At 46.7% G+C, this 57671-nt stretch carries 51 protein-coding genes (1 of these 51 running past the window's edge); 16 read left to right on the top strand and 35 right to left on the bottom strand.

What is annotated here, in order from left to right; all coding sequences use genetic code 11:
• From accC to ATB76_RS24740, 6 genes are all read right to left on the bottom strand, one after another.
• Nucleotides 1–926 carry the 5' portion of an acetyl-CoA carboxylase biotin carboxylase subunit gene (accC, locus tag ATB76_RS24765; protein WP_038870929.1) on the bottom strand. 418 nt of this gene lie to the left of the window's left edge, so the window shows 926 of its 1344 coding nt (coding positions 1–926); the start codon lies at nt 924–926; its stop codon lies off the left edge, out of view.
• A 14-nt stretch (nt 927–940) separates the two neighbouring features.
• Nucleotides 941–1405, bottom strand: coding sequence for an acetyl-CoA carboxylase biotin carboxyl carrier protein (accB, locus tag ATB76_RS24760; protein ID WP_038870932.1), 465 nt, complete (start codon nt 1403–1405; stop codon nt 941–943).
• A 60-nt stretch (nt 1406–1465) separates the two neighbouring features.
• On the bottom strand, nt 1466–1915 hold the full coding sequence (gene aroQ, locus ATB76_RS24755; RefSeq protein ID WP_038870935.1) for a type II 3-dehydroquinate dehydratase: 450 nt from the start codon (nt 1913–1915) through the stop codon (nt 1466–1468).
• 306 nt (nt 1916–2221) lie between these two features.
• Nucleotides 2222–4174 (bottom strand): acetate--CoA ligase, encoded by a 1953-nt coding sequence (gene acs / locus ATB76_RS24750; RefSeq protein WP_038882010.1) that lies wholly within the window; start codon nt 4172–4174, stop codon nt 2222–2224.
• 218 nt (nt 4175–4392) lie between these two features.
• A complete protein-coding gene (locus ATB76_RS24745) occupies nt 4393–5025 on the bottom strand; it encodes a 3'-5' exonuclease (RefSeq protein WP_005440406.1) in 633 nt (210 codons plus the stop codon).
• A 35-nt stretch (nt 5026–5060) separates the two neighbouring features.
• Entirely contained in the window at nt 5061–6887 is a 1827-nt protein-coding gene (locus tag ATB76_RS24740; protein ID WP_038882009.1) for a DUF294 nucleotidyltransferase-like domain-containing protein, read from the bottom strand.
• 241 nt (nt 6888–7128) lie between these two features.
• Between ATB76_RS24740 and ATB76_RS24735 the strand changes: the two genes are divergently transcribed.
• Together ATB76_RS24735 and ATB76_RS24730 are read left to right on the top strand one after the other, a co-directional pair.
• The gene (locus ATB76_RS24735; RefSeq protein ID WP_038870944.1) at nt 7129–8319 is read left to right on the top strand and encodes a 3-phenylpropionate MFS transporter; all 1191 of its coding nucleotides are present in this window, start codon (nt 7129–7131) and stop codon (nt 8317–8319) included.
• A 142-nt stretch (nt 8320–8461) separates the two neighbouring features.
• The gene (locus ATB76_RS24730) at nt 8462–11893 is read left to right on the top strand and encodes a PAS domain-containing hybrid sensor histidine kinase/response regulator (RefSeq protein ID WP_061036252.1); all 3432 of its coding nucleotides are present in this window, start codon (nt 8462–8464) and stop codon (nt 11891–11893) included.
• A 57-nt stretch (nt 11894–11950) separates the two neighbouring features.
• On the opposite strand, the gene ATB76_RS24725 is transcribed toward ATB76_RS24730, so the two are convergent.
• The 10 genes from ATB76_RS24725 to aspA all read right to left on the bottom strand — a co-directional run bounded on the left by ATB76_RS24725 (nt 11951) and on the right by aspA (nt 23579).
• Entirely contained in the window at nt 11951–13336 is a 1386-nt protein-coding gene (locus ATB76_RS24725; protein ID WP_061036251.1) for a class II fumarate hydratase, read from the bottom strand.
• Nucleotides 13337–13352: 16 nt separating this feature from the next.
• Nucleotides 13353–13733: a hypothetical protein gene (locus ATB76_RS24720; protein ID WP_061036250.1), complete on the bottom strand. Its 381-nt coding sequence runs from the start codon at nt 13731–13733 to the stop codon at nt 13353–13355.
• A 215-nt stretch (nt 13734–13948) separates the two neighbouring features.
• Nucleotides 13949–14434, bottom strand: a complete 486-nt coding sequence (locus ATB76_RS24715) for a hypothetical protein (protein ID WP_042602255.1) — start codon at nt 14432–14434, stop codon at nt 13949–13951.
• Between the two features lie 259 nt (nt 14435–14693).
• A complete protein-coding gene (locus ATB76_RS24710; protein WP_038882002.1) occupies nt 14694–16421 on the bottom strand; it encodes a sodium:solute symporter family protein in 1728 nt (575 codons plus the stop codon).
• A gap of 12 nt (nt 16422–16433) precedes the next feature.
• On the bottom strand, nt 16434–16697 hold the full coding sequence (locus tag ATB76_RS24705) for a DUF4212 domain-containing protein (protein WP_005448273.1): 264 nt from the start codon (nt 16695–16697) through the stop codon (nt 16434–16436).
• A 200-nt stretch (nt 16698–16897) separates the two neighbouring features.
• On the bottom strand, nt 16898–17524 hold the full coding sequence (locus ATB76_RS24700) for a MarC family protein (protein ID WP_005448274.1): 627 nt from the start codon (nt 17522–17524) through the stop codon (nt 16898–16900).
• Nucleotides 17525–17814: 290 nt separating this feature from the next.
• Nucleotides 17815–18450, bottom strand: a complete 636-nt coding sequence (locus ATB76_RS24695) for a response regulator transcription factor (protein WP_038870959.1) — start codon at nt 18448–18450, stop codon at nt 17815–17817.
• A gap of 195 nt (nt 18451–18645) precedes the next feature.
• Nucleotides 18646–20481: a protein-disulfide reductase DsbD gene (locus ATB76_RS24690; protein WP_061036249.1), complete on the bottom strand. Its 1836-nt coding sequence runs from the start codon at nt 20479–20481 to the stop codon at nt 18646–18648.
• 162 nt (nt 20482–20643) lie between these two features.
• On the bottom strand, nt 20644–21951 hold the full coding sequence (locus ATB76_RS24685; RefSeq protein ID WP_038870965.1) for an anaerobic C4-dicarboxylate transporter: 1308 nt from the start codon (nt 21949–21951) through the stop codon (nt 20644–20646).
• Between the two features lie 176 nt (nt 21952–22127).
• Entirely contained in the window at nt 22128–23579 is a 1452-nt protein-coding gene (gene aspA / locus ATB76_RS24680) for an aspartate ammonia-lyase (protein ID WP_038870968.1), read from the bottom strand.
• Nucleotides 23580–24003: 424 nt separating this feature from the next.
• On the opposite strand from aspA, the gene ATB76_RS24675 reads away from it, so the two are divergent.
• Nucleotides 24004–24522 (top strand): FxsA family protein, encoded by a 519-nt coding sequence (locus ATB76_RS24675; RefSeq protein ID WP_038870971.1) that lies wholly within the window; start codon nt 24004–24006, stop codon nt 24520–24522.
• A gap of 70 nt (nt 24523–24592) precedes the next feature.
• Here ATB76_RS24675 and trmL read toward each other — a convergent pair whose 3' ends face one another.
• From trmL to ATB76_RS24655, 4 genes are all read right to left on the bottom strand, one after another.
• Nucleotides 24593–25072 carry a tRNA (uridine(34)/cytosine(34)/5-carboxymethylaminomethyluridine(34)-2'-O)-methyltransferase TrmL gene (trmL, locus tag ATB76_RS24670; RefSeq protein ID WP_012126507.1) on the bottom strand — a complete coding sequence of 160 codons (480 nt, stop codon included), beginning with the start codon at nt 25070–25072 and terminating at the stop codon, nt 24593–24595.
• Between the two features lie 132 nt (nt 25073–25204).
• Nucleotides 25205–25813 carry a superoxide dismutase gene (locus tag ATB76_RS24665; protein WP_061036248.1) on the bottom strand — a complete coding sequence of 203 codons (609 nt, stop codon included), beginning with the start codon at nt 25811–25813 and terminating at the stop codon, nt 25205–25207.
• 72 nt (nt 25814–25885) lie between these two features.
• Nucleotides 25886–27292: an envelope stress sensor histidine kinase CpxA gene (gene cpxA, locus ATB76_RS24660; protein WP_061036247.1), complete on the bottom strand. Its 1407-nt coding sequence runs from the start codon at nt 27290–27292 to the stop codon at nt 25886–25888.
• Complete coding sequence (locus ATB76_RS24655; RefSeq protein ID WP_038870981.1) at nt 27292–27981, bottom strand: response regulator; 690 nt, start codon at nt 27979–27981, stop codon at nt 27292–27294. Before ATB76_RS24655 ends, cpxA begins: the two co-directional genes overlap by 1 nt.
• Before the next feature lie 191 nt (nt 27982–28172).
• Between ATB76_RS24655 and ATB76_RS24650 the strand changes: the two genes are divergently transcribed.
• From ATB76_RS24650 to pfkA, 3 genes are all read left to right on the top strand, one after another.
• Nucleotides 28173–28682 (top strand): CpxP family protein, encoded by a 510-nt coding sequence (locus ATB76_RS24650; RefSeq protein ID WP_038870983.1) that lies wholly within the window; start codon nt 28173–28175, stop codon nt 28680–28682.
• A 123-nt stretch (nt 28683–28805) separates the two neighbouring features.
• Nucleotides 28806–29714, top strand: a complete 909-nt coding sequence (fieF, locus tag ATB76_RS24645; protein ID WP_042602249.1) for a CDF family cation-efflux transporter FieF — start codon at nt 28806–28808, stop codon at nt 29712–29714.
• Between the two features lie 285 nt (nt 29715–29999).
• Nucleotides 30000–30962 carry a 6-phosphofructokinase gene (gene pfkA, locus ATB76_RS24640; protein ID WP_038870987.1) on the top strand — a complete coding sequence of 321 codons (963 nt, stop codon included), beginning with the start codon at nt 30000–30002 and terminating at the stop codon, nt 30960–30962.
• A gap of 63 nt (nt 30963–31025) precedes the next feature.
• Here pfkA and ATB76_RS24635 read toward each other — a convergent pair whose 3' ends face one another.
• Entirely contained in the window at nt 31026–32408 is a 1383-nt protein-coding gene (locus tag ATB76_RS24635) for an MATE family efflux transporter (protein WP_061036246.1), read from the bottom strand.
• A 228-nt stretch (nt 32409–32636) separates the two neighbouring features.
• On the opposite strand from ATB76_RS24635, the gene ATB76_RS24630 reads away from it, so the two are divergent.
• From ATB76_RS24630 to ATB76_RS24620, 3 genes are all read left to right on the top strand, one after another.
• Nucleotides 32637–32927, top strand: coding sequence for a co-chaperone GroES (locus tag ATB76_RS24630; RefSeq protein ID WP_005381516.1), 291 nt, complete (start codon nt 32637–32639; stop codon nt 32925–32927).
• Between the two features lie 74 nt (nt 32928–33001).
• Nucleotides 33002–34648, top strand: coding sequence for a chaperonin GroEL (gene groL / locus ATB76_RS24625; RefSeq protein ID WP_038870992.1), 1647 nt, complete (start codon nt 33002–33004; stop codon nt 34646–34648).
• A 477-nt stretch (nt 34649–35125) separates the two neighbouring features.
• On the top strand, nt 35126–35689 hold the full coding sequence (locus ATB76_RS24620; protein ID WP_038870994.1) for a hypothetical protein: 564 nt from the start codon (nt 35126–35128) through the stop codon (nt 35687–35689).
• A 112-nt stretch (nt 35690–35801) separates the two neighbouring features.
• On the opposite strand, the gene ATB76_RS24615 is transcribed toward ATB76_RS24620, so the two are convergent.
• Nucleotides 35802–36299, bottom strand: a complete 498-nt coding sequence (locus ATB76_RS24615) for an MgtC/SapB family protein (protein ID WP_038870997.1) — start codon at nt 36297–36299, stop codon at nt 35802–35804.
• Nucleotides 36300–36393: 94 nt separating this feature from the next.
• A complete protein-coding gene (gene epmB, locus ATB76_RS24610) occupies nt 36394–37416 on the bottom strand; it encodes an EF-P beta-lysylation protein EpmB (protein ID WP_061036245.1) in 1023 nt (340 codons plus the stop codon).
• Nucleotides 37417–37448: 32 nt separating this feature from the next.
• Here epmB and efp point away from each other — a divergent pair, with 32 nt between their 5' ends.
• A complete protein-coding gene (gene efp / locus ATB76_RS24605; protein WP_005425036.1) occupies nt 37449–38015 on the top strand; it encodes an elongation factor P in 567 nt (188 codons plus the stop codon).
• Between the two features lie 439 nt (nt 38016–38454).
• Nucleotides 38455–39138 (top strand): nitroreductase family protein, encoded by a 684-nt coding sequence (locus ATB76_RS24600; RefSeq protein WP_061036244.1) that lies wholly within the window; start codon nt 38455–38457, stop codon nt 39136–39138.
• Between the two features lie 92 nt (nt 39139–39230).
• Here ATB76_RS24600 and frdD read toward each other — a convergent pair whose 3' ends face one another.
• From frdD to frdA, 4 genes are read right to left on the bottom strand one after another with little or no spacing between them, the layout of a single operon-like run.
• Nucleotides 39231–39608, bottom strand: coding sequence for a fumarate reductase subunit FrdD (frdD, locus tag ATB76_RS24595; RefSeq protein WP_038871005.1), 378 nt, complete (start codon nt 39606–39608; stop codon nt 39231–39233).
• A 12-nt stretch (nt 39609–39620) separates the two neighbouring features.
• Nucleotides 39621–40004 (bottom strand): fumarate reductase subunit FrdC, encoded by a 384-nt coding sequence (gene frdC / locus ATB76_RS24590; protein WP_038871007.1) that lies wholly within the window; start codon nt 40002–40004, stop codon nt 39621–39623.
• 2 nt (nt 40005–40006) lie between these two features.
• Nucleotides 40007–40765 (bottom strand): succinate dehydrogenase/fumarate reductase iron-sulfur subunit, encoded by a 759-nt coding sequence (locus tag ATB76_RS24585; protein ID WP_038871009.1) that lies wholly within the window; start codon nt 40763–40765, stop codon nt 40007–40009.
• On the bottom strand, nt 40765–42585 hold the full coding sequence (frdA, locus tag ATB76_RS24580; RefSeq protein ID WP_038871011.1) for a fumarate reductase (quinol) flavoprotein subunit: 1821 nt from the start codon (nt 42583–42585) through the stop codon (nt 40765–40767). Before frdA ends, ATB76_RS24585 begins: the two co-directional genes overlap by 1 nt.
• A 450-nt stretch (nt 42586–43035) precedes the next feature.
• On the opposite strand from frdA, the gene epmA reads away from it, so the two are divergent.
• The 4 genes from epmA (at nt 43036) to ATB76_RS24560 (ending at nt 46190) form a co-directional block, all read left to right on the top strand.
• The gene (gene epmA / locus ATB76_RS24575; RefSeq protein ID WP_042602245.1) at nt 43036–44007 is read left to right on the top strand and encodes an elongation factor P--(R)-beta-lysine ligase; all 972 of its coding nucleotides are present in this window, start codon (nt 43036–43038) and stop codon (nt 44005–44007) included.
• 9 nt (nt 44008–44016) lie between these two features.
• Entirely contained in the window at nt 44017–44391 is a 375-nt protein-coding gene (locus tag ATB76_RS24570) for a VanZ family protein (RefSeq protein ID WP_038871015.1), read from the top strand.
• Nucleotides 44392–44412: 21 nt separating this feature from the next.
• Nucleotides 44413–45048 (top strand): TetR/AcrR family transcriptional regulator, encoded by a 636-nt coding sequence (locus tag ATB76_RS24565; protein WP_038871017.1) that lies wholly within the window; start codon nt 44413–44415, stop codon nt 45046–45048.
• A 185-nt stretch (nt 45049–45233) separates the two neighbouring features.
• Complete coding sequence (locus ATB76_RS24560) at nt 45234–46190, top strand: acetyltransferase (RefSeq protein ID WP_061036243.1); 957 nt, start codon at nt 45234–45236, stop codon at nt 46188–46190.
• A gap of 73 nt (nt 46191–46263) precedes the next feature.
• Here ATB76_RS24560 and ATB76_RS24555 read toward each other — a convergent pair whose 3' ends face one another.
• The 5 genes from ATB76_RS24555 to ATB76_RS24535 form a co-directional block, all read right to left on the bottom strand.
• A complete protein-coding gene (locus ATB76_RS24555) occupies nt 46264–47409 on the bottom strand; it encodes a murein hydrolase activator EnvC (protein WP_042602243.1) in 1146 nt (381 codons plus the stop codon).
• Nucleotides 47410–47435: 26 nt separating this feature from the next.
• On the bottom strand, nt 47436–48257 hold the full coding sequence (cysE, locus tag ATB76_RS24550) for a serine O-acetyltransferase (protein WP_038881492.1): 822 nt from the start codon (nt 48255–48257) through the stop codon (nt 47436–47438).
• A gap of 78 nt (nt 48258–48335) precedes the next feature.
• Nucleotides 48336–49373, bottom strand: coding sequence for an NAD(P)H-dependent glycerol-3-phosphate dehydrogenase (gpsA, locus tag ATB76_RS24545; RefSeq protein ID WP_038881493.1), 1038 nt, complete (start codon nt 49371–49373; stop codon nt 48336–48338).
• A 200-nt stretch (nt 49374–49573) separates the two neighbouring features.
• Nucleotides 49574–50038 (bottom strand): protein-export chaperone SecB, encoded by a 465-nt coding sequence (gene secB, locus ATB76_RS24540; protein WP_005530940.1) that lies wholly within the window; start codon nt 50036–50038, stop codon nt 49574–49576.
• Nucleotides 50039–50244: 206 nt separating this feature from the next.
• Nucleotides 50245–50679, bottom strand: coding sequence for a rhodanese-like domain-containing protein (locus ATB76_RS24535; protein WP_038871024.1), 435 nt, complete (start codon nt 50677–50679; stop codon nt 50245–50247).
• Nucleotides 50680–51165: 486 nt separating this feature from the next.
• On the opposite strand from ATB76_RS24535, the gene gpmM reads away from it, so the two are divergent.
• The gene (gpmM, locus tag ATB76_RS24530; protein WP_061036242.1) at nt 51166–52698 is read left to right on the top strand and encodes a 2,3-bisphosphoglycerate-independent phosphoglycerate mutase; all 1533 of its coding nucleotides are present in this window, start codon (nt 51166–51168) and stop codon (nt 52696–52698) included.
• Between the two features lie 118 nt (nt 52699–52816).
• Here the strand turns inward: gpmM and ATB76_RS24525 are convergent, their stop codons facing one another.
• The 3 genes from ATB76_RS24525 to ATB76_RS24515 all read right to left on the bottom strand — a co-directional run bounded on the left by ATB76_RS24525 (nt 52817) and on the right by ATB76_RS24515 (nt 57400).
• A complete protein-coding gene (locus ATB76_RS24525; protein WP_061036241.1) occupies nt 52817–53704 on the bottom strand; it encodes a DMT family transporter in 888 nt (295 codons plus the stop codon).
• A 120-nt stretch (nt 53705–53824) separates the two neighbouring features.
• Nucleotides 53825–55705: a methyl-accepting chemotaxis protein gene (locus tag ATB76_RS24520; protein ID WP_039974263.1), complete on the bottom strand. Its 1881-nt coding sequence runs from the start codon at nt 55703–55705 to the stop codon at nt 53825–53827.
• A 279-nt stretch (nt 55706–55984) separates the two neighbouring features.
• Nucleotides 55985–57400, bottom strand: coding sequence for an SLC13 family permease (locus ATB76_RS24515; RefSeq protein ID WP_061036240.1), 1416 nt, complete (start codon nt 57398–57400; stop codon nt 55985–55987).
• Nucleotides 57401–57671 lie beyond the last annotated feature (271 nt).

Genomic DNA, 57671 nt, shown 5'->3' with positions numbered 1-57671 from the left:
ATTAGGTCTACACCGGTAACCATTTCTGTTACTGGGTGCTCAACCTGAATACGAGTGTTCATTTCGATGAAGTAGAACTCACCGTTCTCGTATAGGAATTCGAACGTACCTGCGCCGCGGTAACCGATTTCTAGACATGCACGTGTACAACGTTCACCGATGTACTTACGCATCTCTTCAGTGATACCTGGTGCTGGAGCTTCTTCAACAACCTTCTGGTGACGACGCTGCATAGAACAGTCACGTTCACCTAGGTGGATCGCGCCACCTTGGCCATCAGCAATTACCTGAACTTCAACGTGACGAGGGTTCTCTAGGAATTTCTCCATGTAAACCATGTCGTTGTTGAACGCCGCTTTTGCTTCTGCACGGGTCATTGCGATAGCTTCAATAAGATCGCCTTCTGAGCGAACAACGCGCATACCACGGCCACCGCCACCACCAGAAGCTTTGATGATTACCGGGTAGCCGATACGCTTAGCGTGGGCTTTATTTTTGTCTTCGTCGTTATCTAGTGGACCGTCAGAACCTGGTACACAAGGAACGCCTGCTTTTTTCATTGCGTTGATTGCTGACACTTTGTCACCCATTATGCGGATGGTGTCTGCTTTAGGACCAACGAAGATGAAACCGCTGCGCTCTACTTGTTCAGCAAAGTCTGCGTTCTCAGATAGGAAACCGTAACCTGGGTGAATCGCAATCGCACCGGTCACTTCTGCTGCAGAAATGATGCGAGGGATGTTCAGGTAGCTGTCGATACCACGAGCTGGACCGATACATACTGTTTCGTCTGCGAGTAGTACGTGCTTAAGATCGCGGTCAGCAGTCGAGTGTACTGCCACAGTCTTAATGCCTAATTCTTTACAAGCGCGAAGGATACGAAGTGCAATTTCACCTCGGTTCGCGATGACTACTTTATCTAGCATAAGGCAAGCCCCGCTTATTCGATTACAACTAGTGGTTGGTCGAATTCAACTGGCTGGCCGTCTTCAACTAGGATTGCAGTTACAACACCTGATTTGTCCGCTTCAATTTGGTTCATCATTTTCATCGCTTCAACGATACATAGTGTATCGCCAGCATTTACGCTCTGACCAACTTCAACGAATGACTTTGAATCTGGACTTGGAGAACGGTAGAAAGTACCAACCATTGGAGAAAGAACTTGGTGACCTGCAGGAACTGTTGCTGGTGCCTCTGCTGCCATCGCTGGAGCGTCAGCTACCGGTGCTGCCACTGGAGCAGGTGCTGCTACTGGAGCTGCTGCGTAATGAATTGGTGCTGGAGCAGCGGGTGCGCCGTGACGACTGATTCGTACCGACTCTTCACCTTCAGAAATCTCTAGTTCAGCAATGCCTGACTCTTCAACTAACTCAATTAGCTTTTTGATTTTACGAATATCCATCTTTTCTTTCTCTTTTATCTTGTGATTAAGACAACCCTAACGGGCTGCAGAGTGTTTGGTCTACTTTGCCTGCAATTTCGCAATTGCTGCAGACAGAGCAAATTCATAACCTTGCGCACCTAAACCGCAAATTACCCCTTCCGCTTTATCAGAGAGGTAAGAATGGTGACGGAACGGCTCACGGGCATGAACGTTCGATAGGTGCACCTCGATAAATGGGATGGCTACGCCAAGTAGTGCATCTCGCAGCGCAACACTGGTATGAGTGAAGGCTGCTGGATTGATAATGATGAAGTCCACCTTGCCGTACGCGGCATGAATCGCTTCAATCAGCTCGTACTCACGATTAGATTGCAGGTGTTCAAGTTCCACCCCAGACTTGTGAGCCTGTTCCGCTAAAGCGTCAACAATCTGTGCTAGGGTGTTGTTACCATAGTGTGTCGGTTCACGCAGGCCTAATAGATTAAGATTTGGCCCATTTAGAACAAGAATCCGTGACTTTGCAGACATTGTGTTGCTATCTTCCTTTATCGTGAGCAGAACGTTTATATTCCCAAATATACGATAAATCAGCACGATTTTTTTGTTAAAACCGCGCAAATTTTAAAAAATCGACCAAGATTATAGCTAATTCACAGCAATTAGCAGCAATTTACTGGTCTAATCTCCCAATAGCCCCCGCCATTTCTGTAACCCAGTTAACAAAAACAACATAATTGCCACGTTTCTTTTGTGGTTTATTTTGCATCCACACACAAAAAAGCCGCCATATGCAATGGCGGCTTTTAGGGCTAGCGTTTAAAACAGGGCTGGGTGTTATGCCAGTTCTGCTTTTTCTGCGATCAGCTTGTCTACTACGCTTGGATCAGCCAGTGTAGAAGTGTCTCCTAAGTTACTGGTATCACCCGTTGCAATCTTACGCAAGATACGACGCATGATCTTACCGGAGCGAGTTTTCGGTAGCGAGTCTGTCCAGTGCAGCACGTCTGGTGTTGCGATTGGACCAATCTCTTTGCGTACCCAATTTTTTACTTCTTTATGTAATTCTGCTGATGGGAACTCACCATCATTAAGCGTGACATAAGCGTAAATTGCCTGACCTTTGATGTCATGAGGAATACCGACAATCGCCGCTTCTGCAATCTTATCGTGTGCAACCAGTGCTGATTCAATCTCTGCGGTACCCATGCGGTGACCCGACACATTCAATACGTCATCTACACGACCAGTGATCCAGTAGTAACCGTCTTCGTCACGACGAGCCCCATCACTGGTGAAGTACATGCCTTTGAAGGTAGAGAAGTAGGTTTGCTCAAAGCGCTCATGGTCGCCGTAAACGGTACGCATCTGACCTGGCCATGAATCAAGGATCACCAAGTTACCTTCTGCAGCGGTTTCTTCGATGATGTTACCTATGTTGTCCACTAACGCAGGTTGTACACCGAAGAATGGGCGAGTTGCAGAGCCTGGTTTCAGGTCTGTTGCCCCTGGTAGTGGCGCAATCAAGATACCGCCCGTCTCTGTTTGCCACCAAGTATCAACGATCGGTGAGTTTTCATTACCAATGGTCTTGTAGTACCACTCCCATGCTTCTGGGTTGATAGGTTCACCTACTGAGCCCATTACACGCAAGCTTGAACGAGATGTTCCGGCTACCGCTTCGTTACCTTTTGCCATTAGTGCACGAATCGCTGTTGGTGCAGTGTAGAGAATGTTTACTTGATGCTTATCAACCACTTCACTCATGCGAGCCGTGCTTGGGTAGTTTGGTACACCTTCGAAAAGAATGGTCTTCGCACCGTTCGCCAGTGGACCGTAAATTAAGTAAGTGTGACCTGTAATCCAACCCACATCCGCCGTACACCAGAACGTTTCACCTTCTTGGTAATCGAACACGTATTTGAAGGTCATGGTTGCGTATACTAGGTAACCACCTGTGGTGTGCAGCACGCCTTTTGGTTTACCTGTTGAGCCTGAAGTGTAAAGAATGAATAGAGGGTCTTCCGCTTTCATCTCTTCTGGTGGGCACACATCAGAAACGACAGCCGTTGCTTCGTGCCACCAAACGTCACGGTGCTCGTGCCAATCAATGTCGCCGCCCGTGCGTTTTAGAACGACAACTTTGTCGATGGTTTTTACTTCTGGGTTCGTCAGTGCTTCATCAACGTTTTTCTTCAGTGGTACTGCGCGACCACCACGAACGCCTTCGTCAGCAGTGATCACGATTTTCGCATCTGAGTCGATGATACGACCGGACAGGGCTTCTGGTGAGAAACCACCAAATACCACGGTATGAACTGCACCAATACGCGTACATGCCAGCATTGCGATAGCCGCTTCTGGCACCATTGGCATGTAAAGACAAACCACGTCGCCTTTGTGCACGCCTTGCTCTTTTAGTGCGTTAGAGAACTTACACACTTCTTTGTGTAGTTCATTGAATGTGAGGGTTTTGTCGTCAGCAGGATCATCGCCTTCCCAGATGATCGCGACTTCATCGCCACGCTCGGCAAGGTGGCGGTCAATACAGTTTGCAGATACGTTCAGCGTGCCGTCTTCGAACCAACGAATGTCGACGTGACCAGTATCGAAAGAGGTGTTTTTAACTTGAGTGAATGGCTTAATCCAATCGACAACTTTACCGTGTTCGCTCCAGAAGCCTTCAGGGTCGCTTACCGACTGCTGATACATGGCTAGGTAAGTGTCATTATCCGCATGCGTATGGTTTTTAATATTTTCTTTTACCGGATAAACGTGGGCTTCGCTCATGGCTTCTCTCCTTGTGCCTTTAATTCTCGACCTTCGTCTTTTGTAGGGCTGTTTCCGTTCTTTAGTCTGTGATTCATCAAGAACGTTGCTGTGCATATAACTGTCAGTCACAGCGCGTATTTCCACAATTAGACTTTAGGATGAGAGTGAGGAATGCGCCGCGATATTGCTGAAATAAAAGCGAATGTGGGAGGTGGATCGAAAGCTGAGTATTGAACCTATTGGGTATAAGGCACACTCAGGTTTGGTAAATCGCCTTTGGTTAGACGCACATACACCAAAGCCGCGGATTTTGCGTCTTGCAGGGCATCGTGTTTGTCTTGAATCGGTAGCTCGAGGTGCTTACAAATTGCATCAAGACTTAAGTCGAAGTAGGCGTTAGGCAAATGACGTTCGAGCTTGTCGTGATAAATCTGGCTCACTTCGATAAGCGGGTTAGGGAGTGGGAAGCCTAAATGCCTCAGACAAGCGAGGTCGAGGATCTTTTTGTCATAGCGAATGTGGTAGCCAACCAAAGGGCGATTACCGATAAAGTCGAGTAACTTGATGAGCGCTTCTTTTTCGCTGATACCATCCACCAAATCTTGGTGGCGGATATGGTGAATCTTTACCGAGCCTGAATCGAGTGATTGTGGGGCGCGCAGTCGAACTTCGAACGGTTTGCTGGTGATGATGCGATTGTCGATGATTTTTGTCGCAGCGATGGTGACCAGCTCGGCACGGTTGGGATCCAAGCTGGTGGTTTCGCAATCGAGAGAGACAAACTCGCCTTTTTGCGGCGAACAAAACAGTGGCTGATAAGGTGATCCTTTCAGCTTGTAATGCCAGTATTTCCTTTGTAGCCAATTCATCCCTGTTACCTCTCGTCTTATTTGCCTAAAAGACTCTAATCACGGATTTGATAATGGAAGCCTAAGAACTGCTTAAACTTTTTCACCACGTGTAAGCTGTGGCGTAGCAGGTCTCGTTCTGTCCTGTCTAACTGTTTGATGTCGATGTTGTTGAGTGCTTCCTGCTTACTCAATTGCTGGTTCAAACGGATCTTGAAGAACAGCTTCAGCGCCTCATTGAGGTTATCGGCGGTTTCTGGTTCTAAGATGCGTTTGTTTCTCAGTGCTTCGATACGCTCGAAGGTGTTCTTCTCTTCAATCGCGTATTCCAATGCCAAAGTGCGAATACCATGCACAATTGGGAAGATGCCGCCGCGCTTAATATCCAGCCCGTCCTTGGCACTTTTTACGTTGCCAAATAGAGTAAGAGGCACGGAAAACTGCAGAGCGGGGCGAGTGAAATCGGACAGAATCAACATGCGATCTTCCATGCTGTCTCTGAGGTGCTCGGCGATAGGTGTGAGCAACTCTCGATTGCCTGCGACCGCATGAGCGTCGCTGAAGATGGCTAAATCCATGATTTGTTCTGGCTGTGCTTTAGCAATCCAACCATCGAGCGTTTTAATCCAGTCTTGCTGCGTTCGGACCCACTTCGGATTGTTAACCATGACTTTGCCAGGGCAGAGTGGATAACCCAGTTGTTGCAAGGTATGGGTGAGGGTTTGCATCACTTCGGCGCAATGTTCCCATTCCAGCCCATCTTGGATGATCAATGCATTATCTTGATCCGTTTTAAGGATTTGCTCTCCACGACCTTCCGAGCCAAGCACAATCAGACAGCAGTGATCGTGCAGTGCTGGTGGCACCACAAGCTCAAACGCTTTTTCGATGATTTGTTCGTTTACGGCAGATATCAGCTCCATGATAAAGCGAGTACGGATGCCATTGGTTAGCAAGCTGTCCACCAACTGACGCTGTCGATTAGAAGCAAGGGCTAACTCTCCCACGCTGCTGGCTCGTGCAATACTGAGTGTCAGTACGTGTGAGTGAGTGGAAAACGCACTGAGGATTTGCGTCATGTCCAACATACCGACCGCTTGACTGCCTTCGCACACCATTAGACGCTTCATGCGATTGCGCGTCATGGTGATCATGGCGTTAAACAAGAAGTCACCATCATCCACGTGATAAACCGGGAAGGTGGCTATCTCACTTACTGGCGTATCGAGTGAGTGGTCGTCAAGCATTACGGCATGGAGCATATTGGTTCGCGTCACTATCGCGTAGGGATGCGCCGATGGATATTGCTCTAAGCGCGGGTCATCTTGGTTAAGCTGAACCAAAGCGGCATCAATGCCATTGTCTTTAAGTGTTTTGGTGACTTGATTAATTGGCATATCAGGTGCCAATAGCATCGGTGGATGATAGATGCTGCTATCGACTTTAGTCAGAATGAATTCCGCTAGGTTTTGCTGTTGTTGAGCGGCTTCAATGAGGGCTTGGCGTTTGGATAAGTTGTTATCGAAGTAGGCAGCGAACTGTCCGTTCTCGTTATACAGCTCAAGAAACACTTCTTTGGGCAGCAAGTACGAGAGGGTATCTTCCAGTGCCACATACTGATGGCGCACGCTTTCTTCAAACAAAGAGCGTACATCAAACATGTCGTCGTTAGCGTAGTGAGCAAACACTTCGTCTTGATCTTTTGAGCGCTCTTCTACAGCGCCTTTAATCAGCACGTGCAGGTGAGGGTTGTCTTGCCCACAAGCTAAGATGACATCTCGCGTTCGGTAGTACGCCACATCAAGAGACGAGCGCAGTCGATTTTGCTGTGCGTCAGTCAGGCGGTCGAACGGTGGAGATTGCATATTAAATTTGTCAGGCATTAGAGCACCTAAATTTGGTGGGAACACATTCTAAGTCTGACAAATTTCCCTGTCGAAGCCAGACGACTTTGGTCTAAATCGTCACAATCTAATTTTGCATTTCGAGACCCTGTGCCATTGAGGAAACGGTAAGTTGCCGATTCTTCCCTTTTTCTATTACGCATTGCGATCCATAATTCCGCGTCCCAAACGTTTACGTGGCGGAAGTCGTTAGTTTTTGTCGTTTTTTAGGATGTCAGTGATGTTGAAACCCTCTCCGTATGGCTGGATTTCCCAGTACTTTCTCGGATTCTTTTTTGCGTATGGCGTGTATCTGCCATTTTGGTCGTTGTGGTTTAAAGAGCAGGGCGTTTCTCCAACAGATATTGGTCTGTTAGTTGGTCTAGGTTTGGCGACGCGCTGTGTGGCGAACATGGTACTCACCCCACGTCTACATAAAGTCGAACACATCATGCCTGCCCTACGTTGGTTGAGCTTTGCTGCCCTCATTTTTGTTGGTTTTCACTTTTTCACTGGTGGCAACTTTTGGTTAATGGCACTCGCTACCATCTTGTTTAACTTGTGCTGTGGCCCGGTGGTACCTTTGTCGGATGCGATGGCGAACTACTACGCGCGTTTGAAAATGCTCGATTACGGTCGTACCCGTTTGTGGGGCTCGGTTGCCTTTATTGCAGGCTCGACTGTGGTGGGTTACTTGGTGGCAGAGTTTGGCTCTGACATGATTTTGTACACGGCGATGGTCGGCGTCTTTATCTCGCTCTTATTTGCAATGCGTAACACCAATCCAATGCCAGTGACACGCGAAGGTCAACATTCTGAGCGTCCAAAACTTTCTGCATTGCTTACGGATAAGCCGGTCGTGAAGTTCCTTGTGTTGATGGCGTTAATCCAAGGTAGCCACGCGGCGTACTACGGTTTTAGTGCGATTCACTGGAAAGCGGCTGGTCACTCAGAAGATGTGATTGGCTACTTATGGAGCTTGGGCGTGGCAGCTGAAGTTGCTGTGTTTGCTCTGAGTAAGCGTCTATTCGCTGGCTGGTCTTTACGCACTCTGTTTGTGGTTGCGGCTGGTGGTGTGATGCTACGTTGGGGCATGACTGCGTCTACGACCTCTATTTTGGCGTTGGTGGTAGTGCAAATGCTTCACGGCGTGACGTTTGCAATGGCGCACATTGCCGCGATTCAATACATCCAGAACTCAGCTGAGAACAAGATGGTGGCATTGCAGGCACTGTATAACGCAATCCCACTTGGTGCGTTTATCGCGTTGATGACGGTGATCAGTGGTTGGGGCTATGAGCACTGGGGGGCGAATATCTTCTGGTTGATGGCGGCGATGGGCTTTATTGCACTGTTTATCAAAGTTGAGCCTCAAAATGATGAAAGTAATGTGGTTGATCTCTCAGCTAATGCTCCCGAAGCACAGAATTAAGCTTCTGTGACAGAGATTAAAAACTAACCTTTGTCTCTGTTGTGAAAGCAGTGTTAAATGAAACCTCTCCCTTATGGAGAGGTTTTTTATTCCTTGCTTTAAAAACAGCAAGAAAGGCAAGAAAAGTAAGAAAGGATATCGGATGCAAGGATGGCTAGTGATTCCCGTTTCTTTGGCGTATTTGGGAATCCTGTTTTTAATCGCTTGGTACGGTGACAAACAAAAGAGATGGTTAGCGCGTTGGCGACCATGGATCTACAGTTTGTCGATTGCGGTGTACTGTACGTCGTGGACCTTCTATGGCACGGTCGGACAGGCGAGCAACAACCCTTGGTCCTTCCTACCCATCTATATTGCGCCGATCATCGTGTTTACCATCGGCTGGCGCGTCCTCGCTCGGCTGATCTTGATTGCTAAACGCGAGCACATCACCTCCATTGCCGATTTCATTGCCGCCCGCTATGGCAAATCACAAGGCTTGGCGGTGGTTGTCACCTTAATCGCGGTGGCAGGCATCCTTCCATATATCGCTTTGCAATTGCGTGGCATCACCATGGGGTTGGAGATCATCGCGCCAGATTTAGCATCTGATCTCAGTTATCAAAACTACAGCGTATCTTGGTTTGTGGTCGGGGCGATGGCGATCTTCACCATGCTGTTTGGTACGCGTCATATCGATAACACCGAGCATCACCGCGGCATGATGATGGCGATTGCGTTTGAATCAGTGCTTAAGTTGGTGGCGTTTTTAGTGGTGGGCGTATTTATTGTTTGGCTCGCGATGGATACCGAGAGCTTCCTCCTCGCTGATATCGCCGCTGAAACCTATGAGTCCCCTAACATTCCGACCTTGCTGATTCATACCATTCTGACCATGCTGGCGATTGTCTGTTTGCCACGTCAATTCCATACCATGGTGGTCGAGAATGAACGCGCGCAAGACTTGCACGTTGCGCGTTGGTTGTTCCCGTTGTATCTGATTCTGATGGGCATTTTCGTTCTGCCAATCGCATGGGTAGGGCAAAGTCTACTGAGTGGCAGCCCTGCCGATACGTACGTGATCAGCGTGCCGATGGCGGTGGGCGCGAATGACATCGCCTTACTGGCATTTTTGGGCGGTACTTCCGCGGCAAGTGGCATGGTCATCGTCTCGACCATTGCCTTAGCGATCATGGTATCTAACGATTTGGTGATGCCGCTGATTCTGCGCCGAATGAAGTTATCAAAGCGTAATCATCACCATTTTTCTACGCTGTTATTACGCATACGTCGTGGGCTGATTCTGCTTCTTTTGATTGGTGCATGGGGCTTTTATCAGGCTTTAGATAGTATCCACTCACTCTCTGCGATAGGTTTTCTCTCGTTTGCTGCGATTACCCAATTTGCTCCGTCTCTGCTTGGCGGTATGTACTGGCGTCAGGGCAACAAGAAAGGCGTGTATGTCGGTCTGCTGGTGGGGTTCACCATTTGGTTGATTACTTTAATGAGCCAAACCGACATGCTGGCGGGCGATGCAAGTAACAACTTGCTGATTTGGTTGATCACTCCGCCTGATTTATTGGCAGGTTTTGGTATTGCTGTTTCTGACTGGGGCATGATCCTCAGCGTGGTGGCGAATACCGCGTGTTTTGTCGCGGTATCACTAGCTACGCGCCCAAGCATAAGTGAACGCTTACAATCGGCGTCATTCGTTGGTACGCCGTTGCCTGAAAGTGAAAACATCAGCTTGTATCAGAGCCGTGTGACGGTCAGTGAACTGGAGATGTTAGCCTCTCGATTTGTGGGGCGCACGCGAGTGAAATCCGCCTTCCAAACCTATTGGAGTCAGCAACGCGAAGAGCTGCTTCCCAATCAACAAGCTCCTTCTACCTTGATTAGACACACCGAGCGCGTACTTGCCGGTGTGTTTGGTGCTTCTTCGGCTAAGTTAGTACTTACTTCTGCTTTGCAAGGCAGGAACATGCAGCTTGAGGAAGTCGCGACCATCGTTGATGAAGCCTCAGAGCTGTACGATTTCAGCCGTGGCTTGCTGCAAGGTGCGATTGAACACATTGGGCAAGGTATCGCCGTAGTCGACAAGCAATTAAGGCTGGTGGCGTGGAACCAACGTTATCTGGAGTTATTTGTCTTCCCGCCGGGGTTGATTCAGGTTGGGCGTCCGATTGCGGATGTGATTCGTCATAATGCTGAGCAAGGTTTATGTGGTCCGGGAGATCCTGAAGACCACGTTCGTCGTCGCGTTTATCACCTTGAGCAAGGCACGCGACATACCTCTTCCCGTGTGCGTCCTGATGGTCGCGTAATTGAAGTGCAAGGTAACCCAATGCCAGGTGGCGGCTTCGTGATGAGCTTTACCGATATCACTGTATTCCGCGATGCGGAGCAAGCTTTGAAAGATGCCAATGAGACACTAGAGGAACGCGTTCGTGCTCGTACTCGTGAGTTGGAACAACTGAACAAACAGCTGGTGGCAGCGACGCAACGTTCTGAGCATGAGTCGCAGTCCAAGTCGCGCTTCTTAGCGGCGGTAAGCCATGACTTGATGCAACCGCTGAATGCCGCTCGCCTGTTTGCTTCTTCGTTGTCGGAAGTTGCTAAAGACAGTGAAACCCAAAAGCTGTCGACTCACATCGAGAGTGCATTAGGCGCAGCGGAAGATTTGATTGGTGATTTGCTGGATATCTCACGTTTGGAATCGGGCAAGTTGGACGTTAATGTGCATGGTTTTGCGGTCAATGATGTATTAGCTAACTTGAATGCGGAATTCAGTGCACTGGCGAAACAACAAGGCATTGAGTTCACCATGATCCCATCATCTTTGATGGTGAAATCCGATCCGAAATTGCTGCGCCGCGTGGTACAGAACTTCCTTACCAATGCGTTCCGTTATAGCCCGAATGGCAAAGTGGCACTCGGTGTACGCCGCGTACAAGGGCGAGTGCGTATCGATGTGTGGGATAACGGAATGGGTATCGAAGAAGAGAAACAACAAGAGATCTTCGAAGAGTTTAATCGTGGTACTCAAGTCCGTTCCGACCAAGGTTTAGGGTTGGGTTTGGCTATTTCGAAAGGTATTGCTCAAGTGCTAGGGCATGAAATCTCGATGCGTTCTTGGTTTGGTCAAGGCAGCGTGTTCTCGATTACCTTAGATAAGGCAGAGAAGGTGCACATTCCGGCAGTCAAAGCAGTGAAGAGTGCACAATCTGACTTGAGCCATATTCGTGTGCTGTGTGTCGATAATGAGTCAGATATTCTGGTCGGAATGGAAAATTTACTCTCACGCTGGGGGTGTGATATTCGCATTGCGACCGACATCGTTGAGAGTCTGAAAGCGATCGAAGACGATTGGCTGCCGGATGTGATTTTCTCCGATTATCGTTTAGACAATGGTCGAACAGGATTAGAAGTGTTGCAGCAATGCCGCTTGCGTCTGGGTAATCGCTTTGAAGGGGTGATCATCAGTGCCGATCGAACCGATGACATGATGGAAGGCATTAAAGCCAATGGGTTCAGTTTTATCGCCAAACCGGTGAAACCTTTGAAATTACGTTCGGTACTCAATCGAGTCGCCTAGAAAAAAAAGACCTCCGATTGGAGGTCTTTTGCTTTAAGGGGGTGATCGGTCGGTGGCTTATTCTGCAACGCCGCCTTGAGTCAGTTTGGCTGGATTGAGCAATCTTTCTAATGTGGCACGATCTAAGTCCGTTTCTTCTTCCGCTACATCAATGATAGCGCGACCTTGTTTGTAGGCTTTCTTCGCCACTTCCGCTGCTTTTAGGTAGCCAATCACAGGGTTAAGTGCGGTGACCAGAATCGGGTTCTTCGCCAGTGCAACATCAAGGTTGTCTTGGCGCACTTCAAACGTCGCAATGGCTTTGTTTGCCAAAGCAGCGGCGCTGTTCGACAGCAGTTCAATGCTTTCTAATACATTGTGAGCTATCACTGGTAGCATCACGTTAAGTTGGAAGTTACCCGATTGACCTGCAACGGTAATGGTTGCGTCGTTACCAATCACTTGTGCTGAGGCCATGGCTGCTGCTTCTGGAATCACAGGGTTCACTTTGCCTGGCATGATAGAAGAGCCCGGTTGTAAGCCTTGCAGTTCGATTTCGCCTAAGCCAGCTAATGGGCCTGAGTTCATCCAGCGAAGATCGTTTGCGATCTTCATGATCGCAACTGCTGCTGTTTTGAGCTGTCCTGATAGGGCAACGATCGCATCCTGACTGCTGAGATTGAAGAAGAAGTTTTTGCTTGAAGCAAACTCGATGCGCGTTGATTGCGTTAGGTTATCGGCAAAAAGATCGGCGAAGCGTGGATCGGCGTTGATCCCTGTCCCTACCGCTGTTCCGCCTTGGGCTAACGCTTTCACTGCTGGTAGTGTTTGTTCGATGGCTTGTTTGGCGTGATCGATTTGGAACTGCCAACCACCAAGCTCTTGGGCGAAGGTAATTGGCATCGCATCCATGAGGTGCGTGCGACCTGTTTTCACCACGTCTTTTAGGGCTTGTTGCTTAGTCTCTAGTGTCTCACTTAGATGAGACAGTGCAGGCAGTAGCTGTTTTTCAATCGCAATTGCGGAGCTAACTTGAATCGCAGTAGGCACTACGTCGTTACTGCTTTGACCCATGTTGACGTGATCATTTGGATTGACCGTTCCGCCTAGGTGATCAGACGCCAATGTTGCAATCACTTCGTTGGCATTCATGTTTGAGCTGGTGCCTGAGCCGGTTTGGAATACATCGATAGGGAATTGGTCGAGGTGTTTACCATCAATGATGGCTTGCGCAGCATCGGCGATGGCATTGGCAATATCACCTTCTAGCAAGCCAAGTTGGGCATTGGTGAGCGCAGCGGTTTGTTTGATGTGGGCGAGTGCTTGGATAAAGCCAGTCGGCATGGTGTGTGTGCTGAAAGCGAAGTTATCGACAGCGCGTTGAGTTTGGGCTTGATACAAAGCGTTGGCTGGGACTTTGACTTCGCCCATGCTGTCCGCTTCGATACGGAATTCCGTGGTCATGGTAGGTTCCTTTTGTTTAATCGAGTGGCGTCTGTATCAGACGTAATTGTTGTTGTAATGAGAGAAATTTCACATCGCCATCCTCAAACTGGTAGTAGTAGCGTTTGAGACAAAGTAGCGGAGTGTGAATGGAATCGAGGCAGACTCGGCGGAAGATGCGGCTGCGCGCAGGGTCCTGAATAGCATCAAGTAGATGGAAGTAGACTTGGCGTAAATACAGCTCGCACAGCAACAGGTTTTCGTGCTCTGTATCGTGATCGTAGATGGATGACAGCACCATTCCCCAATGGACGTAATCATGAATCACATCGGGTTCGAAACCGCTTGGCGCATACACGTGTAGGAATCGGTCTTGCGCTTTAAAAAATGCATTGTAGATGGCTTGGCTGCTGTCCATAGTTACCTCGATATTTAAGATAATGATAATTATTATCAATTAATTGTCGATTAGCAACCACAGCTTTTTTGAGGAAATAACACAACAAAAAAAGCCGATACTCGGACTCAGTATCGGCTGAAGTGGGTGAGCTCAATTCCTACAATTAAGCTCGGTATTCTTTCGCGAGATAAGGTTGGCTAAAATGCGTCTTAAAGCCTTATGGAGCAGGTAAGTTATTTGTCCGTAAACAGGGTTTCGTATTTCACAAATGCCGTTTGCGTTTCACCGTAGTAGAGCGTGCCTTCAGATTGAATCGCAACACGTAACCAACTCTCTGCCGATGCAGGCTTAGGCAAAGTGATGGTCCAGTTTTGCCCGACTTGATCCGTAGGCGTCATATCGATTGGCTGTGCGTTTTGCTCTTGGCTATCCACCACTGAAAGCTTCACCCCTTCCAGTGGATAAGCAGCATGTAAAGACAACTCTAAGCTATCTGGCGTCAGCTTTTCTGAGCGAAACTTCACTTTAAAGTCGCCATTCTCCATATCACACAAGCCACTGGTGTAACGGCAATTCGACTTGCTGGCCAGCTTGTAGCTTTCCCCTTCTTTAGCTGCATGAGGTTTCTCACTCAGAGCCATGTCTGTACCGAAATAAGCGATTAAAGACAAAATTGGGGCGATCAACAGGGCGATAATAAAGTGCTTGTTTTTGAACATAAAATACTAATCCCATCAATTATCTGTTCATTTTTACTGGCTAAAATCGCTAATAACTTCGTTAAAGATTTTGAAGTTAGAGCAACTAGCTTGCTGCAATCTCTGCCTTGTTCTAAGCGATTTTTCCGCGTAACCCCTGAACATATAATCAATGGCATTGGTATGCTTCCTTGCTACGGTTCAGGGAATATCTAATTATTAGAATAAGTTAAGTGAATAAAAAAGCCCCAAGCGGGGCTTTTGTGGTTTGCGTTATATTTTAGTGGTCTACCGCACCGCCAGCGCCTGCTGGTACACGTACGTGCTCGACTAGGTCTTTTACTTCTTGTGGTGTTTCTGCTGTCACTCTTGATACAGCGAACGCCACAATAAAGTTAAATACCGCACCGATTGCACCAAATGCGTTTGGCTCAATACCTAGGAACCAGTTCTGCCCCCAACTTTGTAGGTACGTCCAGTCAGCAACAAATAGAATGCCTTTATGCTGGAATACGTAGAATAGCGTGATACTGATACCTGCAATCATACCTGCGATTGCGCCTTCTTTGTTGATGCTCTTACTGAAGATACCCATCATCAACGCAGGGAAGATGGAGGATGCCGCCAGACCGAAGGCGAGGGCTACCGTTCCGGCTGCAAATCCTGGCGGATTCAAGCCCAAGTAGCCGGCGACTGCGATGGCAACAGCCATAGAGATTCGACTCGCAAGCAGCTCTTTCTTCTCGGATATATTTGGATTGATCACGCCTTTGATTAAGTCATGTGATATCGCGGACGAGATAGCCAATAGTAGACCCGCTGCCGTCGATAGTGCCGCTGCGAGACCACCTGCTGCAACCAACGCGATGACCCAGTTTGGTAGCTTAGCAATCTCTGGGTTTGCTAGTACCATTATGTCACGGTCAACTTTTAGCTCGTTAGTCGCTGGGCTTGATGTGTACTCAATCAGGCCATCGCCATTCTTATCATCAAAGCCTAGAAGACCTGTTTTCTCCCAGTTCTTGAACCAGTCAGGGCGCTCGTCATAAGCAAGATGCTGACCAGGAGCTGGGTTAACAGTATCCATTAGGTTTAGACGTGCCATTGCAGATACTGCCGGCGCTGTTGTGTAAAGGATCGCAATGAAAAGTAATGCCCAACCTGCTGATGTACGCGCATCACGCACCTTAGGTACAGTAAAGAAACGAATGATGACGTGTGGCAGACCCGCAGTACCGATCATTAGTGACATGGTGTAAACGAACATGTTTAGCGTATCGCCACGAACTTGAGTGGTGTATTCACTAAAGCCGAGTTCGGTCACCACCTGGTCGAGCCGATCGAGCAGATAGACATCGGTGCCTTGGATGGTACTACCCAGACCGATCTGTGGTAGTGGGTGACCTGTTAGTTGCAGAGAGATAAAGATTGCAGGAATAGTGTAAGCCAAAATGAGTACGCAATACTGAGCAATCTGCGTGTAGGTAATGCCCTTCATACCGCCCATTACGGCGTACATGAATACGATACACATACCAATCAATAGACCGGTTGAGTAATCCACCTCAAGGAAGCGACCGAACGCCACGCCGACACCTTTCATCTGACCGATAACGTAAGTCACCGATGCGATGATAAGACATACAACCGCTACGATACGCGCTGCGTTAGAGTAGAAACGCTCACCTACGAATTCTGGCACGGTAAACTTACCGAACTTACGTAGGTATGGTGCAAGCAGAAGTGCAAGCAGTACGTAACCGCCTGTCCAGCCCATTAGGAATACCGAACCGCCGTAACCCATGAAGGCTATCAAGCCTGCCATTGAGATGAACGATGCTGCTGACATCCAGTCTGCTGCGGTTGCCATGCCATTAGCGATAGGGTTTACACCGCCGCCTGCTACATAGAATTCTTTGGTTGAGCCCGCACGTGCCCAAATCGCAATACCGATGTAGAGGACGAATGTCGCGCCAACTACAAGATAGGTAATAGTTTTCAAATCCATCTGAGTTACTCCTTACTCATCCACGCCGAATTCACGGTCGATTTGGCGCATCTTCCACGCGTAGTAGAAAATAATACCGAGGAAGGCATAGATGGAGCCTTGCTGAGCAAACCAGAAGCCTAGTTTGTATCCACCTAATTGAAATTGATTAAGTACGTCGACAAATAAGATGCCGCAGCCGAAAGACACTACGAACCAAATGACCATTAGGGTAATCATGAGTTTCACGTTCTTGTCCCAGTAGGCTTTGGCTCTTTCTTCGCTTTCAAATGCCATTGCCGTCTCCTTACGATTGGTATTGTTGTTAAAAAAATGTTTCAACATGTACATTAGCAAGGCACTGGCAAGAACTCTTTTCAACTTTAGTCGGGACGCTAAAAAGCAAAAACGCCCATTTTTAGGGCGTTTGAGAAGAAGTAGGAATAAAAGTGTGATGTTAATTTGATGTTAAATTAGCCAAAGGTCTAAGAGTTTTATCAATTAACATAGAAATCTTTTATACCAAGCAGCAAATTATTCAGTGCAACAGCGGCAAGGATAAGCCCCATTACGCGGCTGATGATGGCTGCACCTACGTTACCAATCACTTTTTGAATTGTGTTTGCGCCCAGTAACAAGAAGAGGGTAACCAGAAGTACCGCAATCATGACGCCTGCGGTCATTGCTTGGTCGACGAAAGAGTAACGATTGTTATCGGTGAGCATCACGATGGCCATCATTGCCCCCGGCGACGCAATCGAAGGAATCGCAAGAGGGTAAACGGCTAAGTCAGCGAGATCCGAGTGGCTGACTTCTTCGCCCAGTTTTTGCTCTTGTTCTGGCTTGCTTTCACCAAAGATCATCGACAATGCAAACAGTAATAGCACTAAACCACCAGCGGCTTGGAAGGCGGGTAATGGAATTTGCATTGCTTCCAGTAACAACTGACCGGCAATAAGAAAGAACAGCAACACACCCATTGAAATGGCAATGGCTTTTAATGCGACGAGACGACGCTGTTTTGCCGTAAGGTGCTGAGTCTGTGATAGATAAACGGGTACTGAACCAATCGGGTCGATGACGGCCCAGAGTACGACGAATTGAGTGACGAGAATACTTAACAAAGTATGACCTCCCAGAGTTAGCGGTTTAACAGAGGGATGAAGAGGCTGTGTGTGACAGTCTATGCCGATCGTAGCCAGTAATTGCTTATTCTAGCTTGTGAAAACGCTCGATAACGGCATTAAAAATTTCGATTGTAGGAGAACTACTTATCGAAAATTTTCGCCTTGTTCTCAAGCCTTTTTCCTACGCTATTTATAAGCTCTGACTCACTGTGATTGGCATTATCATTTTAACGTCTATTGTTCTTTTTGCGTCATATAAATGTGAATTGGTTATATTTATTAACACATTACTGCTCTGATTCCATTTGTTGCAGCAAAATAACGGCTTGAGTGCGATTCTTGACGCCTAATTTTCGGAATATGGCGGTCATGTGTGCTTTGATGGTTGCTTCTGAGACATTGAGCTCGTAAGCGATTTGCTTGTTGAGTAAGCCATCCGATAGCATGCCGAGCACCTTGTATTGTTGAGGTGTCAACGCAGCAATCTTTTCTGCTAAGTCATTACATGCTGCGTTATTGGTGATCAAGCCTTCAGGGAAGAATGGGTCGCCGTTCAGCACTTGGTTAAGGGCACTGACAAGTTCACGCATGTCGCTTGATTTAGGAATAAAGCCAAATGCGCCGTGGCTTTTTACTTGGCTAACCACTGCGGGTTCTTCGCTGGCAGAAACCACGACGATTGGTAGGTCTGGGTATTCTGCACGTAAGTGAATCAGACCGGACATGCCGTTTGCACCTGGCATTTTGAGATCCAGCAGCACTAGGTCGGGCTCTTCTTCTTTTTTAAGGAGTGTCAGGAGAGCATCTAAAGAGTCAGCTTCGAGGAGGTTAGCACCACTCACCGCCATATGTACCGATTGGAACAAGGCGTTGCGGAACAATGGGTGATCATCAGCGATGATAATGGTGTAGGTCGAATCCATGACGTTAAACACTTTTGACTATTTCGTTAATGGAATTATTGTCCACCTTTAAGAGGGGGGACAATGTTTATGCGCTAAAAGTCTGAACCAAATCGACTTTTATTAGAAAAATTGCATATAAACGCAAGTTTCGAGATTTTATTGAGACAATAAAAAACGCCAGCGAGGTATCACTGGCGTTTGAATGATTCACAATTAAAATTGGTTGATGTGTGCCAAGAAAGGCTCGGCCTGCATAAAACCGGTCAAACGAGCGTTTGAAACATGTTGGCCATTCGCATCCCAAAATTCAATCGTCGGTAAACCTAATACATTCATATGCTTAAGAAGTTCGATGTCTTGTACTTGGTTCTTGGTTACATCGGCCTGTAGCAGTACAAAATCTTGCAGTTTTACTTCGACACTTGGGTCATGGAAGGTGTACTTTTCAAACTCTTTACATGCGACACACCAATCAGCATAGAAGTCGAGCATCACGGGTTTACCGGCTTGCTTAGCCAATGCCAATTGTTGTTCGAGCTCTGTTACATTGGAGACGCGCGTAAAGCTTACTGTCACTTGTTGAGTTTGCGTTGTTGTGTGGCCACCAAACCAGTAATTAAGTGCTGGTTGAGCTGACGCAAACAAACCAAGCACGGCGATAATGCCTACTGCACTTTGTTTCCAACCACCAAACTCAAGGCTGTTCTTGATGTGGTATAGCCAACCAAATGCAGCGATACCTAGTGCTGACCACAATGCCGTCGCCCATATTTCTGGCATGATGCGCTCAAGTAGGAAGATAGGCGCTGCCAGCAGAATGAAGCCGAATAGGGTCTTAACGCGATCCATCCAACCCCCTGCTTTTGGCAGAAGTTTGTTGCCGAATACAGCAACAAGAATGAGTGGAATACCCATACCCATCGCCAGTGCGTAAAGCGCGATACCACCAGTCAGCAAGTCACCGCTTTGTGCAACGTAAAGTAGCGCACCAGACAGTGGCGCCGTGGTACATGGTGAGCACACTAGACCTGAAATCGCGCCCATGGCGAATACGCCTGCGCTGCTTCCGCCTTGTTGTTTGTTGCTTAGGTTGTTTAACCACGTTTGCACGCCACTTGGCAGTTGCAGGTTATAAACGCCAAACATCGACAGTGCGAGTGTCACGAACAGCACACTCAAACCAATCAACACATAAGGGTGTTGCATCGCAGCTTGGAACTGCATGCCCGCAGATGCCACCACAAGGCCAAGTAGGGTGTAAGTCAGCGCCATGCCTTGCACGTAGACAAACGACAAGCCTAGCGCACGGCGTTGGCTTAGTTTGCCACTGCCAAGCACGATGCTGGTCAGAATTGGGTACATCGGCAGTACACATGGTGTAAACGCCAAACCCACACCAAGCGCTAAGAACAGAAGTGGTGTCCACCAGTTATCAGCAAGGTTGGCGGCAAGGCTATCTTGCTGTGTTACTGGAGCCGATGGTGTGTCGGTAGAAGTAGATGATTGCACCGCTGGTGGCGTTGCTGTTGGTACTTGTTCTGCTTTTGGTGCAGTCGTCGCCGCTGTTGAATCTGAGTTCGATGAAGTAAACGCGCTGATAGGAATTACGCGAGTTTCTGGCGGGTAACAGAAGCCAGCTTTGGCACAGCCTTGGTATTGCACCACCACGCGTGCACCGTCTTGCCAGTCATGCATTGGCACGTTAACAAACAGTGGCTGGGTGTAGATATGCACGTCACCAAAGAATTCATCTTTATGCGGCGTGCCGTCTTCCATTTGCAGTTCGCCTAGCGACACATTTTCGCCCGCAACGGACAAGCGCTCTTGATACAGGTAGTAACCATCACGTACCTGCCAGTCCAGCATGAGCTTACCGTCCTGCTGGTAATAGTTGAATTGGAAAGCCTGATCGACAGGCACAAACGTATCGTTGCTGCTGCCAAAAGTGTTGCTTTGGCTGTTCCCTAACTGATCATTGCCAAACAGAGCAAAAGAAGGCGCAGAAAAGGTAATAAGCCCTAAGAGTAAGACGGAGAGTAATGCACGCATAAAAGGTTCAATTCATCTTAGATAATTGCCGTTAGTGTAACTCAATCAGACCTGCTGGCTAGCCAATAAGTTTCATGGAAGTGAAGATTTGTTAACCGTTGTCCAATACAACAGGCAATAAAAAAGGGAGCCGAAGCTCCCCCGAGTAAGACTCTGTTTCTGCTAGATCAGTAGCCCACCGAACGCGAATCCAAGTGCAACTGCTGAAGCGATAGTTGCTACGCCTGGTACGAAGAATGGGTGGTTGAATACGTACTTACCGATACGAGTTGAACCCGTGTCGTCCATCTCAACCGCAGCCAGTAGCGTTGGGTAAGTTGGTAGTACGAATAGCGCACTTACTGCTGCGAAAGACGCAACTGCGGTAAGTGGTGCCACACCGATTGCTAGTGCTGCTGGCATCAGCGCAACGGTAGTTGCACCCTGCGAGTAAAGCAGCATTGAAGCGAAGAATAGAACAAGTGCTAGCATCCATGGGTAGTCTGCTAGTAGTGCACCCGCAACTTCTTTGATGCCATCAACGTGCGCGTTAACGAACGTAGAACCTAGCCATGCCACACCAAGTACACACACACACGCTGTCATACCAGAGCGGAATGTTGCAGCAGCTGGGATTTTGCCTGCGTCGATTTTACAGCTCAATACGATTGCTGCGGCTGCCGCTAGCATGACTGCCATGATCGCTTCGTTACGACCAAGTGCTGGGTTTTCGATAAGACCAATTGAACCAGAGATCGCTGCTGCGTAGCAGACTACGAATGCGATAGCGCCTAGGAAGATGAAGGTTGCTTTCTTCGCTGTTGGCAAGATTTCGCGTTTCGATTCTGTGTTTAGCTTGATAAGGCCTTTTGCTAGACGGTCTTGGTATTCAGGATCATCTTTAAGCTCGCTGCCCATGAAGTTCGCAACAAATGCACCGATCATACAAGCGATGAAGGTGGTTGGGATACAAACCGCTAGTAGCGTTAGGTAATCAACGCCAAATGGGTGAAGCATTGCAGCAAATGCCACAACTGCCGCTGAGATAGGGGATGCTGTGATAGCGATTTGCGATGCTACTACCGCGATAGACAGTGGACGAGAAGGACGAACACCTTGGCCTTTCGCTACTTCTGCAATAACTGGCAAAGTAGAGAATGCTGTGTGACCTGTACCTGCTAGTAGTGTCATCAAAAATGTCACGATAGGTGCGTAAAAGGTGATGCGTTCGGGATGTTTACGCAAAAAGTCTTCCGCAACCTGAACCATCCAATCTAAACCACCCGCTACCTGCATTGCAGCGATAGCAGTAATAACAGACATGATGATCAGGATTACATCGACAGGGATGAAAGACTGGCTTGTCGGGACGCCTAGGATTAAAGACAATGCAATTACCCCAGCACCACCGGCAAAGCCAATGCCGATACCACCGATTCTTGCCCCCAAATAAATGAAGAGCAGAACCACGAAGAGTTCGACCATTACCATATTGATACCTCTTTTAGTTTTTAATGATTCTGATTTTTTGAACACTCAGGAACAGGTGTAAATGCTCAGAAAATCAGAACCCGAGCGGCTTACGGCAATAAAAAGCGCATAAAAATTGTGGTTAACCGTATCAGAGCCTAAAAAAGGGCCCCGTTTGGGACCCCTTTCACCAGCGATTACTCGTAGCGTTTCGCTTTATAAGTCGGATGCATGAAGTTTTCAACCGATAAGATGTCATCTAGCTCTTCTGCGGTTAATAAACCACGTTCTAGAACCACATCACGTACGCTCTTACCTGTTTCAGCACAGATCTTACCAACAATGTCGCCCTCGTGGTGGCCGATGTATGGGTTTAGATAAGTCACGATACCGATAGAGTTGTAAACGTAGTTTTCACAAACTTCTTTGTTCACCGTGATGCCATCGATACATTTGTCACGTAGGTTCACACATGCGTTGTGTAGTAGAGAAATAGACTCAAACACGCTTTGTGCGATTACTGGCTCCATTACGTTTAGCTGTAACTGACCGCCTTCTGCTGCGAAAGATACCGTGTTGTCGTTACCTAGAACCTTGAAGCAAACTTGGTTTACAACTTCTGGGATAACTGGGTTTACTTTAGCTGGCATGATAGAAGAGCCCGCTTGCATTTCTGGTAGGTTCAACTCGTTTAGACCAGAGCGAGGGCCTGAAGAAAGTAGGCGAAGGTCGTTACAGATCTTCGACAGTTTCACTGCTAGACGTTTGAGCGCGCCGTGTGTCATTACGTAAGCACCACAGTCAGATGTTGCTTCGATTAGATCTTCTGCTGCAACCACCTCTACACCCGTAACTTCTGCTAGGTGTTTTACGGCTAGTGCTTGGTAGCCTGTTGGTGCGTTTAGACCAGTACCAATTGCTGTTGCACCTAGGTTGATTTCTAGTAGTAGCTTAGACGTGTAGTCTAGGGCGCGAATCTCTTCGTTTAGTGTCACTGCCCATGCGTGGAACTCTTGACCTACAGTCATAGGAACCGCGTCTTGAAGCTGAGTACGACCCATCTTCAAGATGTCTTTGAATTCTTGTGCTTTAAGTTCGAATGCACCTTTTAGGTATTCGATCGCTTCCATCAACTGATGAACACTGTTGTAAACCGCGATTCGGAAACCGGTAGGGTACGCACAGTTTGTTGATTGGCTCTTGTTTACGTGATCGTTCGGGTTGATGAACTCATATTGGCCTTTTTCTTTGCCCATCAGTTCAAGCGCAACGTTCGCAATAACTTCGTTAGTGTTCATGTTCACTGACGTGCCTGCACCGCCTTGGAACACGTCTGAAGGGAACTGATCCATGCACTTACCTGTTTCAAGGATCAAATCACACGCTTCTAGAATGTAGTTAGCAACGTCTTTTGGAATTGCACCTAGCTCTTTGTTTGCTAGTGCAGCGGCTTTTTTCGTCATTACCATACCGCGTACAAACTCAGGTACGTCAGAAATGGTAGTGCTTGAAATATTAAAGTTTTCGATAGCGCGAAGGGTGTGGATGCCGTAGTAAGCATCAGCAGGAACATGACGTTGACCTAATAGATCTTCTTCAATACGAGTGGCTTGGTTTGCTGTCTTTGGAGCATCAGATAGTGTAGCCATAACAGGATCCTTAGATAATAATTCTGATATTTAAGTTATTTATTAGCCATTTCTGCAATCTAGAATCCGTTCATCAGAGTTTTTGGCTGGAAAAACCGTCCTGACTTATGTGGCACATCATACTGCACCTAGCGCATAAAAATAGTAAGTGGATCACCTTTTTCGCTTTTAATGCGTCAATAATTTGCAAAGTATGAACGGGATATTAATAACCCTTTATGGGTAGGTGTTTTTCCTCGACAAACATGGATTTTAAGAGTGCGAAAATAGCACTTTTCAACGATCAAATTTTATATATGCACCTTTATTCAAAAGGCGTTTTTTGTACAACGCATTCTCCCTATGATGAACACGCTTTTTTACAACGATTCGTTTGAGCTTAGTAGGCTTTTGCCATTACACTGAAATCAACAAAGGAGGGCATGTGTTTCCTATCTTATTATTGGCGTTTATTTTCGTCCCGATCATCGAAATCGGCCTATTTATTCAGGTGGGAGGCTTTTTAGGTCTTTGGCCTACGATTGCTTTAGTTCTGATCACCGCATTTGTTGGCGCGTCTTTGGTACGCAGCCAAGGCATCCAGACGTTGATGTCAGTGCAAGGTCGCTTAGAGCAAGGTGAGCTTCCGGCTCAACAGATTTTTGAAGGTGTGATGCTGGCAGTTGCAGGCGTATTGCTGTTAACACCAGGTTTCATGACCGACGCATTGGGTATGTTGGTGTTGCTTCCCGCGCCACGCGCTGCGATTGCGAAATACTTAATGAGCAAGATGGTGGTGAAGACCATGAATGGTGGCGGCTTCCAAGGTGGCTTCTCAAATCAAGGTCCCTATGAACAAGACCCGTTTCGTCGTGACCCATTCGATTCTCAATCGGACAACGGCAATACCTTCGAAGGTGAGTACGAGCGTAAAGACGACAATGATCGTAACAAGCTCAACTGATTCAATCGGTAAGTAAGAAAAGCAAAAGGGCGCATTCAGCGCCCTTTTTAGTATCCGTGATTTGGTGCGCTTACATTGCGCCTTCAAAACCCATTTGACGCCATGCTTCAAATGCGATGATCGCAACGGCATTAGAAAGGTTCAGGCTACGGGCATCTGGCATCATCGGGATGCGGATGCGCTGCTCCATTGGCAAGCTATCAATCACATCTGCTGGTAGTCCGCGAGTTTCTGGACCAAACATCAATACATCGCCTTCTTGATACTTCGCATCCACATGATGACCTGTGGTTTTGGTCGTACACGCAAATAGGCGGTAGTTGCCTTGTTTCTCTTTCTCTAAGTATTCCAAGAATGCTTGATAATCTTTATGACGCGTCACGCGAGCCAAATCGTGGTAATCCAAACCTGCGCGGCGGACTTTCTTCTCTTCTAGATCGAAACCCAGTGGCTCAATCAGGTGGAGATTCGCACCACAGTTAGCACACAGGCGAATGATGTTGCCGGTGTTCGGCGCGATTTCTGGTTCGTATAGAGCGATATCAAACATGGTATTGAATTAGATTGGTCAAAACAGGCGAGCAGTATATACCCAAGTCACCTTGAGAAGCGAGATTCAACACAATGACTTGAGGGGCATAAGGGCGTGTAGGTAAACCTTGTCGCCCAGATGTTGAAAGGTTTAACCGAGTGCGCGAGCGTAGTTTTCTTCTACTGCGCGCCAGTTCACTACGTTCCACCATGCGTCAATGTACTCAGGACGACGGTTTTGGTAACTGATGTAGTAAGCGTGTTCCCAAACATCCAGCGCTAGAACTGGCTCACCTTGCACCGCGGCAACATCCATCAGAGGATTGTCTTGGTTGCTCGTGGAGGTAATCTGAATCTCTCCATCCTTTACGACTAGCCAAGCAAAGCCTGAGCCGAAGGTATTGATTGCCGCTTGGGCAAACTCGTCTTTGAATTTTTCGAAGTCACCAAACTTGTCGTTGATGGCTTGAGCGAGTGCACCTTGAGGCTCACCGCCACCGTTTGGTGACATGCAGTTCCAGTAAATGATGTGATTGTAATAGCCGCCACCGTTGTTGCGGATAGCTGGACTGTGTTGAGAAATGCAAGCGAAGATGTCATCGAGGCTTTGGGTCTCGAGAGCGCTGCCTTTTGCGGCAGCCATGAATTTATCGTAATAGGTTTTGTGGTGTTTGCTGTAGTGAACTTGCATGGTTTTCGCATCGATGTAAGGCTCTAACGCATCGTAGCGGTACGGAAGCTCTGGAAAAATATGCGACATTGTAAATCCTCCTTTATGAAGGATTTACTTTAATGTTAATGAAAATCATTATCAACTTTGATCTTTGTAAGGTTATTTGCCTATTTTGAGTAATGGCAGAGTCATCGTGACTCGTAAACCACCCAATGGGCTGCGACTTGCGATAATCGAACCACTGTGCTGACGAATCGCACTTTCGGTGATGGTTAAGCCCAACCCTGTACCACCTGAATGGCGGTCGCGCGCGGTCGACACACGATAGAACGGACGGAAAATCGCTTCCAATTCTTCCTCTGGTACGCCTTCACCGTTGTCATCTACAATGATGTTCAAGGTGTCTGCGCTGTCTTGAATGTCGATCCTCACTTCATCTTTGCCATAGTAAATCGCATTACGAATGATGTTTTCTACCGCACTCATCAGTAGTTTTGGATTGCCAGAAATGCTGCGTTCAGGAAGGTTAGAGTAGTTCAGTACTTTGCCCATTTGTTCGGCTTCAAACTGCGCATCCTTAATAATCTCTTCCCACAAACTTACTATTGGCTGAGTCTCGCGCGTCATGTGACTGTTCACTTGCATGCGTGAAAGTTCGAGTAGTTCGGCGATCATCTGCTCTAAACGTTGCGCTTCGGTGTCGATTCGGGTCAGCTCTGGACTCTCCCCTTGCTTACGAGTCGCCAGCGCACTTGCCATACGCAAGCGAGTCAAAGGCGAACGTAACTCATGTGAAATGTCCGACAATAAACGTTGCTGGCCAGAAATCATCTGATTCACAGCCTCGACCATTTGGTTGAAGCTGGTTCCGGCTTGACGAAACTCGGTTGTGCCTTTCTCTAGATTAGGATCGATGACAAACTCACCTTTCGCGACGCGTTGCGCTGCACTTTCCAAGCGTCGAGCGGGTTGGCTCAAAGCCCACGCTAACCAAAGCAATAACGGGGTACTCACGAGCATAACTGCAAGCAGCAATTGCAATGGGTGATCGAACAGGCGCAACATGATTGGTGGCGGCTCATTCCATTTAAAGCCGACGTACATCAACAGGTCCGAATTGGCGATTTTGATCGGCACGGGGCCTGCGATCATGTAGCGACCGTAAAGCTTTTGCTTCGGTTGAGACTGATCTTCAATGCTAGTGACAAAGTTTTGTAGCGCACGTAGCTTGAAATCTCTGTGACCTGATGAAGTTGTCAGTACGTTGCCTTCGTGATCGGAAAAGAAGATACGTGGACGCGGATCATGTTTACTGCGTCGCTGACCTTCGATGCTGAACAAAATCTTGCCGAGGTTATCTTGTTTGCGATACTTCTTCTCGATACCGTCACGTATTTCAATCATACGCTGATAGTGGTCTTGCGGGATGTCGCGTGCTTTCCGTGGGTCAAGGTGTGGCAATGACAGCACTGCCATCAGAACCAAAAACATGGTGAACCAAAAGATGGCAAAGATGCGTCCATACAAGCTGTTTATCTTCGGCAGTTTGAAGCGTGGTGCTCGCATTAATCCTCCTCAATCAGCATGTAGCCGCGCCCGCGTAGCGTTTTAATACGAGGCTTACCGTTACTTTGGTCTGGCAATTTTTTACGTAGGTTGGATACGTGCATATCGATCGCACGATCAAACGCGGCTAAGCGCTTGCCAAGTACATCTAAGCTCAAGGCTTCTTTAGTTAGCACTTGCCCAGGGTTTTGCACAAAGTGTGTCAGAAGAGCAAACTCTGTCGTCGTTAAATCTAACAACGTCTGTTCGCAGTATGCTTCTTGTTTGCCAGGGAAGAGTTTGATTTCTTGGTACTCAATGCAGTCACTGTTTTTCGCGCTCTTCTGGGTGCTGCTGGTACGGCGCAAAATCGCCCGGATCCGAGCGAGTAATTCGCGGTCGCTAAACGGTTTTGGTAGGTAATCATCGGCACCCAGTTCTAGGCCGATAACGCGGTCTATCTCTTCGCCTTTCGCCGTTAGCATAAGCACTGGTGTCTCCCAGTTTTCGCGCAGGCGTTTTAGGGTTTCCATTCCATTGAGTTTTGGCATCATGACATCGAGCAAAATAAGGTCAATTTCATCAGTGACAGCCGCGAGGCCTGCTTCTCCATCGTTGGCTTCACTGACGTTAAAACCTTCAAAGCTTAGTACCTCTTTAAGCAGACTGGTTAGCTCGGTATCATCATCAATCAAAAGAATGTTCGCCATTTGAGTACCTATTTATGATTCGTGGTTGTTTTAATATTACATGGGAATGATAGGTAACGAAGAGTGTAAAAATCACTCTTTACGATTCTTTACGGTCTCTATACGTCGCTTTACCTAGTAGGTCGTATTCTACACTCAAGCGCTGTGAGAACAGCTCAGAAGAATCACTAACCTGTGTAAGGAATCAAATTATGAAAACTGCAAAGAAACTAGTACTGGCTGCTGTTGTTCTACCACTAACTCTAGGTACAGCGAGCGCATTCGCATTTGGTGGTAAAGATCATAAAGGCCATCGCGGTGAATGCGGCAAAGGTATGGACCGTGGCATCATGCGTCAACTAGACCTGACTGATGCACAGAAAGACCAGCTAAAAGAAATGCGTGAAGCGAACAAAGCGGCGATGAAAGCAAAATTCGCAGATGGTCACGAAGCACACATGGCAGAGCGTCAAGCGCACCACGATAAAGTTCAAGCACTTCTATTGGCTGATAACTTCGATGAAGCCGCAGCAAACGACCTAGCAAAAGAGATGGTTGAGAAGCAAACTGAGCGTCGCGTTAAGATGCTAGAGAAGAAACACCAAATGCTGAGCGTGCTGACTCCTGAGCAAAAAACAAAATATGTTGAGCTACAAAAAGAGCGTCACCAAGAGTGTGGCGAAAAAATGCAAAAACGCATGCACAAGCACCACAACAGCTAATCGCTGAAAGATAAAGTAAAAGAGGTAGCCTGAGTGCTGCCTTTTTTTGATCTTGGCGATTTCATACTCATTCAATAATTCTCAAGGTATACTCAAAGTACAGTTTGAGTTAACTCTTTGATTATGAAACACGAATATGCACGTTTAGTCACGACCGCTGCTTGGACGGCGACCATTGTCGCGACGATTCTTTTAATAGTAAAAGTCATTACTTGGTGGGTGACGGGCTCTGTCAGTCTGCTTGCTTCCTTGATTGACTCGATGCTGGATATCGCCGCATCGGTCGTGAACCTTATTGTTGTACGCTATTCACTACAACCCGCTGATAGAGAACATACTTTTGGCCATGGTAAAGCGGAGTCGCTAGCAGCACTGGCGCAGGCAATGTTTATTTCTGGTTCTGCTGTTTTCTTGGTTCTTAATGGTATTGAGCGATTTTTCCGTCCACATGAGCTGAATTCACCTGAGCTAGGGGTTTATGTCTCTCTATTCGCTATGGTCGTTACTTTTGGACTCGTGATGTTCCAAAAGCATGTGGTACGTAAAACGGGTAGCCAAGCGATTGCTGCTGACTCACTGCATTATCAAACCGATTTATACATGAATGGCGCCATCATGGTGGCCTTAGGATTGAGCTATTTGGGGGTAACGCAAGCCGATGCTGTGTTTGCGGTCGGTATCGGTATCTTTATTTTGTACAGCGCATTCAAGATGGTCAGCGAAGCGATTCAGACGTTGCTCGATAGAAAGCTACCAGATGAAGAACTGGAGCAGATCCGTGAAGCCTGCATCAATGTTGAAGGCGTGTTAGGAGTCCATCAGCTAAGAACTCGCATGTCTGGACCGACGCGCTTTATTCAATTGCATTTAGAGTTGGATGATCATCTACCTTTAATAAAAGCCCATCATATTGCCGATAAAGTTGAAGATAATTTGTTGGCGCTTTTCCCGGAAGCGGACGTCTTGATCCATCAGGATCCGTTGTCGGTCGTCTTTGGACCAGAGAAAGAACAAAAGGCGCAAGATTGGTAGCGGTCGAAAAATCAGACCAAGCGTAACGACAAATAGGCGCTTATTGGCTATCTTTCCATCACTACTTACTAAGAATCGTGATCCTGATGTGAATCAACGAAGTTGCAAAGAGAAACTGTAATACTCTTACATAAGTAGAAAAGTTACATAAAAAAGTGTGTTTTCATTGGTATTCCTGTAGAGGAAATGTAACATAACGCACAGTTCTGGATTATGCAGGTTGCTTGGTAACAAGGGGCCTAGAAGAAAATTAAATAAATTGATTGCCAAAGATCGAGGGTGAGCATGATTAAGAAGATCGGTGTTTTAACAAGTGGCGGTGACGCACCTGGTATGAACGCAGCAGTACGTGGCGTAGTTCGTACAGCACTATCTGAGGGATTGGAAGTTTACGGTGTTTACGATGGCTACCTAGGTCTTTACGAAGGCCGCATCGAGAAGCTAGATCGTTCTAGCGTTTCAGATGTGATCAACAAGGGTGGTACATTCCTAGGCTCTGCACGTTTCCCTGAATTCAAAGAAGTGGAAGTTCGTGAACAAGCGATTGAGAACCTGAAAAAGCACGGTATCGATGCACTTGTTGTTATCGGTGGTGACGGCTCTTACATGGGTGCTAAGAAACTGACTGAAATGGGCTACCCATGTATCGGTCTACCAGGCACAATCGATAACGATATCGCAGGTACGGATTACACAATCGGTTACCTAACTGCACTAAACACAGTTATCGATGCAATTGACCGTCTTCGTGACACGTCTTCTTCTCACCAACGTATTTCTATCGTAGAAATCATGGGTCGTCACTGTGGTGACCTTACTCTGATGTCTGCAATTGCTGGTGGTTGTGAATACATCATCACGCCAGAAACTGGCTTGGATAAAGACAAGCTAATCAGCAACATCCAAGATGGCATCTCAAAAGGTAAGAAGCATGCGATCATCGCACTTACTGAGCTGATGATGGATGCAAACGAACTAGCGAAAGAGATCGAAGCAGCGACAGGTCGTGAGACTCGTGCGACGGTTCTTGGTCACATCCAACGTGGTGGCCGCCCAACAGCGTTCGACCGTGTTTTAGCATCTCGCATGGGTAACTACGCGGTTCATCTACTAATGGAAGGCCATGGCGGTCGTTGTGTTGGTATCGTGAAGGAGCAGCTAGTTCACCACGACATCATCGATGCAATCGAGAACATGAAGCGTCCAGTACGTAACGACCTATACCAAGTTGCTGAAGAGCTGTTCTAAGCAACTGGTTAAAGTCAGAATCAAAAAAACCGCGGTTATCCGCGGTTTTTTATTATCTAACGTTTACGCTGATGGTTGGTGTTCTGCCAATGTTATTCTTCGCTCACGTAGTGCAAACCAATACCCTAATAGCCCGCCCATCGTATTCCCCAGCGCAATACCAATAAACAAACCTTCAATGCCATAAACGTGGCTACCAATCCAAGCTGCAGGTAAGGTAAATACGAATAAACGCATGAAGCTCCATTGGAAGGCACGCATTGGTTTGTGCATTGCGTTGTAGCCACTGACTAGCATCATCACAATCCGTTGGAAGCCATAACTAAATGGCACCACCAATAGGTAATGCCAAAGCAGATCTTTTACGACGGCTTCCTGAGAGAACAAGGCTGCAAGAGGAATACTGAGTGGCACCATCATCAAGAAGATAAACCCTTGGAAGAGAACTGCGAACCGCATGCTGAGGAACCAACCGGAAAAGGCTCGAGCAGGATTATTTGCCCCAAAGTTCTGTGCCATAAATGGGGTGAGAGCGGAAGTGAGAGACATTAAAACCAACAACAGAATCGATTCAATTCGCTGAGCTGCGCCATAAGCTGCTACTGCAGCTGTCCCATGACTTGAAAGCAACATCATCAGGATTGCGCCCGATAATGGGGTCATTGCATTGGAGAGCGCTGCAGGAGTGCCGATTTTTAACGTTTGTTGCCAGTCTTGTTTGATGAATTGCCATTGCGGCGGGGCAAGTAGCTTCTCACGTTTGACGAGTAGGTAAAGCGAACCGCATAACGCGCCAAACCAACTGAAGGCACTAGCAATCGCCGCGCCTTGGATGCCCAATTCAGGGAAGGGCCCGTAACCAAAGATAAGCAATGGATCGAGAATACCGTTGATAAGCCCTGCCAGCATCATGATTTTAGCTGGAGTTTTGGTATCGCCGGTTGCGCGAATCGCACTATTGCCCGCCATTGGAATTACCAACAGAGGAATAGTGAGATACCAAACCTGCATATACTGTGCGATCAGCGGAATAGAATCTTCTTTCGCGCCCAAGAAGCTGAACAGCGGCTCGATAGTAAAAAAGCCTAGTATTGAGGCGATCATCACCAGCACAACTGCCAGCAATAACCCGTGGCTGGTAAAGCGAGCAGCTTGAGGAGCATGGCCTTGACCTAACAGTCTACCAATATTGGTAGAAAGCCCCATGCCGATGCCCATGGTGATGCAGTTCACTGCAAAGGTGACGGGAAAGGTGTAACTGATTGCTGCTAGGGCTTCTGTACCCAGCAACGAGATAAAAAAAGTATCGACCAAGTTAAACATCAAAATGGCAATCATGCCCATCGTCATCGGGATGGTCATTTTGCGTAAGGTGTCAGGAATGGGCGCGGTCAACAAACCATGCTTATCTTCGGCCTGATTGTCCGGCTTGTTTTTTTCCAACATTTTTGATGTCTATCTGGTGAGGGAAACGCAAGGATACAAGAAAGCGAGATAGTGGGCGAGTGAGCATTTCGCACGCAAACCGTTGCCTAGCTGCTGGTTATTTTAACTAAGTCACAAAAAATTCACGTCTACCCCTTGGGATCGTTAGGTTTGCCCCTTATATAGTGATCACGTGCCCTACGCGGGCAATTATCAAATAAACATGAAAACTTTCAGGAGAGACGACCGATGAATATTCGTCCATTACATGACCGAGTTATCGTAGAACGTAAAGAAGTTGAATCAAAGTCAGCGGGTGGCATCGTTCTAACTGGTTCTGCTGCGGAAAAATCGACACGTGGTGTTGTTCTAGCTGTAGGTAAAGGCCGCATTCTAGAAAACGGCACAGTGTTACCGTTGGACGTTAAAGTTGGTGATACCGTTATCTTCGCTGAAGGTTACGGCACAAAGACTGAAAAAATCGACGGCAAAGAAGTGCTAGTAATGTCTGAAAACGACATTATGGCAATCGTTGAGTAATAGCAATCATTGAGTAATTTTTTGCTCTGATTCAAAAACGAAATCGAAAACAGAATTTAGAAAGGAAATCAAAGATGGCTGCTAAAGACGTTAAATTTGGTAATGACGCACGAGTTAAAATGCTAGAAGGCGTAAACGTTCTAGCGGACGCAGTAAAAGTAACACTGGGTCCTAAAGGTCGTAACGTTGTTCTAGACAAATCTTTTGGTGCACCAACGATCACCAAAGATGGTGTATCAGTAGCGCGTGAAATTGAACTGGAAGATAAATTCCAGAACATGGGCGCACAAATGGTTAAAGAAGTTGCGTCTAAAGCAAACGACGCAGCGGGTGACGGTACAACAACAGCAACGGTTCTTGCTCAAGCTATCATTACTGAAGGGTTGAAAGCGGTTGCTGCTGGTATGAACCCAATGGATCTTAAGCGTGGTATCGATAAAGCAGTTATCGCAGCGGTTGAGCAACTAAAAGAACTATCTGTTGAATGTAACGACACCAAAGCTATCGCACAGGTAGGTACTATCTCTGCAAACTCCGATGCAACAGTGGGTAACATCATTGCTGAAGCGATGGAAAAAGTAGGCCGTGATGGCGTGATTACCGTTGAAGAAGGTCAGGCTCTACAAGATGAGCTAGACGTAGTAGAAGGCATGCAGTTCGACCGCGGTTACCTATCTCCTTACTTCATCAACAACCAAGAAGCAGGCTCTGTTGATCTAGAAAGCCCATTCATCCTTCTAGTTGATAAGAAAATCTCGAACATTCGTGAGCTTCTTCCAACGCTAGAAGCCGTTGCTAAAGCGTCTCGTCCACTGCTTATCATCGCTGAAGATGTAGAAGGCGAAGCACTAGCAACGCTAGTAGTAAACAACATGCGTGGTATCGTGAAAGTCGCTGCTGTTAAAGCTCCTGGTTTCGGCGACCGTCGTAAAGCAATGCTACAAGATATCGCTATCCTAACTGGCGGTATCGTGATTTCTGAAGAGATCGGTCTAGAGCTTGAAAAAGTAACGCTAGAAGATCTAGGTCAAGCTAAACGTGTAACTATCACTAAAGAAAACTCAACCATCATCGATGGTGCGGGTGAAGAAGCGATGATCCAAGGTCGCGTTGCTCAAATTCGTCAACAAATCGAAGATGCAACATCAGACTACGACAAAGAAAAGCTTCAAGAACGTGTTGCTAAGCTAGCTGGCGGCGTTGCAGTCATCAAAGTTGGTGCAGCAACTGAAGTTGAAATGAAAGAGAAGAAAGACCGCGTAGAAGATGCACTTCACGCAACTCGCGCAGCGGTTGAAGAAGGTGTCGTTGCTGGTGGTGGTGTTGCACTTATCCGCGCTGCATCTAAAGTTGCTGGTCTTGAAGGTGACAATGAAGAGCAAAACGTAGGTATCCGTGTTGCACTACGTGCAATGGAAGCGCCTATCCGTCAAATCACTAAGAACGCGGGTGATGAAGAATCTGTGGTTGCTAACAATGTTCGTGCTGGCGAAGGTAACTATGGTTACAACGCAGCAACGGGCGAATACGGCGACATGATTGCAATGGGTATCCTAGATCCAACGAAAGTAACTCGTTCTGCTCTACAATTCGCAGCATCAGTAGCGGGTCTAATGATCACGACTGAAGCGATGGTGACTGACCTACCACAAAAAGAAAGCGCAGGCATGCCTGACATGGGTGGTATGGGCGGTATGGGTGGTATGGGCGGCATGATGTAATAGCCAGCCTATCTCTTTGCTCTAAGGCTTGATAACAGCGTCGAGCATGCTCATTTACTAGCGTAAACTGCGCGTGCTCTCCTTGTTCTAAAACCTTATAGCGGTGAGCTAGATTACCGATAAAGTTCGATAAGCCGAGGTGAATGCCTCGGTTTTTTTGTGCCGGTAACTTCGGTATTGAGCCTTTCTTGCGTCAGCTTGTAGGTCTATTCTTACTTTTTCTTTTTAATCTGATAGTTAGCCAGTACTTATTACGCTTAATTTTTATCAGATTAACTGGTTTAAAAATGCGCAACTGTGCGGGTATTGTGCGTAATTCGTCAGGGAAAATGCAGATAAATAACTATGATGAATCAATTGCTTTATTTGTCAGACAGTTAAATATGACTTCCAGCTAACATTTATTGATTCAAAATGGCGCAAAATTTGTACATTACACTATGTTGTAAAACAACTATTCCCTCCATGGAGATGAAAATGAAAAAGCTTATGACGTCATTGGCTGTTGCAGCCGTAATCGCTTCACCTGTTGCTCTTGCAGATAGCTCGCCAGTTATGTTCTCTACCATCGACAACACTAACGCGCCTTCTAACTCTTCTGTTGGTGGTGTTCGCCTTGCGGTATTACATGGCCAAGTAAACGAAGTAAAAGGTGTCGACTTTTCGGTTCTAGGTATGTCTGAAACAGACCGCACAACAGGTGTGAACTTCGGTTTGTTCTTTGGTGCTTCTAAAGTTAATCAAGAAATGACGGGTGCATCACTCGGTCTTCTTAACTGGAACGAAGGCCAAACTAATGGTGTTAACTTAGGTGCAGTGAACATCACGAACAATGTAAAAGGTCTAAACTGGAGTGCAGTGAACTACTCAGAAGGTTACACAATGGCAGACATCGGTTTGGCGAGCATCTCTAAAAAATCTAACTTCCAGTTAGGTTTCTTCAATATGACTGACCAAATCGACGGTGTTCAAATTGGTCTACTAAACTGTGCGGATAACGGCTTCTTCAAGTGTTTCCCTATCGTGAACTTCGCTAAATAAGTTAAGGTGTCGCCACGAACACACGGATAAAAAAGACCCCGAGGAATATCGGGGTCTTTTTTGTCTGTGGATCTCATTCTGAAATGTGTTTAGGCATTTAGGACGAATAAGGCTACTTCATGATCCTGGTTGAGGTTTTTCGCTGCTGCATCCTTTGATGCACACCGCGGCGTAGAGCTTTAACGCGATTTTCTGCTCTATCCACGCCAAGCAAGACCGTCAATGCCAAAACAGTAATTACGACGGATTGCGTCAGATAGCCAAGGCCTATCATCAAGCCGAGACCTGCCAATACCCAAATCACTGCAGCGGATGTCACCCCATGGATCTTGCCGTCTTGTGTCATCATCACCCCTGCACCTAAAAAGCCCACACCAGTGATTATCTGGCCAAGTACACGCGCTTGGTCGAGCGTATTAGGTGAAAGCGAGACGGCCATCGACATAAATAAGTAAGTGCCAGAGATAACTAAAATAGCGGTACGAATACCAACAGGTTTACCCCGCGTTTGGCGCTCTATACCGATCATTAAGCCGTTGATGGCGCAACAGGCTAATGCAGGCCAACTGAATGGGCCAAGATCGAAAATGTGTTCAAAAGTTGCTTGCATCTTAACCTCCAAATTTGCGGAGTATGCATAGATAAGACCGCCTGAGCGAACAAAAGCTTTTACTCGTAACGACAATCTTTATACGGAAAGCAACTTACTCTAGATGCAGATCCAGTGGCGTTTTACTTGGTCGGCCGCCAATTTCACGAGTCAATTTAGGCACTAGGTAGCCCGAGACGCGAGTAATCAAGCCACGCATGATTTCTTTTGCTTCTTCATCAGAGACGAAGAAATGTGCCGCGCCTTGGACTTTATCTAACACGTGTAGGTAATAAGGTAATATTCCTGAGTCAAACAGGGCTTCATTGAGAGCAACTTGTGCTTCTATGCTGTCATTGACGCCGTTTAATAGCACGCCTTGGTTAAGCAAAGTAACGCCGGATTGCTTCAGTTTTGCCATTTGAGCAGTAAATTCAGCATTGATCTCGTTGGCGTGGTTGATGTGCGTTACCAAGATGATTTGCAAGCGAGATGCTCGCAGTAACTGACACAACTCATCAGTAATACGTGCAGGGATTACCACAGGTAAACGGCTGTGAATACGCAGGCGCTTGATGTGAGGGATTTGTGCGATGTGTTCTAGTAGCCAGTGGATCTCATCGTCTTTTGCCATCAGAGGATCACCACCTGAGAAGATAACTTCATTCAGTTCTGGCTGCTTCGCCATGTATTCTAAGCACTGAGTCCAAGCTTGTTTACCGCTCTTGTTCTCTTGATAAGGAAAATGACGGCGGAAGCAATAACGGCAGTTCACGGCACAGCCACCTTTTACAATCATCAATGCGCGATTGCGGTATTTGTGTAACAGCCCAGGCACTTCGTTGTCTTGCTCTTCCAGAGGATCATTGGAGTAACCTTCGTGAACCTCGAACTCCTCGTTCAAAGGTAATACTTGGCGTAAAAGTGGATCGTAAGGATTGCCTTTTTCCATCCTATCGACAAAACTTTGCGGTACACGCTGTGCAAACAGCTTGCGCGCAGCAAACCCGTCTTGCCACGGCGAAGGATCAATTTCCAAACTTTCCAGCAACTTTGCAGGATCAGAGATCCCATTCGCTAACTGTTTGAGCCAGTTTTGCTCAACAGATTCGACTTTTCGGGTTATTATGTGCGGCATTGAATTTAGCTCTAAGAATGTAAGAGGAAAAAATGGCTACAGTTAGCACCAATGAATTTAAAGGCGGCCTTAAGTTAATGCTTGATAACGAGCCTTGTGTAATTCTGGAAAACGAATACGTTAAACCAGGTAAAGGCCAAGCGTTCAACCGCGTTAAAATTCGTAAACTTCTTTCTGGTAAAGTGCTAGAGAAAACATTCAAGTCTGGTGACACTTGTGAAGTGGCAGACGTAATGGATATCGACCTAGATTATCTATATTCAGACGGCGAATTCTACCACTTTATGAACAACGAAACTTTCGAGCAGATCGCTGCAGACGCGAAAGCGGTTGGTGACAACGCTAAGTGGTTGGTAGAAAACAACACTTGTATGATCACGCTTTGGAACGGTAACCCAATTACCGTTACTCCACCAAACTTCGTTGAACTAGAAGTTACTGACACAGACCCAGGTCTAAAAGGTGACACTCAAGGTACAGGTGGTAAGCCAGCAACACTATCAACTGGCGCTGTAGTACGTGTACCACTATTCATCGCAATTGGCGAAGTGATCAAAGTTGACACTCGTACTGCTGAATATGTAGGTCGTGTGAAGTAATTCACCTCAGACTTTCTGATTGAAAAGGTCGCTTCGGCGGCCTTTTTTATTATCTGTTGTTTTATCCTAACAGCTTCAAGCTCTAGCGTGATAGATACCAACAGCAAACGTGATAGCTCATCAGCCGAGAAAGGGCGGTGATTGGCTTTAGTACTGCGGCTTAATGAACCAAGTAAGAAGATCAAACAGTAATATGATCATGGGTGGTCAAAAGCTTAAAAAGCAAAAAGATCATAGGTAACCCAAAGCTCTGGTAGCTGTACAAATCAGAGTAATGCAGAGGCTGATACGTGTTATCAGCCTCTCTTTTTTGTTGGTGAAACACGGCTGAATATTTGCGCTTTATCTCAATATCACATTGATTTTATGAAGATAAAAACGCAGATGGTGAAATTTGTGGCTATAGTAAATCGACACCCAACAAGCGCAAGGAAGCACTATGTCGACTCAAGAGCAACATCACCCACTCAATGATTTTGTGGAATACTCTCCGCAAGAAATGGCAGCAAGAGCTGTACAGAATCTTGAGCAACTTCAGCGCCGTCATTCCATTCGTAGCTTCTCTGATCGTCCTGTGGCGAAAGAAGTGATTGAGCACTGCATTCGAGCAGCAGGTACAGCTCCGAGTGGTGCAAATCATCAGCCTTGGCATTTTGTTGCGATTAATAGTGCGGAAGTGAAAGGGCAGATCCGCCAAGCCGCTGAAGAACTAGAACAGTCTTTCTATGAAGGGAGAGCAGGGCAAGAATGGTTAGATGCACTGAAGCCACTCGGTACCAATGCCAGTAAGCCTTATCTAGAAAAAGCACCGTGGTTGATTGCGGTGTTTTCACAAAAGAAAGGTGGCATGAGCAATGATGGGGAACAAACCAACTATTACGTGCACGAGTCAGTCGGGATTGCCACAGGCTTTTTACTTCAAGCATTGCACAATTCAGGTTTGGGTACGCTGACTCATACACCAAAACCAATGAGTTTCTTGAGTAAGATTTGCGGACGAGACAATGATGTCGATCGTCCATATATGTTGATTGTGACCGGTTATCCGGAAGAGGATGCGACCATTCCGGAACATGCGATGCACAAAAAATCTTTGGATGACATCGCGACCTTTATTGAATAGCGGTTGTATTGATCTGCACTCGTTGAGAAAACATAAATAACAGGCAATAAAAAAGCTGGCGAGTTGCCAGCTTTTTCATTTTCGTCAGCGTCTTAAATCATGAAGATAAAGACAACGGCCAGCGCAGTGATTAAACCTGCAAACGCGTAACATGCGATTTTACCAATCAAGCCTGTGTGGAACTTAAGGTCATGCATGCCGTGGTGTAGACGGTGCATCGCATGCCACATTGGCAATGCTAGCGTACCTATGATGAATAGCGCACCGATGATGCTGGTTGCGAATTCAGATACGCGTTCGTAACTCATTGCTTCTGCATCAATCACGCCAAGCGGTACCAAGATGCCCATAACCAGCACGGTAATCGGTGTGATCATCGCAAACCAAGTACCACCGGCACCAAATAGACCCCACCAGATTGGCTCATCAGAACGCTTCGGGGCTGTGTTAACACTATAATTCGGTTTCATTACTAAAGCTCCTTACACCACGATGAGAACGATCAGTGAGATGAACGCAACTGCGGCCCACTGAGTCAGAACGATGATTTTCTTATCCACTGGTTTGCCTTTCAAACGAATTGGCATTACTTGTGGCATCATGCTGAAGAAGGTTTGTGCATGGAACAAACTGCCTAGTAGAGCAACAATGTTGATTGCTACTACGATAGGGTTTGCCATGAACTCTAACCAACCTTGCCAAGCTTCTGGGCCTTTTACTAATGAACCTAGACCGAAAGTCAGGAAGATAGTGAATAGGATCAGAGGAAGCACAGTTGCTTCACGTACCATGTAGAAGCGGTAGAAAGGATGGTTCTTCCACCATGTGCGTTTTATTTCACGAACGTAAGGTTTACGGTTGCTCATCCTTATGCCTCCACTTTCTTTGGTGAACCATCAGGTTTCAACATCGCAATCACGAAGTCCATAGAAGACTCCACTTTGCCTTGGTTTACTGCCGCTGCTGGATCGACGCTCTTCGGACAAACTTCAGAACAGTAACCTACAAAGGTACAACCCCAAGCGCCGTTTTCACCATTGATCAGCTTCATGCGCTCAGCTTTACCGTTGTCACGGCTATCTAGGTTGTAACGGTGTGCCAGTGTTAGTGCCGCCGGGCCGATGAACTCAGGGTTCAAACCGAACTGAGGACATGCCGCGTAGCAAAGACCACAGTTGATACAACCAGCAAACTGTTTGTACTTCGCCATTTGCTCTGGCGTTTGCAGGTTTGTGCCGTCTTCTGGCTTGCGATCGTTACCAATGATGTAAGGTTTGATTGCTTCTAGGCGCTCGATGAACGGCGTCATATCAACGATCAAGTCTTTCTCGATTGGGAAGTTTGCTAGTGGTTCGATAGTCACGCCATTCGGGTAATCACGTAGGAAGCTCTTACAAGCGAGCTTAGGCACGTTGTTTACCATGATGCCGCAAGAACCACAGATCGCCATACGACAAGACCAACGGTAAGACAGATCTTTATCTAGGTGATCTTTGATGTAGCCAAGTGCATCAAGTACGGACATGGTTTCATCAAATGGGACTTCGAATGTTTGCGTGTATGGTTCCGCGTCCTTCTCAGGGTCGTAACGCAGAATGTCTACTTTTTGAATGCGGTTTGCTGACATTATGCTTGCTCCTCTGCGCTCTTCGCTTCTGCTTCAGCGGCTTTTTCTGCTGCTGCTGCTTTCTCTGCTGCTTCACCGTATAGACGTGCTTTAGGCTGAGACTTAGTGATCTTCACGCCGCTGTAGTCAATACTTGGTGCTGCATCTTCTTTGAAGAAAGCAAGTGAGTGTTTCAGGAAGTTCACATCGTCACGTTCAGTACAACCATCGTCTAGACGCTGGTGCGCACCACGAGATTCTTTACGTAGGATGGCAGAGTGAACCATCGCTTCTGCGACTTCTAGGCCGTAACCAACTTCGATTGCGTATAAAAGATCAGTGTTGAACACTTTGCCTTTATCTTTGATGCTGATCTGTTTGTAACGAGCTTTAAGTTCAGTGATCTTATCAATCGTTGCTTGCATCAAATCTTCTTGGCGGTAGATACCACAACCTGCTTCCATGGTGTGACCCATTTCAGTACGGATATCTGCCCAGTTTTCTTCGCCTTCTTGGTTCATCAGAGCAGCAATGCGGTCTTCAACTGCTTTCACTTGAGTCGCGATAGACTCTTCGTTCCAGCCTTTGAATTCTGCTGCGCGTTTCACCGCTTGTTCACCCGCAACGCGACCGAATACAACGAACTCAGCCAGCGAGTTAGAACCTAGACGGTTTGCGCCGTGAAGACCAACTGATGCACATTCGCCAACCGCGAATAGACCTTTAATGCGAGTTTCACATTCGCCGTTGGTTTCAATGCCACCCATGGTGTAGTGAACCGTAGGACGAATTGGAATTGGCTCTTTTGCAGGGTCTACGTTCACATAAGCTTTCGCTAGTTCACAGATGAACGGTAAACGCTCTTGTAGGTATTCTTCACCAAGGTGGCGAAGATCTAGGTGCACCACGTCACCAAGAGGGTGTTTGATGGTGTTGCCTTTCTGCTGTTCATGCCAGAACGCTTGAGAAACTTTGTCACGAGGACCCAGTTCCATGTATTTGTTTTTCGGCTCGCCCACTGGGGTTTCTGGGCCCATGCCGTAATCTTGCAGGTAACGGTAACCATCTTTGTTAACGATGATACCGCCTTCACCACGACAACCTTCGGTCATCAGGATACCTGTGCCAGGAAGACCTGTTGGGTGGTATTGAACGAATTCCATATCACGTAGAGGAACGCCGTGACGGTAAGCCATCGCCATGCCGTCGCCCGTTACGATACCGCCGTTGGTGTTACAGTGATAAACACGACCAGCACCACCTGTTGCTAACACAACCGATTTCGCTTTAATCGTAACCAACTCACCTTCAGACATGTGGATTGCAATCAGACCTTGTACTTCACCTTCATCAACAAGCAAATCGACAACAAAGTACTCATCAAAGCGTTTGATGTTGTCGTACTTCATTGACGTCTGGAATAGCGTGTGAAGCATGTGGAAGCCAGTTTTATCTGCAGCGAACCAAGTACGTTCAACCTTCATACCGCCAAAGCGGCGTACGTTGACTTCACCGTTCTCTTTACGACTCCATGGGCAACCCCATTGCTCCATTTGGATCATTTCGCGAGTCGCGTTCTCTACAAAGTATTCAACAACGTCCTGTTCACATAGCCAGTCACCACCGCCAACGGTATCGTTGAAGTGATTGTCTAAGCTATCTTCATCCTTGATAACTGCTGCTGAGCCACCTTCTGCAGCAACCGTGTGGGAGCGCATTGGGTAAACTTTAGAAATAAGTGCTACTTCTAAGTCCGGGTTTGCTTCAGCCGCTGCAATAGCAGTACGAAGACCAGCGCCGCCTGCGCCGATGACTGCGATATCTGTGGTGATAATTTGCACAGTTATCCTCCAGTGTGTGATTGCGGAAATCCGCTTGTTATTGTGAGTGTGAGGGCACCGTTTTAAGGCAATCCCTCAAAAGTAGTAGGGTTAGTGTAGGGGAGGCTTATGGCAGAAAAATTGATGTATTTGGGGTTTTTCTCCGGTAATGCACATGTGAGCATAGAAATTCTAGGTTATGTGACTGCTATCACGGCACGAAACGTTTGGTGCACAAACGTAATCGCTGTCAATGTTACATGACTGTTGCGCGACATTACCCTCATTGATAATAGGGTAAGTTGTGAGTGTTTTTTGTACTGTGGAACGTCAAATGCTTGCTTCAGTTTTAATCGATTTTTATTCGCGTTTGGGGGGCAAAAATTGGAGCCGATTCCCCCCTCGCTGAACTAGGCAAATCATGCCAAAATTGCTATTTTTCCTGCTCATCAACCTTTTAAGAGTTTTGTTATGCAAACGAACTGGCAACCTACCGCTTCTATGGAACAACTACGTCAACGTGCGATGTTGATTACCGCTATTCGTCAATTCTTCGCCGAGCGACAGGTAATGGAAGTCGACACGCCAGCGATGAGTCACGCGACGGTGACAGACATTCATTTGCATACCTTCCAGACTGAATTTGTAGGACCAGGCTATGCCGGTGGTAGCAAACTGTTCTTTATGACCAGTCCTGAATTCCATATGAAGCGCCTACTGGCTGCGGGCAGTGGTTGTATTTACCAAATCAACAAAGCTTTTCGTAATGAAGAGAATGGTCGTCACCACAATCCTGAATTCACCATGTTGGAGTGGTACCGTATCGGTTTTGATCATCATAAGCTGATGGACGAAATGGATGACCTGCTACAACTGGTATTGAAGTGCGGCGCTGCTGAGCGAATGACTTACCAGCAAGCTTTTATTGACGTGCTTGGCGTGTGCCCGTTAGAAGGCTCGATGCAAGAGCTAAAAGCAGTCGCGGCAAAGCTGGGTTTGAGTGACATTGCAGAGCCAGAAGAAGATCGTGATACCTTGCTGCAACTGTTGTTCAGCATCGGTGTGGAAGCCAAGATTGGTCAGCAAGTCCCTGCGTTTGTTTATGACTTCCCAGCTTCACAAGCCGCGCTGGCAAAGATTAACCCACAAGATACCCGTGTCGCGGATCGCTTTGAGGTGTACTTCAAAGGTATTGAGCTTGCGAACGGCTTCCATGAACTCGATAACCCGAAAGAGCAATTAGCACGTTTCGAACAAGATAACGCTAAGCGTCTAGAAATGGGCTTGAAGCCACAACCTATCGATTTCCATCTTATTGGTGCATTAGAGGCGGGCTTGCCAGATTGTGCTGGTGTGGCATTAGGCATTGATCGTTTGATTATGTTGGCATTAGGTTGCGACCATATTGATCAAGTGACCGCTTTCCCATTCCCAATTGCTTAAGGATTGATGATGAACCTAACCGCTGCCCGTTTCGTTCTACTGAGCTATGCCGCCCTCATTGCTTATCTTTCTTTGAGTTCGGGTGAGTTGCAAGATTGGGGTGACATTGCGTACTTGGATAAGATGCAGCATGCGATGGCGTACAGTGGTTTTGGTTTCTTAGGTTGCTTTTGTGTTTCAAAGTGGCGTCAGCGTTGGACGATAGCAGTGAGTATTTTGTTATTTAGTGCCGTGATTGAAGTTCTGCAAGGGTATGTGGGTCGACAAACGTCATGGCATGATCTGATTGCGAACACCATTGGTATCGTAACTGGTCTGCTATGTTACCGTATTTGGAGCCTCTATCGACCTAGGTTGGTGAAGTCGTTATACTCAATTCGTTAATGAAGAGGGAATACGATAACCATGAAAACGCGCGACAAAATTGTCTATGCCGCACTGGAGTTGTTTAACCAACATGGTGAGCGCAATATCACAACCAATCACATTGCTGACCATATTGAAATTAGCCCAGGCAACCTTTACTACCACTTTCGTAATAAGCAAGAAATCGTGCGTGAGATCTTCGCACTTTACTCTGCGGAGTTGCTAGAAAGATTCACTCCAATTCAAGGTTCTCAAGAGAGCCTGACCATGCTGAAAAGCTACCTAGATTCCATTTTTACGCTAATGTGGAAGTACCGTTTCTTTTACGCAAACTTACCGGAAATCTTATCGCGCGATGAAAAGCTGCATGATGAGTACATTGATGTTCAGGAAAAGCTCCAAGCGAACCTGATTGCCATCATGCAAGAGTTTGTGTCGCTGAAGTTGTTGAACGTTGACCAAACACAATTGAAGCCTTTGGTTTGCACTCTGCATTTGATTGCGTGTAGCTGGCTAGCGTATCAATCAGCGATGTCTCCAAAAACAGAAATCACCGAAACAATGGTAAAACAAGGCATGCTACAAATGCTAAATGTGGTGAAGCCTGTTGCGACAGAGCAAGGTATGGAGCAGTTACTGCTACTCGAAGAGGCTTTAAGCACACTACACAGTTAGTACTATTTTCCCTCCTTATTAACATTAGAAAATGAGAGTATGGCTCAATGCTTAAGGTTTAGAGCGCAGCTCTCATTTTCAGCCCCTCCCTTGAGTTGACTTGCTGTGCTCATTTCGCACAATAGGATTCATACACCCCCAATTATCTGTTGGGATATGACTCTCGATAAAGGAACTATCGTTCAATGAACTACGACATTTTTAATGGCGATGCCGATGGCATCATCGCATTGTTGCAATTGCGTTTGGCGGATCCCATCGAAGCTAAGTTGGTGACTGGTGTTAAACGTGATATTAAGCTGGTGGAAAAGGTCGTTCTGCAAGCTGGCGATGAGCTGACGGTATTAGACATTTCAATGGAAAAGAACATGGTAGGTCTAGAGCAAGCATTGGCTCAAGGCGCACATGTGTTTTACGCTGATCACCACAAAGCGGGTGAGATTCCTCAACATGGTAACTTAGATGCGCACATCGATCTTGATGCTAATATGTGTACCGCTTTGATTGTCGATAAACTGCTTGATGGCCGTTTTCATACATGGGCGATCACCGCTGCTTATGGTGATAACTTGATTGCTAAAGCGGATGCATTGGCGGACAAAATCGAACTCAATGAAGAGCAAAAAGCGCAGTTAAAAGAGCTAGGTACACTGATTAACTACAATGGCTACGGCTCGAAAGTTGATGATCTTCACTTCCATCCGGCGGATTTGTATCGTGCACTTCTTCAGTACACCTCTCCATTTGATGCTATTGAAGATAAAGCGTCACCTTACTACCAATTACAATCGGCTTATCAGCAAGATATGGATGCGGCACTAGCTGTCCCTGCAACTCACGAAAGCTCAAAGCTCAAGCTGTTTGAACTACCGAATAATGCAGCATCACGCCGAATTAGTGGTGTTTATGGCAACTGGCTTGCGAACCAAAATCCAGACTCTGCGCATGCGGTATTAACTGAAAATACAGATGGCACATACACGGTTTCTCTTCGTGCTCCGTTGAATAACAAGCAAGGTGCCGTGGCTGTGTGTGGGCAGTTCCCAACTGGTGGTGGAAGAGAAGCGGCTGCGGGTATTAATGCGTTAAGTCAAGATGATGTAAGTGCCTTTATTGATGCGGTAGAGACCTATTACGCATAGCGCTTTCCCAAATATACATACAAAAAAGGAGCCGAGTGGCTCCTTTTTTATTGCGAAACAATAAGTTGAGTAGTTAACGTTTCAGCCAAGATTTCGGGTTTTGCGCTTCACTATTACGGCGGATCTCGAAGTAGAGCGAGGCACGGTCTTGACCACCAGTATCCCCCGCGAGTGCAATGACTTCACCTGCTGTCACCTTATCGCCTTCTTTCTTAGTTAACGCTTGGTTGTAGCCATAAAGTGTCATATCGCCCTTACCATGGTCAAGCAAAACGACTAGACCATAACCACGTAAGTACTCCGCAAATACAACGGTACCTGGGTAAACCGCTTTCACTTGCTGGCCATAATTAGCTGAGAGCACCATGCCTTTCCAGTTTACTTGGCCGGTTTGTCTTGTGCCAAAGTTATGTAGGACGCGACCTTTTAATGGCCATGGCAATTTACCGCGCTGTTTCGCAATACCATCCATCGGCACTGCGTTACGTTTTGCGGCTTTCGCGATCTCGGCTTTTAGACGGGTTTCGTTGCGTTGTAGTTCAGAAAGGTAACGCTTGTCGTCTTTGATGCTTTTTTGAATCTTGCTCAGTGTCCCTTTACGTTTCGACTGGGTATTTGCCAACGAAGAACGTTTTTCGGATTGCTGTTTGAGCAGGGTTTCAATTTGTGCTTTTTCGAGCTCGAGTTGGTTCTTATTATGTGCCAACTCCTGCGTGGTCTTGGTGATGTCATCAATCACTTTTGCCCGTGCTTTTGCCAAATGCTGGAAGTACTGACTAATGCGATCTTCTTCTACACCTTGATTCAAAAGGTGACCATTGGCTTTGGCTCTTTCTGTCACGTAGTAGGTCTGAAGCAGCTGCTTTAGCTCTTCTTCCTGCGCTTGACGCTGGCCTTCTTGCAGAGCAATCTTCTCTTCTAACTTATTAATGTTTTGATCAGCCTGCGCTAAGTCTGCTTTGGTTTGCTTGATTTCTCGTTCTAATTTAGAAATACCAAGCTCTTGGTTTTTTAGCGACTTTTGTAGATCGTTCAGTTGTTTTTCTTGAGAGGTGAGTGACTTACGCTGGCGGTTAATTTCGCTGGAAACGCCTTTCAGCTCTTGCTGGCTAGCAGCGGAAGAGGTGATGGGATATGTGGCAGATAAAGCACAAGTTAATAAAATAGCCGAGCGTAGCACTGGGTGATTTTGTTTTCGCACTTGAGAGTTACCTACCACATTATTGTCAAAAGATTAAATGACGATTAAATACCATCCCCGTGGATAAAGCTTTGCGATTTGCCATTAAAGCCTTGATCCATATCGAGAGAAGGTTTGTCCGTTTTTGGACGACCAACAATTTTCGCAGGCACTCCCGCCACAGTTGTGTGCGGTGGCACTGCTTGCAATACCACAGAGCAAGAGCCGATTTTCGCGCCTTCACCCACTTCGATATTGCCAAGAATCTTTGCGCCGGCGCCGATCATGACGCCTTCGCGAATTTTCGGGTGACGGTCACCGCATTCTTTGCCAGTACCACCAAGGGTGACATCCTGCAAAATAGACACATCGTTTTCTACGACAGCCGTTTCACCGATCACGATGCCTGTCGCATGGTCTAGCATGATACCACTACCGATGCGTGCCGCAGGGTGAATATCCACCTGACATGCCACAGAGATCTGGTTTTGTAGATAAGTCGCAAGTGCGTGACGCCCTTGCTTCCAGAGCCAGTTTGCTACGCGGTAGCCTTGCAGAGCATGATAGCCCTTTAGATAAAGCAGTGGCATTGAGTACATCGAAACCGCTGGGTCACGATTCACCGTTGCACAAATATCGCAGGCCGCGCCGTCCGTGATGGTTGGATCGGCCGCAAAGGCTTCTTCAACCACTTCACGTACTGCCATTGCAGGCATGGAAGCGGTGTTCAATTTGTTTGCCAGAATGTAGCTTAACGCAGCACACAAGCTTTCATGCTTGATGATAGTCGCATGGTAAAAGCTCGCCAACATGGGCTCTTGCTCTGACATCTCACGGGCTTCTGAGACAATTTTGTCCCAGACTTTTTGTTTTTCGCAGTGTTTCATTCTCAATGTCCTGAGTGGTTCTTCCGTGACCCGACAACTTCTATTCTTCTCAGATGAGGTGCAAAGGGGCGTAGAGTGCTACTTTCCTTCGGCTTTTTTGTCACGAGCAAGTAAATCTTGCGCTGCCAGGCGCGCATCCTTCCCTTGATACAATACTTGATAAATTTGGTCAACAATTGGCATTTCAACGTCCATGCGTTGAGAAAGCATCCACACTTCCTTCGTGTTACGGTAGCCTTCCACCACTTGGCCGATCTCTTCTTGAGCGGTGTCGACATCTTTACCTTTACCTAGTGCCAAACCAAAACGGCGGTTACGTGATTGGTTATCGGTACAAGTCAATACAAGATCACCCAAACCAGCCATGCCCATAAAGGTCTCTGGTTGTGCGCCCAGTGCAGCGCCAAGGCGGCTCATTTCCGCAAGGCCACGTGTGATGAGTGCTGTACGTGCGTTCGCACCAAAACCAATGCCGTCAGACATACCTGCACCAATGGCGATAACGTTTTTCACGGCGCCGCCAAGTTGCATGCCGATGAAGTCGTTGTTTGCGTAAACACGGAAAGTTTTACTGCAATGGATTTTTTCTTGCAGATCAGCAACGAAATCTGAGTCTGGAGAGGCAACGGAGATGGCTGTTGGCATGCCCATCGCAAGTTCTTTTGCGAAAGTAGGACCTGAAAGTACCGCGAGAGAGTAACTCTCACCAATAATGTCGAAAGCTACTTCTTTAAGTAGACGACCTGTTTCTGGTTCTAGGCCTTTGGTTGCCCAGCAAATACGAGAATCTTCACGTAGGAAAGGCTTGCAGCTATTCAGTACGATGCCAAAGACATGGCTAGGAACGACGACTAACAAGTCACGGCTTGCTTGAACGGCTTTTTCTAAATCCGATTCAATAATCAAGCTTTCAGGGAAATCAATACCAGGTAAGAATTCATGGTTGGCACGATCTGCCTCAAGGCGAGCCATGTGTGCTGGCTCATGACCCCAAAGAACCACGTTCGCACCGTTGCGAGCAAGGGAAATCGCCAAAGAAGTGCCGTATGAACCTGCGCCAATCACCGTCATTGCGATGTCTTTACCGTAAGCATTGTTGGTATTTGCTTGTGTCATGCTACCGCCTAATTGTCTTTCTACTAATAGAATCTAGTTCATAATCGCCAGATTTTACGCTCTCTAGCGGCTAGGAACTAGGATCTTTCAGAAATAAAAAATGCACATTGCATCACTGGTTAGACGCGTTGTGCATTTTCTTAAGGTATATGCCGTGTCGAATTAGAATCTACTATGACACGTCACTTACAAAACGTGAATTACGCTTCAGCTTCGCCTTGTTGAGCTTGCTGTTGTAGGTAGTTCATGAACAGCGCGTCGAAGTTAACTGGCGCTAGGTTCAGTTGAGGGAACGTACCTTTAACCACTAGGCTTGAGATAGTTTCACGAGCGTAAGGGAATAGGATGTTCGGGCAGAATGCGCCTAGGCAATGTGCTAGTTGGCCTGCTTCCATTTGCTCAGCTGTGAAGATACCACCTTGTTGAACTTCACATAGGAACGCTGTTTCTTCTTCGTTCTTAACAGTAACGGTTAGACGTAGAACTACTTCGTAAACGCCTTCACCAAGCTCACGGCTTTGAGTGTCTAGGTCTAGTTTAACGTCTGGGTTCCACTCTTTTTGGAACATTACTGGAGAGTTAGGCGCTTCAAAAGAAACGTCTTTTAGGAAGATGCGTTGAATTGCGAAGTTTTGTTGTGCGTCTTGTGGTGCTGCTTCAGCCATTTTTAAATCCTTAATAAACATTTGTTGAGCCTAGAACGATCTAAACCCAGAAATATGGTTTGTCCTGAGACTAACTGAGCAAATCTACATTGACTAGATGAAGCGCGTATTACGTGCAAAGCGTCACAACTTAGTGCTTCAACTGCTTTCTATTTGCTCAGTTTATATAAACGAGGCTTGGCAAAATTGGATTTTTACCGCGAACCTTATTTTTTACCACGTACTAGCGGTAGGTTCGCTTCGCTCCATGCAATCAAGCCATTTTTCAGTAGGCTTACGTTTTCGAAGCCTGCTTTAGCTAGTAGGTTTGCACTTTCTTGAGCAGTTTGGCCTGTCTTGCATACCACAATGATTGGGTCTGATTTACGGTTTTCAAGGCTACCAAAGTTACCAGCTTTGATATCTGACGGTAAAATGTGAAGTGCGTCGGTGATATGGCCTTGTTTGAACTCATCTTTAGAGCGGATATCGACCACAACGCCGTTTTCACGGTTCATTAGGTGAGTCAGTTGGTTTACGTTAATCTCTTTGTATGCGGCTGTCGCTGACTTCACGATGTTCATGATGAATGCGACAAGAAGACCTACCCAAACCAAAGATAGAATCATGTTCTGTTGGAAAAAATCAATGTACTCTTGCATGTCTTGAGCTCTTGCAATGTTGGCGGAAAAATAAAGCAGGAGTATAGCGGGGTTAGTCGCCTTAGGCGAGAGGGTTAAAATTTTCTAACGAATAATTGAGATCTACGCGCTTGCCTCAAGCCTTTTCTAATGTGCTATTCGTGCAATCTTAGTATCACTTCTTCCTATCAATCTAATTGGTGTAATTGACTTCACTTCTACATTGAAAAGCGCAGAATAGTTATCAACAAAAAGTTTTTCACCAAAGTATTTCGGTGGTCGTACAAAGCATCTTGAAAGTGACTATGCTTGTGAAACACGTTTGCTGACTAGGTCGGATTGCTTGCTAACTTGTAAGATAGCAACAATAAATCGCAAACATTATTTGATCTTAACCTACAGTTTTGGTTAAAAAGTGTAGTAAAATTACGCTAGTTTTGTTTCAAGGTTAGATGGAGCAATGAAGCTCTACGCCGAAAGTTACTTAAATTTGATGAGGTCATCACTATGTCTGCTAAGAAGCCATTGGCTCTAGTTATCCTTGACGGTTACGGTTACCGTGAAGACACAGCAAGTAACGCAATTGCAAATGCTAAAACACCAGTAATGGATGCACTGATTGCGAATAACCCTAACACTCTAATCTCTGCTTCAGGTATGGACGTTGGTCTTCCTGATGGTCAAATGGGTAACTCAGAAGTTGGTCATACCAACATCGGTGCAGGTCGCGTTGTATACCAAGATCTAACTCGTATCACTAAGTCTATCGCTGATGGTGAGTTTGCTGAGACAGCTGCGTTAGTTGAAGCTATCGATTCTGCAGTTGAAGCTGGTAAAGCGGTACACCTAATGGGCCTTATGTCTCCAGGTGGTGTTCACTCTCACGAAGATCACATCTACGCAGCAGTTGAAATGGCAGCCGCTCGTGGCGCTGAGAGAATTTACCTACACTGCTTCCTAGACGGCCGTGACACGCCACCACGCAGTGCTGAAAACTCACTACAACGTTTCCAAGACCTATTTGCGAAACTAGGTAAAGGCCGTGTTGCTTCTCTCGTAGGTCGTTACTACGCAATGGACCGTGACAACAACTGGGATCGCGTTCAAGTTGCATACGATCTTCTGACTCAAGCAAAAGCTGAGTTCACAGCAGAAACAGCAGTTGCTGGTCTAGAAGCGGCTTACGCTCGTGAAGAAAACGACGAGTTTGTTAAAGCTACAGCGATCAAAGCTGAAGGCCAAGAAGATGCAATCATGCAAGATGGCGACGCGGTTATCTTCATGAACTACCGTGCTGACCGTGCACGTCAAATCACTCGTGCATTCGTTCCTGCATTTGATGGCTTCGAGCGTGCGGCGTTCCCTGCGATCAACTTCGTGATGCTGACTCAATACGCAGCTGATATCCCGCTAGCTATTGCTTTCCCACCTGCGTCTCTAGAAAACACGTACGGTGAGTGGCTATCTAAGCAAGGTCAAACTCAGCTACGTATTTCTGAAACAGAGAAATACGCACACGTTACATTCTTCTTCAACGGTGGTGTTGAGAACGAATTTGAAGGTGAAGAGCGTCAACTTGTTGCTTCTCCAAAAGTAGCAACTTACGACATGCAACCAGAGATGAGCTCTCCAGAGCTAACTGAGAAAATGGTTGCAGCGATCAAATCTGGCAAATTCGACACTATCATTTGTAACTACCCGAACGCAGATATGGTTGGTCACACTGGCGTTTACGAAGCGGCTGAGCAAGCTATCGAAGCACTAGATGAAAGCGTAGGTAAAGTGGTTGAAGCAATCAAAGAAGTTGGCGGTCAGCTACTGATCACTGCGGACCACGGTAACGCGGAAATGATGATTGACCCAACAACGGGCGGAATTCACACTGCACACACTAACCTACCTGTACCTCTAATCTACGTAGGTGACAAAGCGGTTGAGTTCAAAGAAGGCGGTAAACTGTCTGACCTTGCACCAACCATGCTTTCTCTAGCGGGTCTAGAAATTCCTGCAGAAATGTCTGGTCAAATCCTAGTTAAGTAATTAACTAAGATTCAGAATGATAAAAGCCCGAGTTCGACTCGGGCTTTTTTGTGTCTGCGATTCTGTGTTTGGTAAGGCGGTGAGTTACTAAGCTCAACAGGCCCTAATTGAACCTGCTCTATTGTACTAAGATACCAGTACCAATCACGGCTAAGGCCGCGCCAAACCAGGCAAAGCGATTTGGACGTTTCTTGGTGTAAACCCACAACAGCGGCAGCAACATGATTGGTGTTGTTGAAGAAAGCAGAGCCACCATCCCGACATTTCCCTCACGTAGGGCATAGAGAATCAACGTCATACCTACTGCCATGGCCAAGAAACCGTTTAATGCAGTGATACCAAAAACTTTCCAGGTGATAGTTTGAGTCGCACGGGCTACCTTCGCGCCAATCAACCAAAGCGCGCAATGCGCGACAAAGGCACTGATCATGCGAATCGCAGAAGCGGCGACTGGATCGACACTCGTTTGCATGACTGGTTTAGCAATGATACCACCAAGCGCCTGACACATAGCGGCAGTTAAACCGAGCCCGACACCTATCCAAACATTACCTTTGATTTCTTCTAGCGTATTACTAGCTTGCCCGCGTCGGCCGTAGAAAATCGCCATCACGACACCGCTAAAAACTAAGGCTGCACCAATCAGCTCCGTTCCAGTCATGCTTTCGCTAAATAGGAAGTAACCTAAAATGGCAGAGAAGACGGCATGACAAGAAAACAGCAAGCCTGCTTGGCGTGGTCCCATGCGGTTCAAGCAAGCGAATAACGCCGTATCACCAATAAAAATACCAATCAAACCGGATGCCATCATTGGCGTAATGTGTTCTGTGGTCACACTTAACCAACCTCCGGTGAACCAAGCCATACTGGATAGGATGACGGCTGTACAACCCATACGCCATCGGCTATAGGAAAACGCACCAAGATGCTGAGCGGGAACAACAGAAATTAAGCTAGAAACAGCCCATAGGAAAGCAGCGCATAGCGCCAGCCATTCATAACCCATGATTGCGAGACATCCTTGTAGAGCAGGGTAAGGCTCTAATATGCATCAATTTATAGATATGTAAAAGAGCATCTTATCGCTAATAAAAAAGCAGCTCGTTGAGCTGCTTTTGAGGGCGCGTTACACTTTAAAGCGACTGATGTTCTCACGCATCGTATTGGCGGTATCGTACATCTGGCGTGCGCCGTCACTGCTCTTAAGCGATTGTTCGGCAATCATGTCGGCATCGTCTTTAATGCCTTGTGTGTTGCGGCTGATGTCTTCGCTCACCGCACGTTGCTCTTCTGCTGCGCTTGCGATTTGCATTGCCATGTCGTTGATCTCAGTGATGGAGTTGGTGATGCTGGTTAGGCTATCGTGCGCCTGCTGAGCATAATCCACGCTGGTATCCGCCAAACTGGTGCTGGTTTGCATGCTATTGACTGCCAGTTTGGTGTTGTTTTGCAGTGTTTCGATCATGGTACGGATTTCTTCCGTTGACCCATGAGTGCGTTGGCTCAATACTCGTACTTCATCAGCAACCACGGCAAAGCCACGACCTTGTTCACCAGCACGCGCGGCTTCAATTGCGGCATTGAGTGCCAATAAGTTGGTTTGCTCTGCAATGCCTTGGATGGTCGATAGGATTTGGTTGATGCTTTGCGTATTCGCTTCCAACTCAGAAATCACGTTGGCGGCATCACTGACTTGTTCTGCTAACTCGACAATCGCTTCACGGTTCTTCTGGATAACATTTTGTCCATCCATACAAGCGGATGCAGAGTTTTGTGAAGCGCTGGCAGTCAATTCTGCATGGCTTGCGACTTCTGCTGCGGTTGCTGACATCTCATGAATCGCTGTGGCAATTTGGTTAACATCGTTCTGCTGATGCTCAACGCGACCTGCCGCCATTGCTGACAGTTCATTTGCTTGATTCGCTTGCGCCGATAGTTGCTCACTGTTTTCAACGATGCCTTTTAGCATAGTTTGCATTTGTGCGAGGAATTGGTTTACATGCGTTGCAAGTTCGCCAATCTCATCCATGCGTTCAATCTTGATGCGTTGGGTTAAGTCTCCCTCTCCTTGCGATAGCTCAGAAAGGGCATCTGAGAGCGTTTGAAGTGGTTGGAGTAAGCGCGTGATGATGTAAGTGCTGATCGCTGCAATAATCAAGTACAACACGATAGAGGCAATCGCGGTGAATGTTACCTGCTCAGAGACAGAAGCAAACGCCATTTGCTTGTCTTGCACGATTCCTAAAGACCAGTCGGTATTGGGTACGTTGGCTACGTAAATTAGCTTATCACCCTGATTTGGCCATTGAATGGTATCTAACTTTGCATCGCCTGCGAGATTCATCATTACGCTGTGCGTTAATGTAGGGTTAAGTTCAGTCAGTGGTTTTTGACTTAATTTCTCATCTTTGTAAGCCACTAAGTTGTTATTGCCATCCACCAAAAATGCAAAGCCATCATTATCCAATTGGATATTCAGTACTTCTTTGATGATATCGGTTACTGCTAAGTCTGCGGCAAGAACACCACGATTGCTTTGGTTGAATGCTTTAGCGAAGCTGACAACAATGCTGCCATCAAAGTCTTGGTATGGCTCTGTAATAATTAGGCCTGACTTACTCATCGCATCTTGATACCAAGGGCGAGTTCGAGGGTCGTAATCGGCTGGCCATGATTCACTTTTATCGCCATACGCGATAGAACCATCAGAAAATCCAGCATAAACCGATAAGAACTTACCGGCACGCTTGGTAAGTAGCATCTCTCGGTCTGCATCGTCAGAGCTTGCAATAATAGCTTCGTTCGCCAGCATCATATCGCTACGAATCGAGAGCCAGTCACTAATGTAACGGTTGGTTGATTGAGAAATATTTTGAATTTCTCGGTTAAGAGTAGACGTGGTTTCTTCGCGCAATTGATTGACGGAAACCCAAGCTTGAACGCCACTAACAATGGCGATAATGACTGCAATCGCAATCTGGATTTTTAACTTAATTGTATTTCTCATTGCCTTACCTTCATAAAACAGACAAAAAGATCAACGTCACAAGTGGTGACACCAATGGGTATGAGACGATTCAAGCACGGAAAGTTACATGAAAGGCTGCAGATAATTTATCGACATATAGCCGATAAACTTAAGCTAAATAGTGTGATTTTTATTCAACATATTGTTTATAGGTATGAATTTATTGTGGTGAAATAAGAGTTAACTTGAATGCTGTTGGGCCTGTGGGGAAAGAGCAGGGGACTCTGCGGCAGATTGCACTACCGCAGAGTGTGATGATCAAAAGATAATAAGTACCGCACCATAAACGATAAAGAGCCCAATCACCCCGATGATTAAACCGACTTTCGCCATGTCTTTACTCTCAATTAAACCAGTAGAGTAGGCGAGAGAATTTGGTGGTGTAGAGACGGGCAAAATCATACCGAGTGAAGCAGAGAAAGCGACCACAACTAATAGCCCTTGCAAACCACCGATAGCAACAAGACTTGGCATGGAGGCGCCAATGGCGGCTGCGATTGGCATCAGTAAGTTCGCTGTCGCGGTATTGGACATAAAGTTCGCCATTAACCAACACACAATCGATAGTGCGATGACGACAGAGAATGGAGAAAGGGACTCATAGTCAATGGCGTGAGCTAGCGCTTCTGCCAAGCCAGTTTTGTCTAGGGCAATACCAATGGCGATACCACCGGCAACCAACCACAGCACATCCCAGTTTATTAGCTTAAGTTCTTCTTTGCCCATGATGCCCGTTAAAGTGAATACCGCGAGTGGAATAATGGCGACCACATACGTATTCATGCCATGCACTTTAGTCGTCATCCACAGCAGGATAGTCATGGCGAAGGTGACGTAAACCACGATCGCACGCCAACTCTTCTTGAACTTTCCATCCAGACGCAGCTTCATCTCTGGTTCACTAGAAGGGAAGAGCTTTTGTAATAAGAACCAGGCCAGCGTTAGTTGCACCAAGACGAAAGGTAATCCCATCATCATCCAAGATAGGAAGTCGATGCTGTTTTCTCCGGTTAAGTATTGCAAGGCAATCGCGTTGGGCGGTGTACCGATTGGCGTTGCAATACCACCAGTATTCGCGGCAATTGGAATGCACAATACGAGGGCTTTAATGCCTAAATCGCCTTTCGGTGCCGATGCTACAATTGGGCCTAATAATGCGAGCATCATGACAGTGGTCGCCGTATTAGACATGAACATCGAGAACACGGCGGTAATCAGCATTAAGCCCAACATGATGAACTTAGGCTGAGTGCCAAACGGCTTTAGCAGTACACGAGCAAGGTTGTTATCAAGCTCGTATTTAGAGGCAGCAATAGCGAGTGCGAAGCCCCCCATGAAAAGGATGATGATAGGAGAAGAGAAAGCGGAGAAGATGTCCGTGTAAGCGATCAAGTCCCCCAAATCATGCCCCGTTGGTGGGTTACGAAATAAGTGTAAGCCTTTATCCGATATCATGATCAATTCCAGTGCGATGATAAGAATTGAAGTGGCAAAAACGGGGACAGGCTCTAAAACCCATAGCAGCGCAGCGAGAAGGAAAATCGCCAGTAGACGGTGCTGAATTAACGTGAGGTCGTCTATTGGTATAGCATCAATCGGCATCATTAAAACACCGAGCGGAATCAAAAAACACACCAGTAACTTGACCAGTGTATTCGCACTCATCTTTGGCATTGGTTGCCCCTTCAAATAATCATCCCTAACCACAGAATAATTGATTGTGCTTTTAGGGTCTTAGAGGCAAGTATGAGTTTGAAAAAGTGAGACTAAATTTCGAACAGAGTTTTGCTTTTCGTCAATAAAAAAGCCCCCGCGAGCGGCTGTCTCTTGATCACAAGTCTAGTGATCAAGAGACATTGCGAGTTCGTAGCCTTCAAGGATGGTTTGTAGTTTAAACCACCCTTCCCAAAGCACCTTTATTGAAGCTCTACCCGTCCTCTTGGTA

The sequence above is a fragment of the Vibrio sp. MOR3 genome, from assembly GCF_001557775.1.
Taxonomy (GTDB): Bacteria; Pseudomonadota; Gammaproteobacteria; order Enterobacterales; family Vibrionaceae; genus Vibrio; species Vibrio jasicida.
Note: the sequence above shows the minus strand (reverse complement) of the source record. Positions and strands in the feature narration are given on the sequence as shown.

Coding starts and splice junctions, on each gene's coding strand:
- accB (WP_038870932.1), bottom strand. CDS start 1,405: ATGGATATTCGTAAAATCAAAAAGCTAATTGAGTTAGTTGAAGAGTCA.
- aroQ (WP_038870935.1), bottom strand. CDS start 1,915: ATGTCTGCAAAGTCACGGATTCTTGTTCTAAATGGGCCAAATCTTAAT.
- acs (WP_038882010.1), bottom strand. CDS start 4,174: ATGAGCGAAGCCCACGTTTATCCGGTAAAAGAAAATATTAAAAACCAT.
- ATB76_RS24745 (WP_005440406.1), bottom strand. CDS start 5,025: ATGAATTGGCTACAAAGGAAATACTGGCATTACAAGCTGAAAGGATCA.
- ATB76_RS24740 (WP_038882009.1), bottom strand. CDS start 6,887: ATGCCTGACAAATTTAATATGCAATCTCCACCGTTCGACCGCCTGACT.
- ATB76_RS24735 (WP_038870944.1), top strand. CDS start 7,129: ATGTTGAAACCCTCTCCGTATGGCTGGATTTCCCAGTACTTTCTCGGA.
- ATB76_RS24730 (WP_061036252.1), top strand. CDS start 8,462: ATGCAAGGATGGCTAGTGATTCCCGTTTCTTTGGCGTATTTGGGAATC.
- ATB76_RS24725 (WP_061036251.1), bottom strand. CDS start 13,336: ATGACCACGGAATTCCGTATCGAAGCGGACAGCATGGGCGAAGTCAAA.
- ATB76_RS24720 (WP_061036250.1), bottom strand. CDS start 13,733: ATGGACAGCAGCCAAGCCATCTACAATGCATTTTTTAAAGCGCAAGAC.
- ATB76_RS24715 (WP_042602255.1), bottom strand. CDS start 14,434: ATGTTCAAAAACAAGCACTTTATTATCGCCCTGTTGATCGCCCCAATT.
- ATB76_RS24710 (WP_038882002.1), bottom strand. CDS start 16,421: ATGGATTTGAAAACTATTACCTATCTTGTAGTTGGCGCGACATTCGTC.
- ATB76_RS24705 (WP_005448273.1), bottom strand. CDS start 16,697: ATGGCATTTGAAAGCGAAGAAAGAGCCAAAGCCTACTGGGACAAGAAC.
- ATB76_RS24695 (WP_038870959.1), bottom strand. CDS start 18,450: ATGGATTCGACCTACACCATTATCATCGCTGATGATCACCCATTGTTC.
- ATB76_RS24690 (WP_061036249.1), bottom strand. CDS start 20,481: ATGCGTGCATTACTCTCCGTCTTACTCTTAGGGCTTATTACCTTTTCT.
- ATB76_RS24685 (WP_038870965.1), bottom strand. CDS start 21,951: ATGGTAATGGTCGAACTCTTCGTGGTTCTGCTCTTCATTTATTTGGGG.
- aspA (WP_038870968.1), bottom strand. CDS start 23,579: ATGGCTACACTATCTGATGCTCCAAAGACAGCAAACCAAGCCACTCGT.
- trmL (WP_012126507.1), bottom strand. CDS start 25,072: ATGTTTGATATCGCTCTATACGAACCAGAAATCGCGCCGAACACCGGC.
- ATB76_RS24665 (WP_061036248.1), bottom strand. CDS start 25,813: ATGTCGCATATTTTTCCAGAGCTTCCGTACCGCTACGATGCGTTAGAG.
- cpxA (WP_061036247.1), bottom strand. CDS start 27,292: ATGCGAGCACCACGCTTCAAACTGCCGAAGATAAACAGCTTGTATGGA.
- ATB76_RS24655 (WP_038870981.1), bottom strand. CDS start 27,981: ATGGCGAACATTCTTTTGATTGATGATGATACCGAGCTAACCAGTCTG.
- ATB76_RS24650 (WP_038870983.1), top strand. CDS start 28,173: ATGAAAACTGCAAAGAAACTAGTACTGGCTGCTGTTGTTCTACCACTA.
- fieF (WP_042602249.1), top strand. CDS start 28,806: ATGAAACACGAATATGCACGTTTAGTCACGACCGCTGCTTGGACGGCG.
- pfkA (WP_038870987.1), top strand. CDS start 30,000: ATGATTAAGAAGATCGGTGTTTTAACAAGTGGCGGTGACGCACCTGGT.
- ATB76_RS24635 (WP_061036246.1), bottom strand. CDS start 32,408: ATGTTGGAAAAAAACAAGCCGGACAATCAGGCCGAAGATAAGCATGGT.
- ATB76_RS24630 (WP_005381516.1), top strand. CDS start 32,637: ATGAATATTCGTCCATTACATGACCGAGTTATCGTAGAACGTAAAGAA.
- groL (WP_038870992.1), top strand. CDS start 33,002: ATGGCTGCTAAAGACGTTAAATTTGGTAATGACGCACGAGTTAAAATG.
- ATB76_RS24620 (WP_038870994.1), top strand. CDS start 35,126: ATGAAAAAGCTTATGACGTCATTGGCTGTTGCAGCCGTAATCGCTTCA.
- ATB76_RS24615 (WP_038870997.1), bottom strand. CDS start 36,299: ATGCAAGCAACTTTTGAACACATTTTCGATCTTGGCCCATTCAGTTGG.
- epmB (WP_061036245.1), bottom strand. CDS start 37,416: ATGCCGCACATAATAACCCGAAAAGTCGAATCTGTTGAGCAAAACTGG.
- efp (WP_005425036.1), top strand. CDS start 37,449: ATGGCTACAGTTAGCACCAATGAATTTAAAGGCGGCCTTAAGTTAATG.
- ATB76_RS24600 (WP_061036244.1), top strand. CDS start 38,455: ATGTCGACTCAAGAGCAACATCACCCACTCAATGATTTTGTGGAATAC.
- frdD (WP_038871005.1), bottom strand. CDS start 39,608: ATGAAACCGAATTATAGTGTTAACACAGCCCCGAAGCGTTCTGATGAG.
- frdC (WP_038871007.1), bottom strand. CDS start 40,004: ATGAGCAACCGTAAACCTTACGTTCGTGAAATAAAACGCACATGGTGG.
- ATB76_RS24585 (WP_038871009.1), bottom strand. CDS start 40,765: ATGTCAGCAAACCGCATTCAAAAAGTAGACATTCTGCGTTACGACCCT.
- epmA (WP_042602245.1), top strand. CDS start 43,036: ATGCAAACGAACTGGCAACCTACCGCTTCTATGGAACAACTACGTCAA.
- ATB76_RS24570 (WP_038871015.1), top strand. CDS start 44,017: ATGAACCTAACCGCTGCCCGTTTCGTTCTACTGAGCTATGCCGCCCTC.
- ATB76_RS24565 (WP_038871017.1), top strand. CDS start 44,413: ATGAAAACGCGCGACAAAATTGTCTATGCCGCACTGGAGTTGTTTAAC.
- ATB76_RS24560 (WP_061036243.1), top strand. CDS start 45,234: ATGAACTACGACATTTTTAATGGCGATGCCGATGGCATCATCGCATTG.
- cysE (WP_038881492.1), bottom strand. CDS start 48,257: ATGAAACACTGCGAAAAACAAAAAGTCTGGGACAAAATTGTCTCAGAA.
- gpsA (WP_038881493.1), bottom strand. CDS start 49,373: ATGACACAAGCAAATACCAACAATGCTTACGGTAAAGACATCGCAATG.
- secB (WP_005530940.1), bottom strand. CDS start 50,038: ATGGCTGAAGCAGCACCACAAGACGCACAACAAAACTTCGCAATTCAA.
- ATB76_RS24535 (WP_038871024.1), bottom strand. CDS start 50,679: ATGCAAGAGTACATTGATTTTTTCCAACAGAACATGATTCTATCTTTG.
- gpmM (WP_061036242.1), top strand. CDS start 51,166: ATGTCTGCTAAGAAGCCATTGGCTCTAGTTATCCTTGACGGTTACGGT.
- ATB76_RS24525 (WP_061036241.1), bottom strand. CDS start 53,704: ATGGGTTATGAATGGCTGGCGCTATGCGCTGCTTTCCTATGGGCTGTT.
- ATB76_RS24520 (WP_039974263.1), bottom strand. CDS start 55,705: ATGAGAAATACAATTAAGTTAAAAATCCAGATTGCGATTGCAGTCATT.
- ATB76_RS24515 (WP_061036240.1), bottom strand. CDS start 57,400: ATGCCAAAGATGAGTGCGAATACACTGGTCAAGTTACTGGTGTGTTTT.